The organism is Flavobacterium humidisoli, from assembly GCF_023272795.1.
Lineage (GTDB): Bacteria > Bacteroidota > Bacteroidia > Flavobacteriales > Flavobacteriaceae > Flavobacterium > Flavobacterium humidisoli.
On the sequence record NZ_CP096829.1, the window covers coordinates 5,593,612 to 5,636,211 of the forward strand.

A 42,600-nucleotide genomic window follows, 5' to 3' on the forward strand; every position below is an offset into this window, starting at 1 on the left:
GTCGCAAAAATTTCCAATGCTGGCTTTTTCTATCGAAAGTTAACTGCAAACCAACCGAAAGCAAAGCTAAAGGGGTTACCAAACTTCCAATTTTTAATAATGCTGATTGAAGATTTTCATTTAAATCAACTTGAAAAATATTCATTAAACAAGCGACAACAAACATTATGAAAGGGGGAAACAAAATAATCTTCTTGAAAATCCCGAAAGCATCTGGGCTTCCTTTTGAATAAAAAGCCGCAGTAAAAACACCAAGTGTCGATACAACAACAAAAGTCCCAGGCTGATCAACCAATACAGCCGTTTCTAAACCTTTCTTACCAAACAAAGCTTCAATAATCGGATAACCAAGAAAAGAACTGTTACTTAATCCCGCTGTTAGAATCAAACATCCAATCAGTTTATTCGACCAGCCATTTCTTCTTCCCAAAAAATGAAAAAAAATAAAAGCTAAAATATAAGTAATCCACCCCGCTCCTATTGGAAACAGCAACTCACTGCTCCATTTTATCTTTGGAATATGATATAAAGTAATCGCAGGAAGACAGAAATAAATAACAATTTTATTGAGCGTCTTATAAATAGGAGTAGGAAACTGTTTTAAGTGTTGTAAAACTAAACCTAGCGAAAGAAAGAAAAATATTAGTATAAAGTTGTTCATATGATGGCTTACGCACAAAAATAGGAATTTATAAATTGCGATGCTGAACAAATTATAGCACTTCTTTAAGTTTTTTGTTACTTTTAAATATTAAAAAAAAGTAATGCAGCAAATACGAGACAATTTAGAACGAATGGTAAAACTTTCTGATGAAGACTGGAATATCTTTTCGTCAAAACTTATCCGTCAGGAATTTTCAAAGAAAACGGCAATTCTCCATATTGGCCACGTTGAAAGTTACCTTTCCTTTATAGAAAAAGGAATCGTTAGATATTACATTCCTTCAGAAAATAAAGATCTTACTTTTACTTTTGTATTTGATGGCGAATTTACAAGCGGTTACGACTCCTTTATTACCCGATTACCAGTAAATTATACTATTGAAACTCTTGCAGATACCATATTATGGCGTATCTCTTATAATGATCTTCAGTATATTTATGCCAAAACCGAAATCGGCAATACTATCGGCCGTTTGGCAAGCGAAGTATTATTTCTTAAAAAATCAAAAAGAGAATTGTCGTTACTAAATGATTCTGCAGAACAGCGATACCTTAATTTATTTACAGAGCAACCTCAATTAATTCAAAAAATACCTCAAAAATACCTTGCTTCTTATATCGGTATTACTCCACAAGCTTTAAGCCGAATTAGAAAGCGCATTTCTTAACCCAGGTTCATTGTTTTAGGTTTCTTTACTGTGCAACTTTGTATAATAAAAACAGAAAGATATGGAAACCTTAATTGTATTATTTGGTGCTTTTACTGCAACTCTACTTATTATCTGGCTTACAACCAAACGACTTGAACTATCATTCTCAGGAAGCGTTGCCATGGCACTTATGCTAGTATTTACAGCTATAGGTCATTTTGTCTTTACGAAAGGAATGGCAATGATGATTTCTTTTTTACCTTGGGCAAACGCCATTGTACTGGCTACAGGAATTATAGAATTAGTCGCTGCAATTGGACTCCTATTGCCAAGTACCAAAGTGCTTACCGGAAATTTGCTTATTTTATTTTTTATACTGCTACTTCCGGCTAACATTTATGCAGCTAGTAAAAATATCAATTTGCAAACTGCAGACTATACAGGCAAAGGCCTTTCCTATTTATGGCTTAGAATACCAATGCAACTTTTTTTTATACTTTGGGTATATTTTTCTTCTATTAGGAATAATCAAAAATCAAAATAGTCAATCAGGAAAATGCGCATCATTCAATTTAATGATGTGCATTTTTTTCGCTTTTAACTGGTTAAGTGACTTTTAACTGCCAAAAATTAATTTTTAGTTAAAACTTTTTTTTATTTCAAAAAAGCCACTTACATTTGTAACATATTTTATTACAGTATGATTTCAGGTAAATTTGCCATAACGATTCACATTCTTACTTTGCTCCATAAATTCCCAAATGATTTTTTGTCATCGGAGTTTATTGCAGGAAGTATTAATTTAAATCCTGTTTTGGTTCGAAAAGAAATTGCCAACTTAAAAGCTCATCATGTTGTAGAAAGTAAAGAAGGAAAAAATGGCGGTACAAAATTGGCAGTTAATGCTGCCGAGCTTACTTTAAAACAAATATTCGAAATGACCTTTGAAACTATTGGTTTAGGTTTTGCCAAAAATCAGCCGAATCCTGATTGTCCTGTTGGAAAAAACATCAATCAGCATTTAGAGGCTTTATACAGCGAAATGAACCAAAAAGTTAGCACACAGCTGGAAGGAATTTCATTGGAAGATTTTTCGAATCAATTTTAAAACTATTTTTTTAGCCAAAACTGTAATATTTTTTATTACTAAATAAATTTATATATTATGAAAATAGCAATTATTGGAGCAACAGGATTTGTTGGCTCAGCAATTTTAAACGAATTAGCAGATAGAAAACATGAAATTACTGCAATCGCAAGAACTCCAAAAGATACTGCAAACGCCACTTGGGTTGCTGCAGATATTTTTAATGTAGACGCATTGGCAGAAATTTTAAAAGGCCACGATGCTGTAGTGAATGCTTATAATCCAGGATGGACAAACCCAAACATCTATGATGAATTTTTAGCAGGTTCTAAAGCTATTCAAGAAGCAGTTAAAAAATCGGGCGTAAAACGTTTTATTACTATTGGCGGGGGCGGCAGTTTGTTTGTAGCTCCAGGTTTACAAGCAGTTGATACTCCAGATTTTCCAAAAGAATTTTATGCAGGAGCTACGGCGGCAAGAGATTATTTAAATGTAATTAAGGAAGAAAAAGATTTAGATTGGGCATTTTTTAGTCCTGCTTTTGAAATGCATGGCGGAATTACAACAGGAAGAACAGGAAAATATCGTTTAGGATTAGAAAATCCGGTTTTTAACGATGAGCAGAGAAGTATTTTATCTGTAGAAGATCTAGCTGTTGTTATTGCCGATGAAGTAGAAACTCCAAAACACCATCAAGTTAGATTTACAGCTGGATATTAAAAAGATACTAAGACACTAAGATTCTAAGTTTTTTTGCCACGAATTCACGGATTTTCTTTTGAAAAACTATATCGGATATTATTATTCGAATTAATTTGAAAAAATAATATCAAAGATTTTAAAAAGAAAATCCGTGAATTCGTGGCAAACTTATTTTTGCTCCTTTTGAGAATAACAAATTAGTGGAAATTCGTGTAATTCGTGGCGAACTAACTTTTTGAAACTGTTTTTGTTTTCTGTACTTTTACATTTCTAAAAAGTGCGTTTTGTCAAATTCTAATAAACAAACTGGTAGCATATCTGAAAAAGCTGGAATTTCACCACCCGAAATCACCAATATTTTGGCTATCAATCAAATTAAAAGCAAACGCAGACAACAACCCTCTTCTCAAGAATTAATTAGTGGAATTTTAGAAGGAAATAGAACTTCCTTAAGCCGTGCCATTACTTTAATTGAAAGCACCAATCCAGATCATTTTGAAAAAGCTGGCGAAGTCATTCAAGGCTGTTTGGCTCATGCCAATAAATCTATTCGAATTGGAATTACAGGCGTTCCCGGTGTTGGAAAAAGTACTTTTATTGAAGCTTTTGGAAAACAACTTACTGCGTTAGGAAAAAAAGTAGCGGTTCTAGCAGTCGACCCTAGCAGTTCGCTTTCGCACGGAAGTATTTTGGGCGACAAAACCAGAATGGAAGAATTGGTTAAAGATGAAAATGCTTTTATCAGACCAAGTGCTTCTGGTGAAACTTTGGGCGGTGTAGCTCGAAAAACCCGAGAAACAATTATTCTTTGTGAAGCCGGAGGTTTTGATACTATTATTATAGAAACTGTTGGTGTTGGCCAAAGCGAAACTGCTGTTCACAGTATGGTCGATTTCTTTTTACTTTTAAAAATTTCTGGTGCAGGCGATGAACTCCAAGGCATCAAACGAGGTATTATGGAAATGGCTGATGCGATTGTAATCAACAAAGCAGACGGTGATAATATAAAAAAAGCAAATCAGGCCAAACTTGAATTCAATAGAGCTTTACATTTATTTCCATCAAAAAAATCAAATTGGCAACCCAAAGTTACCACTTGCAGTTCGCTAACAAAAGACGGGATTCCTGAAGTCTGGAATACTATTTCTGATTATTTTGAATTAACTAAAGAAAGCGGATTTTTCGACGAAAAAAGAAACGAACAAAATCATTTTTGGATGATGGAAACCATAAATGAACAATTAAAGCAGAACTTCTATAATCAGCCAGAAATTATTTCGCTTTTAGAACAAAATAAAAAAGCAGTGCAAAAAAATGAGATTTCACCTTTTGCAGCTGCTTCTGAATTATTGAAATTATATTTTTCTAAAGATTCTAAGTGACTAAGATACTAAGTTGCTAAGATTTTAATTTAGGAAATTGTCTAGTTTTGTCTGCAGTTCTCTGATCAAACTGACAGTATATAAAAAACTTAGAACCTTAGTATCTTAGAATCTTAGCGTCTTAATTTATACTTACTTTCCTTATACAAATTTCCAGCTGTAATTACATGCGCCAAAGCATCTTTAGCTAATTCTTCATTTAATTTAACCGGAATTAAAGTCGTATCATTTTTGATTTCAAATTGCAATGGCTTCAAATTTGGCTGCATGATTACAACCTGATTTTCTACTCTAAATGCATTGATATCATTAAACTGCATAATAGATCTTCCTTGTACTTTCGGATCAAGTTTGCTTAAATTTCTACCTACCATTGGTGTTTCAAACGGAAGGCCTAAGTAACTTAACAATGTAGGTGGAATATCAATCTGACTTGCCAGTCTGTCATAAACTGCTCCTTTTGGAACTCCTGGCCCCATAATAAATGCTGGAATATGGAATTTGTTTATTGGAACTAAATTTTTGCCGTATGTTCTTGTATTATGATCTGCGATTACAATGAAAATTGTGTTTTTAAAGTAAGCCTCTTTTTTTGCCATTTCAAAGAATTTTCCAATAGAGAAATCAGCATATTTCATGGCATTATTTACCGTATTAGGCTTTTTATCATAAGGTTTAATTCTTCCCGCTGGATATTCAAAAGGTTCGTGATTTGAAGTCGAGAACATTAAAGAGAAAAACGGTTTGTCTCCTTTTGATTTAAAATACTGATTGGCTTTGGTTACCAAATCTTCATCAGAATATCCCCAAGTTCCTTTAAAAGCATATTTATTCCCATCAGATTCAAAATCGGTTTGATCGACAATATCTTGGAAACCATTTCCATTAAAAAATGATGCCATATTATCAAAATTGGCCATTCCACCGTAAATGAAACTTGTGTCGTAGCCTTTTTGTTTTAAAGCATCTGCTAATGTAAAAAAGCCTTGCTGTGAATTTCCTAATCTTACGACACTTTCAGATGGCGAAGGCAAAAACCCAGTCACTACTGCTTCAATTCCGCGGACACTTCTGGTTCCTGTGCAATATAAATTGGTAAATAATGTTCCTTCTTTCGATAATTTATCAAATTCTGGCGTTAAAGGTTTTCCTCCTAAAATTCCAACATACTCTGCGCCTAAACTTTCTTGCAAAAAGATTACTAAATTATAGGGCTTCTTCAATAAAGAATCGGGTTGCTGTACATGTAAAAACGGAATTTCTTTATCTGTAAAATCATTTGGACCAGCGATCATGTATTTTTTTACACGAGCAATTGCTTCGTTTTCATCCATTTTACCATACATTTTGGTATTTCCTTCGTTCTTAATTGAATAAGCAGCAAAAGCAACCGTATAAAATGAATTTAATCCAAGAGCATTTGTTAATTGGTCGGTAGAAAAAACAGCATTACTCGCATTAATAGGTCGCTTTGAAGTTAGACTAGAACGTGCTCCAAAAAACAATAAAAAAGCCAATAATGGAAATATCATTAACTTGAATTTGTATTCTGCGCTTGAAGTATAGAACAATTGTCTTCCTTTTTTGACAGCAAAATAAAGCGCAACTCCTAAAATTAGGAATGTTACGATTATAGAAGTCAGATAACTTTTTAAAAGCATTCCTACTACTTCCTTTGGATAAATAAGATAATCTAAGAAAATCTTATTTGGACGTGTATCATATTGTTTTACAAAATCTGGCGAGGCTAATTCTACAAAAAGAATTAAAAACAGAAAAAGAAAACTATAAATTACCAGAAATTTATTGGTAAATTTTATCCATTTATTCGGCAAAAAGGTAATCAGTAGTGCCGGAAGAAACGACAAATAGCAAAGTAATATCAAATCCATTCGAAGACCGATTGGAAAAATATACCAGAAATCTGGTGTTTGAACAACTCTTTCTTTAAAAAGAAAAAATAAAAATACTCGACTTAGAGTTGTAATCAGTAATCCGATTGCGATGAAACTAAAAATCGGTTTTAAGAAACGTAAGTTTTTCATTAGGATAGTTATAAGAACGTAAAATCAGACAAACAAATTACTCTTCGTAACGGTTTATTTCTCTGTCATAAAACTCATTTGCTTTTTCAATTAAATCTTCCATTTCGGCATTTAATTCTGCTTCGTCAAGATCTTCAGCTTCTTCTAAGAACTCAACCTCATCATCTTTCAAATTGATTATAAATCTTGGATAATCTAAGTGAATGATAAAAATATCGTCTGGAAAATCTGTGTTATCTCCAAGTAAAAATTTAGGTAATTCCATATATGTCTATTTTTTTAGTAATTGATTATTATTTGCTGATTTCACTTGTTTTAATCTTCAAAATCAGTGAAATTTTTTTTTCAAATTTAATTATTCTATATCTGATTTCTCAATTAATCTCTTTGTCAAGTAATGAAAACGAATATAAAGACAAATTGCCGCTGCGGTCAAACCTGCCAAAAGTCCAACCCAAACTCCCTGCGCTTTCAGTTCTGTATGTTCTCCTAAATAATATGAAATCGGAAAACCAATAACCCAATACGCTACAAAAGTAATGTACATTGGCACTTTTACGTCTTGCAATCCGCGTAAAGCGCCCAGAACCACAACTTGAATTCCGTCAGAAATCTGGAAAACAGCTGCAATTAAAAGCAGTTTTGAGGCAATACCAATAACTTCTTCGTTATCTAAAATCTGCCCTGTATTTTCCATGTTTAAGAAAATATATGGAAGATAATCATGGAAAATAATAAAGAAGATTGCAAAAAGAGTCTCTAAGATTATAGCAAGCAAAAAGATAGAACGTGCAACAACAATTAGCTTTTTATAATCCATTAAACCTCTCTGATTGCTGACACGCACCATAGAAGTTACGCTTAATCCCATTGCAAACATAAAAGTCATCGAAGCCAAACTCAAAGCAATCTGATTGGCTGCCTGACTTGTTTTTCCGATGTTCCCGCAAAGCCAGATTGAAGCCGTAAATAAAACCACTTCAAAAAGCATTTGCATTGCAGAAGGAAATCCGATGCTTATAATTTTTTTGATCATAGTTTTTTTGATTTCATTAAAACTAAAACCTTTAAAAAATCGCTTTAAATCATCTCTTCGCGAAAGCATAATATGCATGAACATTACCAAAAATATTCTTGAAATTACGGTTCCTAATGCTGCACCAATAATTCCCATTTTTGGAAAAATCCAGATTCCGTAAATCAAAACATAATTTATACCTACGTGAAGTACATTTGCCATTACCATCGCATACATGGAATATTTTGTCAAAGACATTCCGTCTGCAAATTGCTTATACCCCTGATACATCACAAGCGGAATGAGAGAAAAAGCTACCCATCCTAAATACGGTTTTGCAAGTACAATAACATCTTCTGGCTGTTTTAACAATTCCATAATGGGTTTAGCAAACATGATAACGGTAAAAAGTACCAGTCCTAGAATGGTACATAGAAATAATCCATGATGAAAAGCAGAACGAATTTTGGTATCGTTTTTCTCTGCATCGCCTTCGGCAACGATTGGCGTAATGGCTGTAGAAAACCCGATTCCTAAAGACATTGCAATAAAAATCATACTATTACCAAGTGAAACTGCCGCCAATTCTGTACTTCCAATTTTACCAACCATTATATTATCGACAATACCAATTAAAGTATGTCCGACCATACCCAAAATTACGGGATAGGCTAGTCTTAAATTATACGAAAACTCTTTGGTGTACTGCTTCAAATTCACTGATATTCTTTTTTAGTTGGCAAAGATAATCAGAAGCTTCGAATTCTATCCTATCAATAAAAATATATCCCAATTTTAAGACAAAAATAAGACGAACTCAATATTATGTAACGATTTTTAAAAATTGTATAACAAAGTCCAAATGCCTTGCTTATAATTTTACAACATAGAAATTTCAAAAATATAAGCCATGAAAAAATTACAGATGTTATGCCTAGCTGCGTTCACGTTTTTATTTGCCAACACAACTTTTGCTCAAGAGAGCGGAGTAGAAAATTACGATCAGGGTTTTAGATTAGGAGTCGGATTAAATGGAGGTATTCCAACTGATAACGATTATGACTGGTCTCTTGGTGGAGATGTACGTTTACAGTACGATCTTTCTAAAAAAACATCATTAACCTTAACAACGGGATTTACAAATTTATTTATGGGGAAAGATGAACTTGGAAATAACGTAAAAGATCTTGGATTTATTCCGGCCAAAGCTGGTTTTAAAGCTTTTGTCTTAAAAGATCAATTTTATGTTTTAGGAGAATTGGGTGCTGGTTTTGCGGTAACAAATGGTTACGATAAAACAACTTTTTTATGGGCTCCAGGAATTGGTTATGCCAACAAGTACATCGACTTAAGTGTTCGTTACGAAGATTATCATGATTTTAGAACCAATCAAGTAGCATTGCGTGTTGCTTATGGTTTTAAACTATAAAAAATAGGTTTAATTTATTATTTTGTTTTTGGTAAAAACCCGACAGTCTGGAGAGTCTGTCGGGTTTTTTATTTTTATAATATACCATTGGTCAAAACAAAAGCGCTAGTAGTCAAATGATTTTTCAGGATTGATTTGGAACGCGGTAATTCGCAGAAAATTTAATCAAATCATGAACAAAACAATCTTTTATCTATCGCAACTTTTACTTTTTTTACTTGCCACAGTTGCTGCACGCTCACAATCAGGAATCTCAGGCGAATTTAAACTCGATTTTGTCCCATTTTCTAGATATGTAAGGCCAATAGACAGTACTAAAACAAATGCTGAAAGCAATTTTAAAAGAGCACAGATCGCTTTTGAAGTGCCACTATCTTTAAAAATGGATAAATACGATCATCCAAAACTCTGGTCTGTATTTTTTAATGGCAGTTACGCCAAAATGGAAAACAGAAACTACAATATCCAAGATTTACCAGTAGAATTTCAAAGCGGATTCCCGAATGAATTACTCAATACACAAATTGGAGTTAAGCATTTACGCTCCATTTCTCCTTCGTGGTCTTTATTAATAATGGCTTCCGTTGGTGTTTATACAGACATGGTCGAAATTAATAAAGATGATGTCCTGATTCAAGGGGGAATTCTTTTTATCAAACAATTTAATCCTAAATTGGCTTTGGGTGCAGGTCCTGTTTTAACTAATAGTTTTGGTGTCCCAATGGTTCTTCCTGGAATTTATTTTAACTGGGAATCTACTGGCGCTTTACATTTTAAAGTTGCTTTTCCAGAAGGTGTAGAAATAGGTTATCGAATGTCTGATCATTTTGACCTAAAAGCAGTAGCCGAATTAAGCGGAATGACAGCTGAAACCAAAATTGGAAATAAATCTACATTATTAGGATATCAGCAAATAATTGCAGGCTTAAGACCTCAGATGAAATTAGGAAAACATTGGATTTTAGAACCAACTGGCGGAACTACTCTTGTTCGAAGTTTTTCGACGACTAACCGAAAAATTAAAGAAATCTTTAAGGAAAAAGATATTGCAGATCCAAAATTCACCACTACCTTTTATGGAGCAATAGCTCTAAAATGGAAATTCTAGAGCTATCTGCTTAATAAATTTTTATAGACTACCTCTTTCAATAATACTTCTTTGCGAGTTCTTGAAATAGGTAGTTCTTGTCCTTTTATTAATAGTCGTCCGCCAGAAATAGAATCTATATGGGTAATATTTACCAAAAATGATTTATGGATTCTAAAGAAAATTTCTGCAGGGAGTGTTTCTTCTAAGGAAATCATGGTCTGATGAATAATCAGTACTTTGTCCTTAAAATGAAGCTTAGCATAATTTTGCATTCCTTCGATATATAAAATGTCGATCCAAGAAATTTTCTGAAATCCTTCTTCCTGACGCACATATAAAAAAGGATCCAATTGATTTTGTTTTGGAGAATTGATCATCTGATGCCATTGCTTTGCTTTTAACGAAGCCTGATAAAAACGCTGAAATGTAATTGGTTTTAATAAATAATCTACAACCTGAAGTCTGTATCCATCTAAAGCATGTTCTGAATAAGCAGTTGTAAAAATCACTAACGGTGGATTCTCTAAAGATTCTAAAAACTCCAGTCCCGATAAATAAGGCATATTGATATCCAGAAACATCAAATCGATTTGCTTTTCCTGAAGATATGAAGTCGCTTCTAGCGCCGAAGCACAAGTCGCTACAGTTTCTAGAAAATCAATTTTAGAAACGAAATCTGCTATTCCGTTTCTTGCTATGGGTTCATCATCGATAATGAGACATTTCATAATCATCTGTGTTTTTATTTTAAATCTAAAACTACTGTAACGGTAAAATCAGAATCGGTTTTATGAATGTTTAATTTGTGCTTTTCTGGATATTGTATTTCCAGCCTTTTCTTTACATTTTCCAAACCTAACCCTTGATTTTTTGAAGGTGCTTTATATTGCTCGGTATAAGAGTTTTCAATTTTAAAATTCAATTGATTGTTGAGTTGTTTGCAGGACAAATGCACATATCTTTTTTGGTTTGGAAGCCTAGAAACGTGTTTAAAAGCATTTTCAATTAACGGAACTAAAAGTAAAGGTACAATCTGAAGCTGTCCATTTTCAATGCTCCATTTACTTTTAACCTCTAATTCATTTCCCCATCTGGTCTCTTCAACAGCAATTAAATCTTTCAAATACTTAATTTCAAGATGCAGAGGCACATATTCCTTGTTGCATTCATACAATTGATACCTCAAAATATCCGAAAATTGAACCAATAAATCTGAAGCCAATTTTACATTGCTCTGCATCAGAATATGAATATGATTCAAAACATTGAACATTAAGTGCGGATTAATTTGATCTTGTAAAATCTTGATTTGCGCTTCTAAATGAACTTGCTGTAATTGCGCATGATTTCTTTCGATAACATTATGTTCCTGATAAAATCGCAGTCCACAGGCTGTACCATTTATCAAAATTGCCGCTGGAATACTCCCATAAAATTGTACCCATAAAAACTGCAATGTACTCAGATCTTCTCCATCAGGATACACTCTGCTTCGTGCTTCTGGATTTGAAAAAACAGCATAAACTGTTGCAAGACAAAATGACAAAAGAAGAACAACTATAACGCCTTGAAAAGCAAACAAAGCCATTTTATTTTTTCGCAAAGCTCGAGGCAATAATACATCACTTAAAAAATGTGCTAAAGCTGTCGAACAAAACAAGATTAAAACAGATTGAGAAAATGCCGACCAAAAACTATAATCTTCTATTAACTGACCCCAAATTGTAAAACCTAATAAACACCAAAAAAAGACTAGGAACATCCAATGTCTATTTTTATTGATCGCAACCATCTATAAATAATTTATTGAGAAAATTTGACTCCAAAATTAATCCTATATTTTTTTAAACAAATAGCAAAGGAGCATAAACCGCAAGCACTATTAAAATTAGTTTGACGAACTGCGTTTTTGTTTTGACTAATGGCATTTACAAAACAGTTCAAAACTTTCTCATATATAAATATAAAACAACCCCGATAGGTTTTTAAAAACCTATCGGGGTTCAATAAATTATCAAATTGACAAATTATCTCAATTGTCCAACTATTTCTCTCCTAATTCTTTCTTATACAATTCGATATTTGAAGCGGTTTTTTCGTCTAGCTCAGGTTCTTTAATATCGGTATGTTTTTTCATTTCTTCCCAGATAATTTTTGCTACAATATAGCGTGACATTTCTTTGTCGTCAGCAGGAACAATATACCATGGAGCATGCGAAGTCGATGTTTTATTGATTGCTTCTTCATAATATTTCATGTATTCATCCCAATAGCCACGCTCTTTCAAATCTCCAGGCGAAAATTTCCAATTGTGTTTTTCTTCCTCCAAACGACGTAATAAACGCTGGCGCTGTTCTTCTTTGCTCAAATGCAGATAGAATTTCATTACGATTGTTCCGTTTTGAGAAATATGCTTTTCAAAATTATTAATCTGTTCAATTCTGTTTTCCCAAAAATCTGGAGTGATATCATCAACAGAATTAATTTCCGGTAAGTTTTCGGCTAAAACATATTCAGGATGCACTCGTGTCACGAGAACATTTTCATAATGAGTTCTATTAAAAATCGCAAACTTTCCTTTTTCTGGCAATGCAATATAATGGCGCCATAAATAATCATGCTCCAGTTCTGTTGAAGTTGGCGTTTTAAAACTATGCACTACTACTCCACGCGGATTAAATTCCTTAAAAACTTCGCGAATCAAACTATCTTTCCCCGAAGTATCCATTCCTTGCAGACAAATCAAAACGCTGTATTTGTTGTGCGCATACATTACATCCTGCAAATCGCTTAATTTGGCTTGTACCTTATCTAATTTTTCTTCTTTTTCGTCATCATCCGCATCAACATTTAGTAATGTCGGAAGCTTGCTTAATTTTATTTTATCGGTAACTTTAAAATCTTTTGGGTCTATTGACTTCATATTTTCAAATTTTATATCATAAATATACTACTTTTACGAAGCATATTCCTGCTATTCATTGCAATACTTTTCAATAAATCGCTTTTTTCCAAAGCCATAACAAGAGCTTCCGCTGGTCGCTTTATTCTGTCAGGAAAAATGCCATTTCTTTTCAAAGTATTTTCATTGCTATCAGGGCTAGGCACTTATTTTCAAAATAACATTCATGGAAAAATTCACATTAGAAATATTATTTCAAATCATCGGAATCGGTTCGGCATCAGGTTTATTTTATAACAATGACGCACTTTATGTAATTGGCGACAACAGCGGATTCTTATACGAATACAATATGCAGAATCATCAATTGAACCAGCACGCTTTAATTGACAATCCGACACAAAATATTCCGAAAAACTTAAAACCCGATTTTGAATCGCTAACGCATCATAACGATACGTTGTATATTTTTGGCTCCGGCTCAACCGAAAACCGAAACAAAATGATTGAATTTGATTTGAAGTCCAAAACTGTTTTACAGAAAAACAATTTAGTCGATTTGTATGCTGTAATGCAGAATTTCGGAGAAATAAAACCCGAAGATTTTAATCTAGAAGGCGCTATTTTCGATGGCGAAAATTGGTATTTATTCAATCGAGGAAATGGAATTTCAAACAAAAACACCATTTTTACCATTCACGCCAAAAACCTTGGAGAAGAATTCGCTTTGATTTCTGTCAATTACAAACTTCCAAAAATAAAAGGCGTTCGTTCCAGTTTTACAGATGCTGTTTTGGTCGATGATAAAATCTATTTCCTTTCAACCGCAGAAGATACCAAATCAACTTATGATGACGGAGAAATCTTAGGAAGCTTCATTGGAAGAATCGATATTAAAACGATGAAAATAGATTTCACTCAAAAAATAACCTCAACCAATAAATTTGAAGGTTTAACTTTCTACAAAAAAGAAAACAATAAAATTGAGTTTTTGCTTTGTGAGGATAATGACACGGATCTTTTGGAAACGAAAATCTACAAATTGACAATTCCGGCTAAATAATGCAGCGATTTCCTGCTTATTGAGTCTTTAACTATACAACAAACCATAAATAATAATTATAAACCACAGAAAAAATAATGATCAGAAAAACCGCTTTCACTCTTTTAGCTTTTATTACCAGTCAAATATCACAGGCTCAGTATCAATATCCTTCTACACTTGAACAACCTGTAGTAGATGATTATTACGGAACAAAAATCACAGATTCTTACCGTTGGCTAGAAGATATGAAAAAACCAGAAGTGCAAAAATGGTTTAAAGATCAAGGCGATTTTACCAATTCTCTTATTAAAAAAATATCTGGCCGTGATGCTCTTTTCAATAGAATGAAAGAAATTAGTACTTTGGCCGGAGATGATTATGGTTACGTAAAACAGTTAGGAAATAATTACTATTACACCAAAAAGAAAAAAGGAGAAAGTATTTATAAATTATATATCTGCAAAGGCTTAAACGGAACTGAGGTTTTATTATTAGACCCGAATACTTATAAAAAAGATGCAACGATTACAAGTTTCAATATTAGTCCAGATCAGAAAAAATTAGCGGTTACATTATCTCAAGATGGTGCCGAAGTTTGTGATCTCCGAATTATGGATATTGAATCTAAAACTTTTCTTCCAGACAATTTAAATCCTGTCTGGAGTGAATTTAGTTTTGAGTTTACACCTGACAGCAAAGCAATTACTTATACCAAAATGAGTACTAATGATAATAAAAGTGATGATTTTCTAAAACACATGAAATCTTTACTTCACGTTATTGGCACTAATCCGGAGACCGATAAAATACTGGCATCAAAAGAAAACAATCCCAATTTGAATCTTCTTGCTGAACAGTTTCCTGATGTTGCATTCTCAGACAATTATTCATACATAATTTTAGAAATCGGATCTACAAAAAGCGAAATATTAGCATTCTCTGCTCCCTATTCAGAACTTAATAATCCTAAAATAAATTGGAAACCGCTTATTAAATATGAAGATGAGATCACAAGCTATCAAATAATTGGAGACCAATTTTTCTTTCTTTCGCATAAAAATGCGCCCAATTATAAAATAGGATTAACAGATATTAAAAATCCAAATATTGATAATGCAAAAATTATAATCCCGGAGAGCAATAAAGTATTACGAAGAATACAGAAATCTAAAAACTTCATTTATTATACTTTAAGTGACGGAATTGTACAGGATAAATATCAAATTAATCCAAAAACATTAGAAAGTAAAGTAATCGCTCTTCCAAAAGGGTCAAATGGAGGTTATGCTTTAAATTCTCGTGAAAACGACAATTTCTTGTTTTTTAACAATGGCTGGATCACGCCTTCTACATCTTATTATTTTGATGGTTCAACTGATCGTTTAGAAAAGTCGAAACAATTTATTGCAAGCGGCAATTATCCTGACTTTTCAAAGCAATATAGTGTAAAAGAAGTTGAAATTGCAAGTCATGATGGCGTAATGGTTCCGTTATCTATTATTTATCCAAAAAACATTAAAATGGACGGCTCTACTCCTTGCTATATTAGTGGTTATGGTGCTTATGGATTAAGCAGGTCACCCTATTATATTGGCGATAATTTAATGGCATTGCTGGAGCAGAATACTGTAATTGCTTTTGCACACGTTAGAGGCGGTGGAGAAAAAGGAGCAAATTGGCACAAAGGAGGCCAAAAAGCGACGAAACCTAATACTTGGAAAGATTTTATTGCTTGTTCTGAATATTTGATCAAAGAAAAATACACTTCGGCAGACAAACTTATTGGAAATGGCGCAAGTATGGGCGGTGTATTAATTGGAAGAGCAATTACAGAACGTCCTGATCTTTTTAAAGTTGCACTTATTGAAGTTGGCGACACTAATATTATACGAAGTGAAATTACTCCGAATGGTCCTAATCAAATACCAGAAATCGGCACTTTAAAAAACGAAACAGATACCAAATATCTTTTAGAAATGGATGCGCAAAGCAAGGTAAAAAAAGGAGAGAAATATCCTGCAGTCTTAGTTCACACCGGAATGAATGATGCGCGAGTAGATTCTTGGATTCCAGGAAAATTTGCTGCTATTTTACAAAATTACAACAGTTCTGACAGACCAATATTATTACACGTAAATTATGCAAACGGACATTTTTCTAACGATCTGGATGTAACTTACAACGATAGTGCTGATATGTTTGCTTTTGCATTGTGGCAGGTTGGAAATTCAAAATTTCAGATGGCGAAGTAATCAACAGCTCAAATTTAAATGCACTTTTTACTCTGCGTAATTCTTTGTGAATCTCTGTGTAATAATTTTACCGCAAAGATTCACAAAGTATTTATTTACAGACTACTGTACGTCTCTACAACAAACCTTTGTAACTTTGAATCTCTGCAACTTTGAACCTTTAAAAAAAAAATTCATCATCGTCCCAACCTTTTTATCTTTTTATCTCTCTATATAAGAAAGACAACAATTGTGATAAACGAGACTCAAATAGCAAACTGTAAAAAAATGCACCGCGATGCGCAGCGTGAGGTGTACGAATACATGGCGCCAAAATTGTACCGCCTTTGCAAACGATATCTAAAAAAGGAAGAGGAAATTGAAGAAGCACTTGCCGATTCTTTCTTTACCATTTTTACCAAACTGGACCAATTAAAAGAAGCATATGCTTTTGAAGCCTGGGCCAGAAGAATAACCGTAAACCATTGTTTGGCGACAATTCGAAAAGCAACCAATTTCAACATGTATTTAGACGACCTAAAGCTGATTTCTCAGCCTTCTGTCGATGAACTAAATACGTTGGAAGAAGAAGATCTACTTAATTTATTAAACCATATTCCTGATGGCTGTAAAACGGTCTTTAACCTTTTTGTGATAGAAGGTTACGGACATAAAGAAATAGCCGAAATGCTGAAAATCTCTGAAGGCACCTCAAAATCACAATTGAATGCCGCTAAGACCAAACTGAAAGAACTGGTTAATAAACTGTATTATCAAAAAGCAAAATAGTCATGGACAATCAAGATAAATTATTCGATAAAATAAAAGAAGCTTCGCAAAAAGTCGAGTTTCAAGACTTTCCAGGAATGGAAAAAGTCTGGTCGCGCGTTGAAGAAAAACTGGACAAGAAGGAAGATAAAAAAACAATTGTTTTATGGAAGAAAATTGCAGTTGCTGCTTCCCTCCTTTTGGTTATTTCTTTAGGATATCAATTTTTACATTCAGATAAAGAAGCTGTAACAGAAACTCCAAAAGTAGTTTTGGAAGAAAAAGAAATCAAACAACCTGAGAAACCCATTTTAGACAAAAAAGTTGCGACTCCATCTTCAAATTCCGAAATAGTTTCTAACGAAGAAGCGGTTAAAATTATAGAAAATCAGACTAAACATAAAGAACGAGTTGCGGTTCAGGAAACCTTGATTCCTAAAGCAGAATCCATTCAATTTGTACCTGCACCTAAAATTTCAGCAGAAACAGCTGTAGCGATACCTGCAAAAGCAATTGCAAATGAAAGTATTGATGAAGAAGATAATATTTCTTCACAAAAAGATGCCTTTGAAGAAAGAAGTTATTCAGATACAAAATTCAGACAATCTGCAAAAGTTGCTTACGCAGCGGCACCTGCTCAAAAAGCCAAGAAAAATGCTCCTTTGGTAATTCTTAACGGAAATGCTATGGCACATAGTGACGATGCAAAGAGAGATAAAATGATGCAGGCCGAAATGTCTAATTTACAGCCTGAAAATGTTGAGTCTCTAGTAGTTTTAGACGATCCTTTATACATTATCGATGGCATCTATTATTCTGAAGAAGATCTGTTTGGCAAGAACCCTACAAGTCCTTATGCGCCTTTAGACAAACAGGAAATTAAAACTATAACTGTTTTACAAGACCTTGAAGCCACTTCTAAATATGGCGAACGAGGAAAAAAAGGAGTTCTTATTATCACTACTAAAAACGGAAAACCAGCTCCGAAAAAATAATCTCAAGCTTTGTCAAAGTCTGCAGCTTTGACAAAGCAAAATCAAAACATTAATTCTAAAACTTATTATCATGAAAAGTCTAAAACTTATTTCATCAGCCATTGCTATGCTTGTATGTTTCGTAACCATGGCACAGGAAAGAACAATAACTGGAATCGTTTCAGATGAAACAAAACAGCCAATTCCAGGTGTAACTATTTACAACCAGACATCAAAAGCAAATGCATTAACCAATTTTGACGGGCAATACAGTATTCAAGCCAAAACTGGCGATATGCTGGTTTTCAGCTTCATTGGATACAAAAAACAAAGTCAAAAGGTTGAAAACTCAAATATTATCAATATAAAACTTCTTCCAGACAATCAAACTTTAAGCGAAGTTGTGGTTATGGGTTACGGTACAAGTAATGCTGAATATGAAGACCGCAGTTATGCACGTGCCGAAAGAAAAAAAGAAAAAAGAGATAAATCGCTAGCACCTAAAGGAAAAATGGCAATGCAAGTTCAAAGTAATGCTATATATAGTCCTAGTCCTAGTATTGCAATTCGCGGAACAGCATCCGTTTCTTCAAAAAATGAACCTTTATATATTGTTGACGGGGTTCCTGCAACGTCCAATCAAATAGCTAAAATTAATCCTAATGATATTGATAATGTTTCTGTTTTAAAAGACCAAGCAGCAACTTCTATATATGGAACTAAAGGTTCAAATGGCGTCGTGGTAGTTTCGACTAAAAATGAACTTTATAAAAATCTTTCAGAAAAAGAATTAGACAAAAAATTAAACATTATGCCAATTCCGACTGAACCAACTCAAGAAGATTATGATTCTTTTGTTGAGAATGCTTTTGAAAGCCCTAAAACAGCACCGCTTTCTACTTTTTCTATTGATGTTGATAATGCTTCTTATACGAATATCAGACGTTTTTTAAACAACGGACAGCAAGTTCCAAAAGATGCAGTTCGTGTAGAAGAAATGGTTAATTTCTTTAAATATACTTATCCACAACCCAAAAATGAACATCCATTTTCGATCAATACCGAAGTGAGCGATTCACCTTGGAATTCAAATAACAAAATCTTGAAAATTGGTTTACAAGGAAAAAACATTCCAACTGAAGATTTACCCGCTTCAAACCTAGTTTTCTTAATTGATGTTTCGGGATCTATGGAAGACATGAACAAATTGCCTTTATTAAAACAATCATTGAAAATTTTGGTTAACGAATTAAGACCAAAAGACAAAGTAGCAATTGTGGTTTATGCGGGTGCAGCAGGAATGGTTTTGGCGCCAACTTCTGGAGATGATAAAAAAACAATTATTAATGCATTGGATAATTTGCAAGCTGGAGGAAGTACAGCTGGCGGAGCAGGAATTGAATTAGCTTATAAGATTGCAACTGAAAATTTCATTAAAAACGGAAACAACAGAGTAATCTTGGCTACCGACGGAGATTTTAACGTTGGAAGTTCTTCTAATTCTGATATGGAAAAACTAATTGAAGAAAAAAGAAAAACAGGGGTTTTCTTAACTTGTTTAGGTTACGGAATGGGAAATTACAAGGACAGCAAAATGGAAATCTTGGCTGACAAAGGAAACGGAAACTATGCGTACATTGATAATATTCAAGAAGCGAATCGTTTTTTAGGAAAAGAATTTAAAGGTTCGATGTTTGCTATCGCGAAAGATGTGAAAATACAGATTGAATTCAATCCAAAACAAGTCCAAGCGTATAGATTGATTGGTTATGAAAACAGAAAACTTCGCCCAGAAGATTTTAAAAATGATGCCATTGATGCTGGAGAATTAGGAAGTAATCATACCGTAACGGCTTTGTATGAAATAATTCCGGTTGGTGTAAAAAGCGATTTCTTAAATGTACAGCCAGATGATTTAAAATATACTAAAACAGAAACTACTTCAAGCAATTACACTAATGAATTGGCAACAATAAAATTCCGTTACAAAAAGCCTGATGGAGAAAAAAGTATCGAAATGGTTCAGGTAATCGAAAATAAATCGGTGATTTTAGAGAAAGCAAGTGATGACATGAAATTTAGTTCTGCCGTAGCTTGGTTCGGATTAAAACTGCGAGATTCAAAATTAATCGCTGACAAATCTTCTAAAGAAATTATAAAACTGGCAAAACAAGGAAATTCAAACGATGGTGAAGGTTACAAAGCAGAATTTATTCGTTTGGTTGAAGGTGCAAAACAATTCAATTAATAAAAATTATATTACATTTGCGCCTTTATTTTTAAAACTTATTTTACATACGTATGAATCCTATTTTAAGCCAAAATCTATTTTTAGTAAAAGAACATGTCGGAATGTTCAAAGCCGCAAACAATTACGATATTTATCATCCAGAAACCAATCAAATCATAATGAACTGCCGAGAAAACAATCTTGGTTTTTTCACAAAAGTATTTCGTTTTACAGATTATAAAAGAGCAACTCCGTTTAATGTTGAAATTACAACTGCTTCTGGAGAAAAATTAATTACAGTAAGAAGAGGTGTTGCCATCTTTAGATCGACTGTTGAAGTATTGGACGAAAAAGATCGTTTGGTTGGAACTTTCAAACAAAAATTCTTTTCTATTGGAGGAAAGTTTGATATTCTGGATAAAAACGAAAAACCAGTTGCAACGCTTCAAGGAAAATGGACTGGCTGGGATTTTAAATTCTCTCATGAAGGTAAACAATTGGCTCAAGTAAATAAAAAATGGGCTGGATTAGGAAAAGAGTTTTTTACAAGTGCCGATAACTATGCACTTCAAATTGAAGAGATCGTACCAGATGATAGTCCGTTGAGACAGTTAATTTTAGGAGCCGTAATGTGTATAGATATGGTTCTGAAAGAATAACAAAAAGTTGTTAAACTTAGATTAAGAATATATTTTAAAGCATCATTTTAGTTTTCAAAACCTTATTTTTGTAAGACTTAAAATGATGCTTTCTGCATTTCTAAAAACACAATCATGACCGACTTAAAAAATAAAAATGCCTTTATCACTGGCGCAGGAAAAGGAATAGGAAAAGCTGTAGCAATTGCTTTGGCTAAAGAAGGCGTAAACCTAATTTTAGTTTCGAGAACAAAAAGTGATATTGATCAATTGGCAGAAGAAACGGCAAAACTGGGCGTAAAAACTTTGGCTTTGTCTGCTGACGTTTCAGATATTAATTCTATCAATTCTGCTGCTGAAAAAGCAATTGCCGAATTTAAAAGTATTGATATCTTGATCAATAGTGCCGGAATTGCTTCTTTTGGAAAATTCTTAGAATTAGAGCCAGAAGCTTGGGAAAGAATTATTCAGGTAAATTTAATGGGGACGTATTACACGACTCGTTCGATTATTCCAAATATGATCGAAAGACAAACTGGAGACATTATCAATATTTCTTCGACTGCTGGATTAAACGGAAACGCTTTAACAAGTGCCTACAGCGCTTCTAAATTTGCTGTTCTAGGTTTAACCGATTCTTTAATGCAGGAAATGAGAAAACACAATATTCGTGTTACGGCTTTAACGCCAAGTACTGTTGCTACTGACATGGCTAAAGATTTAAACCTGACTGACGGAAATCCAGAAAAAGTGATGCAGTCTGAAGATATGGCAGATTTAATTATTGCGCAGTTAAAATTAAACCGAAGAGTGTTTATTAAAAACAGCAGTATCTGGTCTACAAATCCTTAAAACTAAATTCCAAATTTTTGAAATTCCAAATTCCAATTGCTTTGAGATTGGAATTTGGAATTTTGGTATTGGAATTTCAAAAACTAAAATTATGGAACAATATTTAAGACAATTGGTCGAAATAGAATTTCAGGATAAAAAACAGATTTTCTCCGGATTTCTTATTGATTATTCTGATGAATGGATTTTGCTTCGAAATAATCCTGTAGATTTTATTTTGGACGGTTTTGTCATTTTGAGAAATAAAAACATTGAAGCTGTAAACCGAGATCATGATCTGGCTTTTACAGAAAAAGTTATACGTCTGAAAGGATTAAAAATTAATTCTGATGATATTATCCCGATTAAAGATTTGGCTTCGATCATAAAATTTATTTCTGAGAAATATGGCATTTTTCAGATTGCAAAAAAATCGTCCAAATCTGCTTATTTAGGAAAATTAATCGAATTAAATAATGAAGAATTGACTATCGATTTTTTAGATACGCAAGGTCAGTTTGGAGGAGAATTGAGTTTTAATCCCGAAAAAATTCGAGTTATAGAGTTTGATACCGATTATATTAATTCCCTGAAATTGGTGGTTTCCGAGGATCAGAAGTAAGATGTTTTAAAACAACAAAGCCCTTTTGAAAAGGGCTTTGTTGTTTTTTGTCATTCCGAGGAACGAGGAATCACAATCGTAATTCCGTATACATAATCGCCAATCTTTGTCGAGCTCCGAGTGTGATTCCTCGTTCCTCGGAATGACAATACTTTGAGTACATTTTTTAGATTTCAGCAAGTTTATTCAAAAACTCCAAACGTACACTTCCGTCTTCGTCTATTTTTGTCAAATTGATTTCTTGCAAAGTATTTACCAATTCTGGATTCCAAGGTGTTTTTACTTTTACGTAGTTTTCTGTAAATCCGTGAATGTATCCTTCTTTGTTTTCGCTTTCAAAAAGAACCGTTCTGTTTGTTCCTAACTGGCTTTCGTAAAAAGCACGACGTTTTTTAACTGATAAACCACGAAGCATTTTACTGCGTTTTGCTCTAACATTTGAAGGAACTACACCTTCCATATCAGCAGCTTCTGTATTATCTCTTTCTGAATACGTAAATACGTGCAGATACGAAATATCCAATTCATTTAAGAAATGATACGTTTCTAAAAAGTGCTCATCTGTTTCTCCAGGAAAACCAACGATAACGTCTACACCAATACAAGCGTGTGGCATTACTTCGCGTATTTTATTCACGCGATCAATATAAACTTCACGCAAATAACGGCGTTTCATTAATTTCAAAATATCATTACTTCCTGATTGCAGCGGAATATGAAAATGCGGTACAAAAGTTCTGCTTTTTGAAACAAATTCGATCGTTTCGTTTTTCAACAAATTCGGTTCGATTGAAGAAATTCTCAAACGCTCAATTCCCTCTACTTTATCTAAAGCCTGAACTAAATCTAGAAAAGTATGTTCGTGTTTTTTGTTTCCGAACTCCCCTTTCCCGTAATCACCAATATTCACACCCGTTAAAACAATCTCACGAATATTTTGAGCCGAAATTTCTTTGGCATTTTTCAATACATTTTCTAAAGCATCACTTCTAGAAATCCCTCTTGCCAACGGAATTGTACAATAGGTACATTTATAGTCGCATCCATCCTGAACTTTCAAAAATGCTCTCGTACGATCTCCAATAGAATAACTTCCAACATAGAAATCTGCTTCAGCAATCTCGCATGAGTGAACTTCGCCCATATCATTTTTGCTCAAATCATGGATATAGTCAGTGATTTTGAATTTTTCTGTTGCGCCCAAGACCAAATCAACACCATCAACGGCTGCTAACTCTTCTGGTTTTAATTGTGCATAACAGCCAACGGCGGCAACAAAGGCTTTTTCATTCAGCTTCATTGCTTTTTTAACCACCTGCTTAAACTGCTTATCTGCATTTTCTGTTACAGAGCAAGTATTGATAACGTAAATATCTGCTATTTCTTCAAAATCGACACGGTCAAAACCTTCGTCGTTAAAATTTCTGGCAATTGTAGAAGTCTCTGAAAAATTCAGTTTACAACCCAGCGTATAAAAGGCAACCTTTTTTCTATTTTCCATAATCTGCTTAAATTAATGAAATCGTTGTCAAAAAATTTAAGGCTGCAAATTTACAAACAATATTCATCAAAAGAAAGCAATTAATGCACTTCGAATCAATAATTTGGCACTCATGGTAATTTAGAAACATTCAAAAGCTATTTTTGTTTATTTTTATTAAAAAAAATGTGAGCCTGATATTCTTGAAATTTTAACATTCTGATAAGAATTAAATGACAAAATGATCGACTAAATGCAAATTTTATCGATTAAATACATTTTTCTCGGGTTTTAAATTCTAAATTTCTTACATTTACCATTGTTATGAATGTAATTCAAAATTAATTTACATTAAAGAATTTTGATAAGCTTTTATTAATTTAATAATAATTCGGGCATAACAATTTTGAATTTTACTCGTTATGTTGTTGTTTTGTGTTACAAAATGAAATGGGAAAGCCGAAAACCAAAGAGAGTAGGCAAAATTAAAATACAAATACCACGCTTTATGAAAGCATTTTTACCCACAATCTGCTTGATGTTCTTAACCGTATTTAGTTCGCAAGCGCAAACTAATGCTCCAGCCGCAAATGCAAATCCATTTCCTACTATTAGCACATTGACGACTTGGGCTAGCTTTAACTCACAACAGCAATTTGATGTTGCTATTCGTGCAGTTGGGTTTAAGTTTGAAGTTAAAGAGCCTGGTGAAGGATCTACAGCTTATACCTACATTCGTAAAGTAACAGTTAACGAAGTAAATTATACAGATAGAATTGTATACAGAATTACAAACAACAATTCTGCAAGCATTATCTCTTTAGTAACCGCTTCTACTGACTTAGTTAGTTTATACACTCCACAATTAGCAAGCTTTAAAAACAACAACTGTAAAACAGAAATGTCTAAAGACAAAAATACGACTTGCAGCTGTTACGAAAGTGCCAATTTTGCAATCGATCTTTGCGACGAGCGTGTGAAGTTAACTATGGGTGACGGGAATAAGTATTTTGTTTCTGTAGCTAAAAAATAATATTCTCAAATATTACTTCTTAAATTAATTCCAAATCTTTACTGACTTTTAAGTATGTAAAGATTTGGAATTCGTTTTTTCTTTAAATTCTGTTTGGATTCTTAAGTTCGTACCAAACTTCTAATTCTTCATTGTATTCAAAAGAATTTACAAAATGAAAGCCTAATTTCTCCAGAATTTTTCTTGAGTTTTCGTTTCCTGCATCTGCGTAAGCATAAAGCACTTCTACTTTCATTTCGTTAAAAGCATGATCAATAAAAGCTCTTCCTGCTTCGGTTGCATAACCTTTTCCCCAATGCTTTTCGATAAAACGATATCCTAACTCATAAAAATTTTTATGATTATTTATCTCGTCTGTAATAAATTTGATTCCAGACCAGCCAATAAATTCGTTATTTTCTTTAAGAACAACAGCCCATCTTCCTGTACCAAGATCTTTGTATTGTTTTTGAACAAATTTGATATACTCGATGCTTTCTTCAATATGCTTTACTGGTCTATTCCCAACGAACAAATGCACATTCGGATTCGAATCCAATTCAAACATTCCTTCTGCATCAGAAAGTTCTAATTCTCTTAAAAGCAAACGCTCTGTTTCAATTGGTTTTTTCATCTTTTATTTAATTTAAAATATACTTTTGCACCACTTCAGCAACACCATCATCATTATTTGAAGCTACTATTAAATCTGCTTTATCACGCAATTCAGGATTCACATTATCTACCCAAACTCCTAAACCTGCATATTCTATCATTGTCAAGTCATTTCCTGCGTTTCCGACAGCTATAATTTCACTTTGATGAATACCTAGCTTTTCTGCCAAAAGTTTCAAACTTGCCGCTTTATCAATGCCTTGCTGTGCAGCTTCTAAGAAAAATGGTTTAGACATCGAAACACTTAAATGCGGCATAGCCTCCATTAAATCTTTTTCCAAAGTTTTTAAATAAGCGGGCTCTTGCAACAAAATACATTTAACTGCTGGTCTGTCTATATAATCTTTAAAGCTTGAAACCTTAAGATGTGCCATTCCTGTGATTTCTTTTTCTACCTCAATAAATTCAGAATCTGTCTCGCTAATGATTTGGTCATCTAAATAGGTAATGATGTGTGCATTCTTTTTTACACTATAATCGTATAACGCATGAATTTGCTCTACAGTTAACTTTTGTTCAAACAAAACTAAATCATCTTTCACACGGCTGATTATTGCACCATTAAACGAAATCATATATGAATCGTTTTTATCTAATTCCAACTCCTTAGCATAAGCTGTCATTGCTGTGGTTGGTCTTCCAGAAGCCAAAACAACATAAACGCCTTTTGCTTGGGCTTGTAATATTACTTTTTTGTTTAAGTCTGATATTCTGTGATCGTCTGTCAACAAGGTGTCATCCATGTCGAGCACTAACATTTTGTATTGCATTTTTTTTAATTTGCAGTCGCAGTTCTTAGTCGCAGTCTCAGTAAATACTGAAAACTGAGACTGAAAACTGAAAACTTTTAAAGACTCATTCTAAATTCTTCTATAACTGGATTTGCTTTTGCAAAATCTGTTTCTTGAATAAAAACTTCAATCGCCAAATCTGTCTGGCCAAAACCTCCTAAACGTGCAGATTGAATATTATCTTTTTTTACTGTTTCTACTCCAGCTTCTTCTAATCTTTCCTGCAAAGCAATTGCTAATACTTCACTTCCAGAAAATACTTTCATTAATCCCATAGCGTTTTATTTTTTTATTCTAATATTCTTTTTAATTGTTTTTGAAAATCTTCATTTTCATTCACTCCAATATGTTCTTGATTTTTAAGCGGATAAAAATAGGCATTTGCTTTTAATAACCTCTTTAGTCTGACTGAATTATCAATTGGAATTAACTGATCTTTAGTTCCATGAAAAATATAAATTGGCCTTTTTATCTTTGGAAGATAAAGATTCGTTTCCAAACTAAATTTCTTCATAAAGTCAGGAAAAAATGGCACTCTAGAGCTAGATAATTCTAGAAAATTATAATACGGCGCTTGAAGAATCAAAGCTTTCGGATTATTCTCTAATGCCAATTTTGCAGCAAAACCAGAACCAATTGAATATCCTGCAATAATAATTTTATCTTCACGATATCTCTCAGTCACTTTCTTATACACAATAGAAATATCTTTACTCAATTGCTCTTCATTCTCTATTTCGCCTTCGCTTTTTCCGAAACTTCTGTAGTCTAAAATAAAGATATCATAGCCTAATGAGGTATATATTTTTGCAATTTTACCCCAAGTTTCAAGTGTTCCAGCATTTCCATGAAGATAAAAAACAAGTCCTTTTGAGTTTTCAGCTTTAAACAATAATCCATTTAAAACAGATCCATCAAAAGAAGAAATATTGATTTCTTCAAATTTTTGCTGATAGTCAAATTTATAGTCTTTAGGCAATTTTGAACGATAGAAAACTAAATCAACCTGATTAAAATAAAAATAGGATATCATCAAAACATAAATAATCAGAAAAAAGCACAACAGTACTATTCCCAAAAATTTAAACGTTTTTAAAATCTCCATATCTAAATTAGTTTTGAGTCGCAGTGTTCATTTTTAGTCTTTACCAAGACTGAAAACTGAGAGTATCAAATAATTAATTAAAAAATCCCACTTTTCAGTTACTGAGACTGAAAATTGGGATTAAAAACTTTATTGTAAATTATTCTTCTTCAATATCTTCTTCGTCTTCATCAAGTTCCTCTCCGTCTTCGTCCATATCAAACAAATAAGGCTCAACCATTATTTTATCTGCCAAAATTTCAATACGTTCTGTCAGAGTTTCAGAAAAGATAATTCGCTGCACTTTGGCGATACTATTAGAAATACGTGTGATTTTTGGATCATGGCGCAATTTCAAAATCGGATCTGCATCATCCAAAATAAACATTTTTAAACGATTTACGTTGTAACCTGCCGTACTAAACATATCATTTAATTTAGTTGGAGTTCCAATTAAAACATCAATTCCCGTAGAAATGTAGTTTTTATCGTAATCCATGTCGCCTTTTTCGTTTACACCATAAATTTCCAAATTGGTGTATTTACCATACTTCTCAAAAAGCTCAACCATTTCCAAAACCTTTGCTTTGTCTTCCACGATAATCAAAGCTCTAGGCGATTCTTCAGTTTTACCAGCCAATTGCTGAATCACATTTAAAACAATCGTTGTTGTTTTTCCGCTTCCTTTTGGAGAAATAATCACACAATCAGCACCGCTTTTTATAGTTGAAAAAGTTTCCAACTGCAAAGCATTAGCTTCCGTTAAACCATTTTCAACTAATCCGTCTTGTAATTTCTCGTTTATTTTTTTTAGTTTCATTTTTTTTGAGCTTTAAGCTTTAAGCTATACGCTGTAAGCAAAAATTATTTTATTTTTCTAGCTTTAAGCTTTAGGCAATACGCCATAGGCAAAAAACTTCGTTATCATAGCTTAAAGCTTACTGCTTATAGCCTACCGCGCGAAGCACCTATTTGCTTGCAAACATTTTTACATCTGATTCTGAGATTTCGTTTCCTCCCAAAATAATCAATCTTTCTACTACATTTCGAAGTTCACGAATATTACCTGTCCAGTCGTATTCTTGCAATAATTTTATGGCTTGCGCCGAAAACGACTTAACTACATTTCCTTGCTCTAAAGCTATTTTTTCTGTAAAATGCGAAATCAAAGCTGGAATATCATCTCGTCTTTCATTCAATGGCGGAACTTTAATTAAAATCACAGCCAAACGATGGTATAAATCTTCGCGGAAACGGCCTTCTGCGATTTCTGTTTTCAGATCTTTATTTGTTGCCGCAACGACACGAACATCTACTTTAATATCTTTATCAGCACCAACTCTGGTAATCATACTTTCTTGCAAAGCACGTAAAACTTTGGCTTGCGCCGAAAGGCTCATATCTCCAATTTCATCTAAGAAAATAGTTCCCTTGTCTGCTGCTTCAAACTTTCCTGCACGATCTTTCACAGCCGATGTAAAAGCACCTTTTACGTGTCCGAACAATTCGCTTTCAATCAATTCGCTTGGAATTGCAGCACAGTTTACTTCAATTAATGGAAAACTAGAACGCTCACTTTTTTCATGTAATTGATGTGCCACTAATTCTTTTCCCGTTCCGTTTGGTCCAGTAATTAAAACTCTAGCTTCTGTTTGCGCCACTTTATCAATCATCACTTTGATATGATTAATCGATTCGCTGTCACCAATCATTTCGTAGTTTTTGCTAACTTTTTTCTTCAGAATTTTATTTTCAACCACTAATTGTTTCTTATCCAAAGCATTACGAACCGTATTCAATAAACGGTTCAAATCTGGTGGTTTTGAAATGTAATCAAAAGCTCCCAAGCGCATGGTCTGAATTGCAGTTTCCATATCACCGTGACCCGAGATCATTACCATCGGAATTTCCGGTTTTATCTTTTTTACTTCTTCTAAAACCTCAACACCGTCCATTTTTGGCATTTTGATATCGCACAAAACCAAATCATAGTCGTTATTTTTTATTTTTTCAAGTCCAGCAACTCCATCTTCAGCTTCATCAACCTGATACGTATCATTTTCTTCTGATAATATTTTTACCAAAACTCTTCTGATCGCTGCTTCGTCTTCGACAATTAGTATTTTACTCATTTTTTTTTAAGGTTCTGAGATTCTAAGACACTAAGTTTCTAAGCTTTTTCTTTGATGGCTAAAAACTTAGCATCTTAGAACCTTAGTATCTTAGCATCTTCAAATTAATATTTTAGCCACTTATACAATTCCTTCCAAGTCGGTTTTTTGCCATACATTAAAATACCTACACGGTAAATTTTGGCAGCGAACCATACAACAAGGAAAAATGTAGCAAACAATAATGATACCGAAATTGCTATTTGCCACCACGGTACGCCAAACGGAATACGCATTAGCATTACAATTGGCGAAGTTAACGGAATCATTGAAAAGATAACCGCAACACTTCCGTGCGGATCGTTTACTACCGTAAAAAATCCGATATAAACACTCAAAATCAGAGGCATTAAAATTGGAAGCAGAAATTGCTGAGAATCGGTTTGATTATCCACTGCTGCTCCAATTGCTGCGTAAAATGAGCTATATAAAAAATATCCTCCAATAAAATAAATCACAAATCCGATTATGATGCTTGCAATTGGCAAATTCCATAATTCAGCAATATACATTTGCGCCGATCCAGCAAATTCATGCTGCGCAGTTTGCATTAATTCTGGCGAAATTCTTGCTGTCGGACCAACATTTACGCCAAAAAATGCCGAAGTTGCAAACATCAATCCTAATCCAATTATGGCCCAAATCATAAATTGTAAAATCCCAGCCAATGACGTTCCTACAATTTTACCAATCATCAACTGAAATGGTTTTACAGATGAAATAATGATTTCGATAATTCTGTTCGTTTTTTCTTCAATTACGCTTCGCATCACCATATTTCCGTAAATGATAATAAACATCATAATCAAGTAGCCAAATGCTCCGCCGATTCCAATTTTAATCTCGTTTAAACCTTTTAAACTTTCTTCTCCAGAAGCTTTAACCAAATGAATATTTACAGCCGATTGTGCTTTCTGAATAGCTATAGTATCCAGTTTCGCTTCTTCTAGATTTAGCTTTGTTATTTTACCCGAAATAATATCCTGAGTATTCTCAATAAAAGAAATACTCGGACTATTATTAGAAATAAATTCAATTTTACTTTCTAAATCTTTTATATTTTTTGTTTTCGGAATAACGATTAATCCGTTGAAATTTTCTTTTGTAATGCTATCTTTTAAAGCCTTTATATCAATTTCAGACAGATTTAAATATTTAAATTCGGCTCCTTTTTTATTTTCTTTTAAAAAATCTGAAACAAAAATTCCAGTTTCGTCATGAATGGCAATTCTTTTTGTTTCTGCTTTCATAGAGCTCAGATAGCCAATAAAAACAGCAATAGCCACAAATAAAAGCGGACTCAAAAATGTCATGACAACAAAAGATTTATTGCGGACTTTAGCAATAAATTCTCTTTTTATAATCAACGAGATGATGCTCATAAATAATTAATTTTCAAATTTTAAATCCCAAATTCCAATATATAAACTTGGAATTTGGAATTTCTATATTGGAATTTTTAAATTTTGTTTTCAGTAACCGTTTGAATAAAAATATCGTTTATACTCGGGATTTTTTCAACGAAATGCGTTACTTGTCCGCGTTGTGTTAAAACATTCAATAATTCGTTTGGACTTGCATTTCCAATCTGAATATTTAATTTCAAATCATCATTTAAAGATTTAAAACTAGCAGGCGAAACTGTGAACTTTTGAGTGATATTGTACATTAAACCTTCAACATTATTCGTCAAAATTCCAACTTCAAAAGTATTCGTTCTAAACTGACGTTTCACATCTGCAACTTTTCCTTCGATCAATTTATTTGATTTGTGAATTAAAGCAATGTTTTCGCAAAGCTCTTCTACACTTTCCATTCTGTGCGTCGAAAAAATAATAGTAGAACCTTGTTCTTTCAATGCCAGAATTTCATCTTTAATTACATTAGCATTTACAGGATCAAATCCGGAAAAAGGCTCATCTAAAATTAGCAATTTTGGCTTATGCAAAACACAAACCACAAACTGAATTTTCTGCGCCATTCCTTTAGAAAGTTCCTGAATTTTCTTGTTCCACCAACCTTGAATTCCTAATCGGTCAAACCAATAATCCAATTGTTTTTTGGCTTCAGCCTTAGAAAGACCTTTCATTTGAGCCAAATACAAACATTGCTCTCCAACTTTCATCGAACTATACAATCCTCTTTCTTCTGGAAGATATCCAATAGTTTGCACATGTTTGGGCTGCAATCTTTCTCCATCCAAAATTACTTCGCCACTATCTGGCAATGTAATTTGGTTTATGATTCTGATAAGGGAAGTTTTTCCGGCTCCATTCGGACCTAAAAGTCCATATATACTGCCTTTTGGCACATTTAATGAAACTTCGTTAAGTGCTACATAATCGCCGTATTTTTTTACGACTTTATGTACTTCAAGTAAGTTACTCATGCTATTTTTAAGGATTTACTGCGTCACTTTGCCTGTTGCGGTTCAGCGACTGTAAAAGTAAATAATTCGAAGCGAAATTGTTGCATATTACGCAAAAAACCCATTCTAATTTATGCTAGAATGGGTTTTTAATTTTTTATAACCTTTAAAAGAAGTCCAGATTATGAGAACATATCTTTTACTTTTTCAAAAAACGATTTCTCTGATTTCTCTGGACTTGGAACAAAATGCTCGTCTGCTAAAGCATTTTCAAAGAATTGTTTTTGCTCTTTATTTAATGTTTTCGGAGTCCAAACGTTTACGTGAACCAATAAATCTCCGCTTCCGTAACCATTTAAACTTGGAATTCCTTTCCCTTTTAATCGTAATATTTTTCCAGACTGAATTCCTTCTTCCAATTTAATACGAACTTTTCCATTGATTGCTTCAATATCTTTAGAAGCTCCTAAAACTGCTTCAGGAAAACTGATATATAAATCGAAATGGATATTTTCTCCTTCACGCTTCAAGAATTCGTGTTCAACTTCTTCAATAGCTACAATTAAATCTCCTGGAATACTGTTTCCTGGAGCATCGTTACCTTTGTTAGCAACTTTTAACTGCATACCATCAACAACTCCCGCAGGAATTTTAATTGATACTGTTTCGTCTTCCTGAACCATTCCTTGAGCATCTGCCTCAGAAGGTTTTTTATCTAAAATCTGACCAGAACCACCACAAGTAGGACAAGTTGATGCAGATTGCATTCTTCCTAAAATGGTATTAGTTACACGCATTACCTGTCCTTGACCGTTACAAGTTGTACAAGTTTTATACGTTACGCCTTTTGCCTGAACTTTACGTTTTACTTTTACTTTTTTCTCAACTCCATTTGCAATTTCTTCTAAAGTTAATTTCACTTTAATTCGAAGGTTACTTCCTTTCGCACGACGAGGGCCCCCGCCTCCGCCTCCGAAACCGCCAAATCCGCCACCAAAAATATCACCAAACTGGCTGAAAATGTCATCCATATTCATACCGCCGTGACCACCGCCAAATCCGCCTGAGCCATCAAATGCTTGATGACCATATTGATCGTATTTCGCTTTTTTCTGTGGATCACTTAAAACTTCATAAGCTTCTGCCGCCAATTTGAAGTTTTCTTCTGCCTCTTTGTCGCCTGGATTTTTATCAGGGTGGTATTTTAAAGCACTTTTTCTGTATGCTTTTTTAATTTCGGCAGCATCAGCATTTTTTGAAATGCCTAGTATTTCGTAAAAATCTTTTTTCATAATTAGATTAAGTTCCAAATCTTAAAAATTCCAAAGTCCAAAAATGCATTTGAAATTTTTATTGCATTTTTAGTTTCCTACAACAACTTTAGGGTAACGAATAATTTTGTCTCCTAATTTGTATCCTTTTTCAATAACATCAACAATTTTCCCTTTTAATTTATCAGACGGTGCTGGAATTTGGGTAATTGCCTCAGCAATATCAGCATTGAAAGCATCTCCTGCTTGAATTTCAACTTGCTCTAAACCTTTAGAAACTAAAGTACTTTTCAGTTTTTCGTGAATCAACTCAACACCTTTTTTCAAATTCTCATCCTCTGACTTATTGATCTCTACTGTCGCTCTGTCAAAATCATCTAAAACCGGAAGCATAGCCAATAAAACCTCTTGATTTGCTGTTTTAAATAAATCAAGACGCTCTTTTGAAGTTCTTTTTTTGTAATTTTCAAATTCAGCAAATAATCTTAAAAACTTATCTTTTTCATGAGCCAAGTCTTTAGCTAATTGCTCCTCAACACTTAATTCTTCAACAATTAACTGTTCTCCGTTGGCATTGTTCTCTAACGTTACATCGTCTAATTCCTGATCGAATTCTGTATTTTCCGTAGTCATATTACTTTTATTTTTAAAAATATTTTTAAACTTCATTTTTATTTCTTTCTGTTGGATTGCAAAAGTACTGCCAAATCTTATAAAATGTCAAATTGTCACTTTATTAATTATGAGACATTTAAAAAACGTATTTGCACAGAAAAAATTTATTATAATTTTAAGACTATTACGTTTTAGTTTATGTTATCTTTGAAGCCAATAAACATAAATTTTTACCACCAAAAATTGAATTTAAGGGTTGGCTTCGGCCTCTAAATAATTATTAATTCAAGTTTACCTTATATTAAAAAAAGCTTCGCCTATAGAGACGAAGCTTTTTTTTATGTTTGAGCTTTACATGACAAAGTTGTCATTTACTATTTTTGCACGGGCGGAGGGATTCGAACCCCCATCAACGGTTTTGGAGACCGCTATTCTACCCTTGAACTACGCCCGTAACTCTAAGAGGTCGCAAATTAAAAGCTTTTTTTCTTCTCCACCAACTTATTTTTCGTGGATTTCAGTCGATTTACGCCAAGTCTCTCTGTGTCTTCAACTTAAAAAATTAAATTAATCTGCTCAAATCTGTAAATTTTGTAAGAAATCAGAAAAATCTAATTTAACCTGTGACAAACTTTGACTTCCCACGGTTGAAACCGTGGGCTATGTTTTATGATATTTGCGTAAAGCTTTGCGAACCTTGTTTTTATATGAAATCTGCCATATCAAAAGACATTGCGCTCTTTGCGGTTAAACCTTAAGCCAGCAAAGCATTTTTCAATCCGTCGAAATCAACAGAAACCTGCTCTCCTGTCACTAAATTTTTAAGCGTATAAGAATTTGAAGTAATTTCTTGATCTCCAACCAATACTGCAAACGGAATTAAACGTTTGTCTGCATATTGAAATTGTTTTCCAACTTTTACACTATCAGGATACAATTCCACTTTTATATTTTCTTTTCTCAATTTCTGAATTGCCTGCGAAGCATAAAGCGCTTCTTTGTCTCCAAAATTCAAAAACAATGCTTTTGAGGTAGCCGCGACAGTGTCAGGGAATAACTGCAATTCTTCTAAAACTAGATAAATTCTATCCAAACCAAAAGAGATTCCAACACCGCTCATATTTTTCAAACCAAAAATACCCGTCAAATCGTCGTATCTTCCGCCACCTCCAATAGACCCCATGGCAACGGTTTTTGGAGCTGCAACTTCAAAAATAGCTCCTGTATAATAATTTAAACCACGAGCTAATGTCACATCCAAATCTAAAATAGCAGTAGAGAGTCCTAATTCAGCGACATTATCACATATAAATTTAAGCTCTTCAACACCTTTCATACCTTCCTCAGAAGATGACAATAATTCTGAAAGCTGTGCAATTTTGTCTGCAAAAGTTCCTGAGAAACTAAAAAGTGGCTGTACTTTTACTAAAGCATCCTCAGAAATTCCTTTTTCTATCATTTCTTTCTTTACGCCATCTTCTCCAATTTTATCCAATTTATCAAGAGCAACCGTAAAATCGATTAATTTATCTGAAGCGCCAATTACCTCAGCAATTCCAGATAAAATTTTTCGGTTATTGATTTTAATTGTAACGCCTTCTAAACCTAAAGAAGTAAAAACAGTATCGTATAATTGAACTAATTCAACTTCCTGCCAAAGTGATTTTGAACCTACAACATCGGCGTCACATTGAAAAAATTCTCTAAAACGCCCTTTTTGCGGATTATCTGCTCTCCAAACTGGCTGGATTTGGTATCTTTTAAATGGAAATTCAATTTCACTTTGGTGTTGCACCACATATCTTGCAAACGGAACGGTCAAATCATAACGTAAGGCTTTCTCAGAAATTTTTCCTGTGAATTTATTCAATTCAATTCTTTGTTCTAAAGTAATTTTCTCAGCAGAATTTAATTGTAATTCTTCAATTGATTCTGGCAATTCAATTTTACTTTTATTGTAGAAAAAGTTACCAGAATTTAAGATTTTAAAAATCAGACGATCTCCTTCTTCTCCGTATTTCCCCATTAGAGTGTCTGAGTTTTCAAACGAAGGCGTTTCGATTGGCTGAAATCCAAATTTCTCGAAATTAGCTTTTATAGTCTGAATAATATATTGACGTTTTGACACCTTTGCTGGTGAAAAATCTCTTGTTCCTTTTGGTATACTTGGTTTTGAAGCCATCTTTTCTATTTTAGATTGTTGATTTTAGATTGTTGATTTTAGATTTTAGATTGTTCCAATCTTTATCTAAAAATCTTATAACATTAATTAATTTCTAGATTTTTTTAATTCTTAGTTCTTTAGACTTTCGACTTTAAAACTTTGAACTTATTAAGTCTGCAAATATCTTACTTTTTAAAATAAATAATAACACTTCGAAAACAAACTTGTAACAAAAACCGTATTTTCGTGACAAATTGGTCATGATGCTAAAATTATTTAAAGAAAATATCCGAATTGCTTTTGGTTCTATCAAAACGCAAATTCTGCGTACTATTCTTACCATCTTAATTATTGCTATCGGGATTACGGCTTTGGTCGGAATCTTGACAGTTGTTACAGCTCTTGAAAATACTGTTTCTACCAATTTTGCTTCTATGGGAGCTAACACTTTTAATATCAATCAATACGAAAACAATCTTAAAAATCGTGGTGGAAAGGAACGCGAAATCATAAATCCAATTATTTCTTATCATGAAGCAGTTGCTTTTAAGAACAAATACAAATATCCTTTTACAGAAACTTCACTTTCTTTTACAGCCACTTCTAAGGCCGAAGTAAAATATATAGACACTAAAACTGATCCTGAAATTACAGTTGTTGGAGTTGACGAACATTTCATTTCAAACTCTGGTTTGGAAACCACTCTAGGTCGTTCATTTAATCAATTCGATATTGAAAACAATACTTACTCTTGTGTTGTAGGTTCCGATTTTGAAAAAGGTTTATTAAAAGACACCAATCCTATTGATAAAATAATTTCGATTCGCGGTGCACGATTTAAAGTCATTGGTGTATTAAAAGAAAAAGGTTCCACTTTTGGAAACAGTCAGGATTTAAGAATTTTAATTCCAATTCAGGTGGCGAGATCTTTATTCACAGCACCAAATATTAATTATACCATTAGTGTGATGGTTTCTAAAAAAGAAGTTCTGGATCAAGCTATTGACAATGCTACTAGTATAATGCGAAGAGTTCGTAAATTAAGTCCAGTGCGCGACAATAATTTTGGAATTGGCCGAAGCGATGATTTAATAAATCGAATATTAGGAATTACACAATATCTAGATTGGGCTTCAGCTATTATTAGCATTATCACTATTTTAGGATCATCTATTGCTTTAATGAATATCATGATTGTTTCAGTTACAGAACGCACACGAGAAATAGGTGTTCGTAAAGCTTTAGGAGCAAAAAGATCAACCGTTGCTTTTCAATTTTTTATTGAAACACTATTAATTGGGCAAATTGGAGGTCTTGTTGGGATTGTTTTAGGTATGCTTATGGGATATGGAATAGCAACCGCTATGAATTTTTCATTTGTTGTTCCTTGGTTTGCAATTCTTATCGCTTTTGGAACAAGTTTTATGGTGGCGTTGGTTTCTGGCTTATATCCTGCCATTAAAGCATCAAAATTAGATCCTATTGAAGCTTTGCGATACGAATAATTTCAGTCGCAACTTGCAGTCTAATAATTACTTTTATCTTTAAAACGACCCTTTCTAATATTTTCTAAAATAATTGGAAAATCCTTTTTAGGACATAATCCTACTTGAAAACAACCAACTGGTGCTTTGGGACGATACTCATTTTCTTCATAAAGCTTATGAAGTATTTCAGGTATCTGACTCTCAAACTTTATAGCAATAATATGATTATTCCCTATCGAAGTGCTTTCTGCTGGAACCCATCCATTCACCAAAGAATGAACAAGTTTAAATTCCTCATAAACAAATTCCTCTGGATTACGAAAATTAAAAATACATCCTAAATCTTCACCTAAAGACCAAGAAGTATACGGTCGAAAAGTCCCTAATAGAATTTCATTTTCAGCTTGAGACCAATTTATAAAATCATGATAGAAATCTGTTTTAACTTTATTTTCAAAACGTTTTTCTACAAGCTCTTTAACAGATTTTATTCCGTATAACGAAAAATAACCATCAATTACAATATAGTTTTCTTTAGCGCCAGCTTGATTTTCCATAAAATTTTAAGCAAGTTATTAATTATAAGCCTTTCAAAATCTTACCAGAAATCATTCTATCATTATCATAAATATCCTTACGCAATTCGATATTTTTATAATCCATATTTTCGAGTAACTCAATCATTTCTTTTCCAAGATATTGATTGATTTCAAAATATAATTTTCCTTTTTCCAAAAGGGCTTTTTTTGCCAATGAGGCAATTTTTCTATAAAAGATCAAAGCATCATTATCTTCAACAAAAAGAGCTAAATGCGGCTCATAATCCAAAACATTTTTCTTGATTTCTATTTTTTCAAGATTTCGTACATACGGCGGATTAGAAACAATAATATCAAACTGGCATCTTAATTCTTCTTCTTTTAAAATATCCAACAATACAAAAGTCACTTCGACATTATTTCTTATAGCGTTTCTTTTGGCTGTTTCAATTGCTTTTTTAGAAACATCAATGGCAACAACTTCTGCATGTGGAAGATTATTGGCTAACGAAATCGCAATACAGCCAGTTCCTGTTCCAATATCGAGAATTCTTAATTTTTTATTTTTATCTCGACCGGCATTTTCGTTGATAATCCATTCGACTAATTCTTCTGTTTCAGGCCTCGGAATCAAAACATTTTCATTTACTTCAAAATCCAAACCGTAAAAGTTTGTTTTTCCAAGCAAATACTGGATCGGAACTTCTTTTTTAAGCTGTTTCAGCAATTCATCCCATATCACAAAATCATTCTCATCAAATACCAACTCATGATTTAAAGCTAAATCAATCTGGCGAAGTTGGTGCTTATCTTCTAGAATCAAATAAAAAAAACTCTCTGCTTCGTACGCATCGTAAAAAGGAGCTAATTCTTTAATAAACTGAGTACGATATTGTTTAATTTTCATTTTTATTTTTTGGGCATTTACATCAGTCCAAAACTGATATTTTATCTTTCAATAAGTCTTGGTACTTCAAATTTGTTACATTAAAATCACAAAGCTTTCAGCATCCATACTGGACAAGAATTGTGCCCAGTACATCCCATTGGCGCATCTAAATATTCGAAACCCGATTTTTTATACAACTTTTGCGCTGCATGCATAAATGGCATGGTTTCAATGTAACATTTTTTGAAACCAAAAACTCTTGCCTGCTCCAGACATTTGTCCATCATTTTGGCTCCAATCCCCAATCCTCTTGTTTTTGGAAGGAAATACATTTTCTGCAATTCGCAAATTTCAGGATCTCCGTTTTCTAAAGGTGCGACTCCAGCACAGCCTACAATTTCTCCATCATTTTCAACAACAAAATAGGCCGATTTCGTTTTACTGTATTCCTCAAACATCAAATCCAAGTAAGGATCTTCATATGCTGTTCCTACTTTTGGAATTTCCATTTCATCAAAAACAGATCTTATCAAACTTGCAACCGCCTGATTGTCTTCTTTTTTAATTGTCCTTATAAACCAATTTACCATTTTTTATTCTAAATCATTATGAATACAAAGGTAAATATACTTTTTTGATACCATTATAACTATCTAGATTGTTTCACAACTTAATCTTTTCGAGTTAGTGATAATCTTAAAATTAACTACTTTTGCACTGTGAATATACATGAAAAACACATAAAACGCTGCATCGAACTAGCACAAAATGGACTTGGGACAACATATCCGAATCCTATGGTTGGCAGTGTGATTGTTTATGAAGATAAGATTATTGGCGAAGGTTGGCATAAAAAAGCAGGCGAACCTCACGCAGAGGTAAATGCAGTCAAATCTGTAAAAGATAAATCGCTGTTGAAAAAAGCTACAATTTATGTAAGCTTAGAACCTTGCAGTCATTTTGGAAAAACTCCTCCTTGTTGTGATTTGATTATTGCAAATGAAATTCCAAATGTTGTTGTCGGCACAATTGATCCTAACGAAAAAGTAGCCGGAAGGGGTATTTTAAAATTAATTGAAGCTGGAGCGAATGTTACTGTAGGAGTTTTAGAAGAAGAATGCAACGAACTCAATAAACGCTTTTTTACTTTCCATCAAAAAAAGAGACCGTATATTATTTTAAAATGGGCAGAAAGTCAGGACAGCTTTTTAGCTCCAGAAAAAGAAATCGATCAGGCGCGCAAGCCAATTTGGATTACCAATCAATATTCAAGACAATTGGTTCACAAATGGCGAACTGAAGAGCAGGCGATTTTGGTTGGAACACAGACTGTTGTTGATGACAATCCAAAATTAAATGCTCGAGATTGGAACGGTAACAATCCCGTTCGAGTTGTTATTGATCAAAATAATAGAATTGATGAAAACAGTTTTATTTTTGATGACTCTGTAAAAACTTTTATTTTTTCTAAAGATTCAAAACCATCAAAATACAACACTCAATTTGAAGAACTTGATTTTAATAAAAGTATTATCCCTCAGATTTTGGATGTTTTATATCAAAATCAAATTCAATCTATAATAATTGAAGGCGGAAGACAAGCGCTCCAATCTTTTATTGATGAAAACCTATGGGATGAAGCTAGAATTTTTGTTGGAAAAACGAATTTTCTAAAAGGAACAAGAGCTCCAATTATTACAAGAAAAAACACCACAAAGACTAATATATTAAGTGACGAACTAATACAAATTAGAAATCATGATTAATGCGATAATTTTTGACTTTGGAGATATTTTTATCAATTTAGATAAACCTGCCACAATTTCTGGTTTGCAAAAACTAGGAATGAAAGAATGGAATACTGAATTGGATCAATTAAATCTTTCTTTTGAAGCTGGAGCTATTTCATCAGAAGATTTTATTGGAGGTTTTCAAAAACAATTACCAAATGCTTCTAAAGAAGATATTTTGAAAGCTTGGAATGCAGTATTGGCAGATTTCCCTTTTTATCGTCTAGAGTTTCTTCAGGGATTATCAAAAAAATACCGCTTGTTCTTGTTGAGTAATACCGATTCTATTCACATTAATACATTTGAAGAAAAAAGCGGAATTTCTTTTTACAAAGATTTTTACGCTTGTTTCGAAAAAGTATATTTTTCGTTTGATATAGGAATGAGAAAACCAGATCCGAAAATCTATCAATTTGTATTGGAGCAAAATAATCTAGTTGCAGAAAACACTTTGTTTGTTGATGATAAAACAGAAAACACAGACAGTGCCGCAGCTTTAGGAATTAAAGTTTGGAATCTTCAAGTTGGAAAAGAAGATGTTGTAGATTTATTCGACAAAGAATTATTATAAAGCATTTTAATTCTTTTAAAAAATATTCAGCCACAGATTAAAGGATTTTCACAGATTTATTATGTGAGCAAAAGAAAAATCCTTTTTAATTCTTTTAATCTGTGGCTAAAAAATATAAACCTTTACAATTGGAAATTAACGATACTTATCAAACTATTGCATCTGCATCTGAAGAAATACTGTTTAAAGAAAAAGGCAGTAAATTCTTTGGTTATGCCTTTCCGATCGATCATGAAGATGAAGTAAAACCAATTATAGAGGAGCTTAAAAAGCAGCATCCGCACGCAGTACATTATTGCTACGCTTACCAAATTGGTGTTGGAAATAAAATCTCGTATCGTGCCAACGACGATGGAGAACCAAGCAATACAGCTGGAGCCCCAATTTACGGCCAAATACAATCTTTTGGCTTAACGAACGTTCTAGTTGTAGTCGTTCGTATTTTTGGTGGAGTAAAATTAGGCGTTGGCGGTTTAATTTCGGCATATCGAACAACTGCACAACAGACTTTGGAAGTTTGTGAAATTATTGAAAAGACAATTGATGTCCAATTTTTAATTTCATTTGATTACAAAAACATGAATAAAGTAATGCGAGTTATCAAAGAAAAGAAATTAGAAATCACTTCTCAGGAAATGGAAATGGATGAAATTTCTGGACTGCCAATTGGTAAAATTGTGACAAAAACGCGAAAAAAAAATACCGAAACAGTGTTCAGCATTTTTGATTTAATGTTCGAAATTGATATTAAAATTGTGTAATTTAACAGCAAAATGAAGGCTGTTTTAACACTTTTCATCAAGTGTTTTAAATATGTCCAAAATATATTCTGGAGGAGCAGTTGGACGCCCCGTTTTTAACGCTACAAATACTAAAATAAATGTCGCAGTTGTTAATAACTCATTTGCCTCATTGTAAATTGCGCAGTCAAATTCGATCTTCACAGAAGAGTGACTTTTGAAAGTCGTGTGAATTGTCAAAAGTTCGTCGTATCTCGCCGATTTTTTGTAATTGATGTTCATGTTCACAATTGGAAGACCAATACCGCTTTCTTCCATGCTTTTATACGAAACCCCTTTATTTCTAAGCCATTCCACGCGTCCAATTTCAAAATAAGGAACATAATTGCCGTGATAAACGACTCCCATTTGGTCAGTTTCTGAGTAACGAACTCGTACTTGAGTCTGATGATTTTTCATTTATAAAATATTAAAAAAATTCGAATTTAAAAAGCCGCATTACAACTTTTTTTTATAAAATTAGATACCAAAATATTTTTTTTTACAGAAATTTGTTCACATATTTGTTATCCCGAAATACGGAATAAAATTGCTCCTCTTTTATTAGGAGAATCTTTATAACAATAATAAAAATTTATCTGAATCT

The 42,600-nt window shown here is 33.1% G+C and carries 43 protein-coding genes and 1 tRNA gene (1 of these 44 only partly in view); 20 read left to right on the forward strand and 24 right to left on the reverse strand.

From position 1 onward, the window contains the following. Nucleotides 1–661, reverse strand: the 5' portion of a protein-coding gene (locus tag M0M44_RS23545; protein WP_248727930.1) for an AEC family transporter. The gene continues 251 nt to the left of window position 1, outside the view; 661 of the gene's 912 nt are visible here — the first part of the coding sequence; its start codon is at nt 659–661; its stop codon lies beyond the left edge, outside the window. A 103-nt stretch (nt 662–764) separates the two neighbouring features. Between M0M44_RS23545 and M0M44_RS23550 the strand changes: the two genes are divergently transcribed. The 5 genes from M0M44_RS23550 to meaB all read left to right on the forward strand — a co-directional run bounded on the left by M0M44_RS23550 (nt 765) and on the right by meaB (nt 4,484). After that, the gene (locus M0M44_RS23550) at nt 765–1,331 is read left to right on the forward strand and encodes a Crp/Fnr family transcriptional regulator (protein ID WP_248727931.1); all 567 of its coding nucleotides are present in this window, start codon (nt 765–767) and stop codon (nt 1,329–1,331) included. Between the two features lie 61 nt (nt 1,332–1,392). Further along, complete coding sequence (locus tag M0M44_RS23555) at nt 1,393–1,857, forward strand: DoxX family protein (RefSeq protein WP_248727932.1); 465 nt, start codon at nt 1,393–1,395, stop codon at nt 1,855–1,857. A gap of 156 nt (nt 1,858–2,013) precedes the next feature. Continuing rightward, on the forward strand, nt 2,014–2,421 hold the full coding sequence (locus M0M44_RS23560) for an Rrf2 family transcriptional regulator (RefSeq protein ID WP_248727933.1): 408 nt from the start codon (nt 2,014–2,016) through the stop codon (nt 2,419–2,421). Nucleotides 2,422–2,478: 57 nt separating this feature from the next. Then, the gene (locus tag M0M44_RS23565) at nt 2,479–3,120 is read left to right on the forward strand and encodes an NAD(P)-dependent oxidoreductase (RefSeq protein ID WP_248727934.1); all 642 of its coding nucleotides are present in this window, start codon (nt 2,479–2,481) and stop codon (nt 3,118–3,120) included. Between the two features lie 266 nt (nt 3,121–3,386). Beyond that, a complete protein-coding gene (gene meaB / locus M0M44_RS23570; protein WP_248727935.1) occupies nt 3,387–4,484 on the forward strand; it encodes a methylmalonyl Co-A mutase-associated GTPase MeaB in 1,098 nt (365 codons plus the stop codon). Between the two features lie 113 nt (nt 4,485–4,597). Here the strand turns inward: meaB and M0M44_RS23575 are convergent, their stop codons facing one another. The 3 genes from M0M44_RS23575 to M0M44_RS23585 form a co-directional block, all read right to left on the reverse strand. After that, the gene (locus tag M0M44_RS23575) at nt 4,598–6,529 is read right to left on the reverse strand and encodes an LTA synthase family protein (RefSeq protein ID WP_248727936.1); all 1,932 of its coding nucleotides are present in this window, start codon (nt 6,527–6,529) and stop codon (nt 4,598–4,600) included. A 37-nt stretch (nt 6,530–6,566) separates the two neighbouring features. After that, nucleotides 6,567–6,794 carry a hypothetical protein gene (locus M0M44_RS23580; protein WP_095931090.1) on the reverse strand — a complete coding sequence of 76 codons (228 nt, stop codon included), beginning with the start codon at nt 6,792–6,794 and terminating at the stop codon, nt 6,567–6,569. A 90-nt stretch (nt 6,795–6,884) separates the two neighbouring features. Further along, a complete protein-coding gene (locus M0M44_RS23585; protein ID WP_248727937.1) occupies nt 6,885–8,267 on the reverse strand; it encodes an MATE family efflux transporter in 1,383 nt (460 codons plus the stop codon). Nucleotides 8,268–8,457: 190 nt separating this feature from the next. On the opposite strand from M0M44_RS23585, the gene M0M44_RS23590 reads away from it, so the two are divergent. Both M0M44_RS23590 and M0M44_RS23595 read left to right on the forward strand, forming a co-directional pair. Beyond that, nucleotides 8,458–8,976: a hypothetical protein gene (locus tag M0M44_RS23590; protein WP_248727938.1), complete on the forward strand. Its 519-nt coding sequence runs from the start codon at nt 8,458–8,460 to the stop codon at nt 8,974–8,976. 172 nt (nt 8,977–9,148) lie between these two features. Beyond that, the gene (locus tag M0M44_RS23595) at nt 9,149–10,084 is read left to right on the forward strand and encodes a DUF6268 family outer membrane beta-barrel protein (protein WP_248727939.1); all 936 of its coding nucleotides are present in this window, start codon (nt 9,149–9,151) and stop codon (nt 10,082–10,084) included. A gap of 2 nt (nt 10,085–10,086) precedes the next feature. On the opposite strand, the gene M0M44_RS23600 is transcribed toward M0M44_RS23595, so the two are convergent. From M0M44_RS23600 to M0M44_RS23610, 3 genes are all read right to left on the reverse strand, one after another. Further along, complete coding sequence (locus M0M44_RS23600; RefSeq protein ID WP_248727940.1) at nt 10,087–10,800, reverse strand: LytR/AlgR family response regulator transcription factor; 714 nt, start codon at nt 10,798–10,800, stop codon at nt 10,087–10,089. A gap of 8 nt (nt 10,801–10,808) precedes the next feature. Beyond that, the gene (locus M0M44_RS23605; RefSeq protein WP_248727941.1) at nt 10,809–11,828 is read right to left on the reverse strand and encodes a sensor histidine kinase; all 1,020 of its coding nucleotides are present in this window, start codon (nt 11,826–11,828) and stop codon (nt 10,809–10,811) included. 282 nt (nt 11,829–12,110) lie between these two features. After that, nucleotides 12,111–12,989, reverse strand: a complete 879-nt coding sequence (locus M0M44_RS23610; RefSeq protein WP_248727942.1) for a PPK2 family polyphosphate kinase — start codon at nt 12,987–12,989, stop codon at nt 12,111–12,113. 205 nt (nt 12,990–13,194) lie between these two features. Here M0M44_RS23610 and M0M44_RS23615 point away from each other — a divergent pair, with 205 nt between their 5' ends. From M0M44_RS23615 to M0M44_RS23650, 8 genes are all read left to right on the forward strand, one after another. After that, nucleotides 13,195–14,031, forward strand: coding sequence for a DUF6929 family protein (locus tag M0M44_RS23615; protein WP_248727943.1), 837 nt, complete (start codon nt 13,195–13,197; stop codon nt 14,029–14,031). Between the two features lie 77 nt (nt 14,032–14,108). Continuing rightward, nucleotides 14,109–16,265, forward strand: a complete 2,157-nt coding sequence (locus M0M44_RS23620) for a prolyl oligopeptidase family serine peptidase (RefSeq protein WP_248727944.1) — start codon at nt 14,109–14,111, stop codon at nt 16,263–16,265. Between the two features lie 267 nt (nt 16,266–16,532). Next, entirely contained in the window at nt 16,533–17,033 is a 501-nt protein-coding gene (locus M0M44_RS23625; protein WP_248730027.1) for an RNA polymerase sigma factor, read from the forward strand. A gap of 2 nt (nt 17,034–17,035) precedes the next feature. Next, a complete protein-coding gene (locus M0M44_RS23630) occupies nt 17,036–18,007 on the forward strand; it encodes a hypothetical protein (protein WP_248727945.1) in 972 nt (323 codons plus the stop codon). Between the two features lie 70 nt (nt 18,008–18,077). Then, nucleotides 18,078–20,234, forward strand: coding sequence for a vWA domain-containing protein (locus tag M0M44_RS23635; protein ID WP_248727946.1), 2,157 nt, complete (start codon nt 18,078–18,080; stop codon nt 20,232–20,234). A gap of 53 nt (nt 20,235–20,287) precedes the next feature. After that, the gene (locus M0M44_RS23640) at nt 20,288–20,875 is read left to right on the forward strand and encodes a phospholipid scramblase family protein (RefSeq protein ID WP_248727947.1); all 588 of its coding nucleotides are present in this window, start codon (nt 20,288–20,290) and stop codon (nt 20,873–20,875) included. Nucleotides 20,876–20,989: 114 nt separating this feature from the next. Next, nucleotides 20,990–21,706, forward strand: a complete 717-nt coding sequence (locus tag M0M44_RS23645) for a 3-ketoacyl-ACP reductase (protein WP_248727948.1) — start codon at nt 20,990–20,992, stop codon at nt 21,704–21,706. Between the two features lie 91 nt (nt 21,707–21,797). After that, on the forward strand, nt 21,798–22,307 hold the full coding sequence (locus M0M44_RS23650; RefSeq protein WP_248727949.1) for a hypothetical protein: 510 nt from the start codon (nt 21,798–21,800) through the stop codon (nt 22,305–22,307). A gap of 166 nt (nt 22,308–22,473) precedes the next feature. Here M0M44_RS23650 and mtaB read toward each other — a convergent pair whose 3' ends face one another. Continuing rightward, nucleotides 22,474–23,808, reverse strand: a complete 1,335-nt coding sequence (gene mtaB, locus M0M44_RS23655) for a tRNA (N(6)-L-threonylcarbamoyladenosine(37)-C(2))-methylthiotransferase MtaB (protein WP_248727950.1) — start codon at nt 23,806–23,808, stop codon at nt 22,474–22,476. Nucleotides 23,809–24,295: 487 nt separating this feature from the next. On the opposite strand from mtaB, the gene M0M44_RS23660 reads away from it, so the two are divergent. After that, the gene (locus M0M44_RS23660) at nt 24,296–24,820 is read left to right on the forward strand and encodes a hypothetical protein (protein WP_095931853.1); all 525 of its coding nucleotides are present in this window, start codon (nt 24,296–24,298) and stop codon (nt 24,818–24,820) included. Between the two features lie 82 nt (nt 24,821–24,902). Here the strand turns inward: M0M44_RS23660 and M0M44_RS23665 are convergent, their stop codons facing one another. From M0M44_RS23665 to hisS, 12 genes are all read right to left on the reverse strand, one after another. Beyond that, nucleotides 24,903–25,433: a GNAT family N-acetyltransferase gene (locus M0M44_RS23665; RefSeq protein WP_248727951.1), complete on the reverse strand. Its 531-nt coding sequence runs from the start codon at nt 25,431–25,433 to the stop codon at nt 24,903–24,905. A 7-nt stretch (nt 25,434–25,440) separates the two neighbouring features. Then, entirely contained in the window at nt 25,441–26,244 is an 804-nt protein-coding gene (locus M0M44_RS23670; RefSeq protein WP_248727952.1) for a Cof-type HAD-IIB family hydrolase, read from the reverse strand. 77 nt (nt 26,245–26,321) lie between these two features. Beyond that, nucleotides 26,322–26,540 (reverse strand): putative signal transducing protein, encoded by a 219-nt coding sequence (locus tag M0M44_RS23675; protein WP_095931831.1) that lies wholly within the window; start codon nt 26,538–26,540, stop codon nt 26,322–26,324. 14 nt (nt 26,541–26,554) lie between these two features. Next, nucleotides 26,555–27,298, reverse strand: a complete 744-nt coding sequence (locus M0M44_RS23680) for an alpha/beta hydrolase (RefSeq protein ID WP_248727953.1) — start codon at nt 27,296–27,298, stop codon at nt 26,555–26,557. A 211-nt stretch (nt 27,299–27,509) separates the two neighbouring features. Next, nucleotides 27,510–28,169 carry a DEAD/DEAH box helicase gene (locus M0M44_RS23685; protein WP_248727954.1) on the reverse strand — a complete coding sequence of 220 codons (660 nt, stop codon included), beginning with the start codon at nt 28,167–28,169 and terminating at the stop codon, nt 27,510–27,512. Between the two features lie 148 nt (nt 28,170–28,317). Continuing rightward, nucleotides 28,318–29,481 (reverse strand): sigma-54-dependent transcriptional regulator, encoded by a 1,164-nt coding sequence (locus M0M44_RS23690; protein WP_248727955.1) that lies wholly within the window; start codon nt 29,479–29,481, stop codon nt 28,318–28,320. A 104-nt stretch (nt 29,482–29,585) separates the two neighbouring features. Next, a complete protein-coding gene (locus tag M0M44_RS23695) occupies nt 29,586–30,902 on the reverse strand; it encodes an ABC transporter permease (protein ID WP_248727956.1) in 1,317 nt (438 codons plus the stop codon). Between the two features lie 77 nt (nt 30,903–30,979). Then, nucleotides 30,980–31,909, reverse strand: a complete 930-nt coding sequence (locus tag M0M44_RS23700) for an ABC transporter ATP-binding protein (RefSeq protein ID WP_248727957.1) — start codon at nt 31,907–31,909, stop codon at nt 30,980–30,982. Between the two features lie 161 nt (nt 31,910–32,070). Further along, on the reverse strand, nt 32,071–33,180 hold the full coding sequence (gene dnaJ, locus M0M44_RS23705; RefSeq protein ID WP_095931836.1) for a molecular chaperone DnaJ: 1,110 nt from the start codon (nt 33,178–33,180) through the stop codon (nt 32,071–32,073). Between the two features lie 69 nt (nt 33,181–33,249). Beyond that, nucleotides 33,250–33,828: a nucleotide exchange factor GrpE gene (locus M0M44_RS23710; RefSeq protein ID WP_095931837.1), complete on the reverse strand. Its 579-nt coding sequence runs from the start codon at nt 33,826–33,828 to the stop codon at nt 33,250–33,252. A 329-nt stretch (nt 33,829–34,157) separates the two neighbouring features. Then, a tRNA-Trp gene (locus M0M44_RS23715) sits at nt 34,158–34,228 on the reverse strand. 300 nt (nt 34,229–34,528) lie between these two features. Next, complete coding sequence (hisS, locus tag M0M44_RS23720; RefSeq protein ID WP_248727958.1) at nt 34,529–35,956, reverse strand: histidine--tRNA ligase; 1,428 nt, start codon at nt 35,954–35,956, stop codon at nt 34,529–34,531. 242 nt (nt 35,957–36,198) lie between these two features. Here hisS and M0M44_RS23725 point away from each other — a divergent pair, with 242 nt between their 5' ends. After that, nucleotides 36,199–37,443: an ABC transporter permease gene (locus M0M44_RS23725; RefSeq protein WP_248727959.1), complete on the forward strand. Its 1,245-nt coding sequence runs from the start codon at nt 36,199–36,201 to the stop codon at nt 37,441–37,443. A gap of 20 nt (nt 37,444–37,463) precedes the next feature. On the opposite strand, the gene M0M44_RS23730 is transcribed toward M0M44_RS23725, so the two are convergent. The 3 genes from M0M44_RS23730 to M0M44_RS23740 form a co-directional block, all read right to left on the reverse strand. After that, the gene (locus tag M0M44_RS23730; protein ID WP_248727960.1) at nt 37,464–37,982 is read right to left on the reverse strand and encodes a hypothetical protein; all 519 of its coding nucleotides are present in this window, start codon (nt 37,980–37,982) and stop codon (nt 37,464–37,466) included. 22 nt (nt 37,983–38,004) lie between these two features. Further along, complete coding sequence (gene prmC, locus M0M44_RS23735; protein WP_248727961.1) at nt 38,005–38,871, reverse strand: peptide chain release factor N(5)-glutamine methyltransferase; 867 nt, start codon at nt 38,869–38,871, stop codon at nt 38,005–38,007. Nucleotides 38,872–38,957: 86 nt separating this feature from the next. Next, on the reverse strand, nt 38,958–39,443 hold the full coding sequence (locus M0M44_RS23740) for a GNAT family N-acetyltransferase (RefSeq protein WP_248727962.1): 486 nt from the start codon (nt 39,441–39,443) through the stop codon (nt 38,958–38,960). Between the two features lie 129 nt (nt 39,444–39,572). On the opposite strand from M0M44_RS23740, the gene ribD reads away from it, so the two are divergent. From ribD to M0M44_RS23755, 3 genes are all read left to right on the forward strand, one after another. Next, nucleotides 39,573–40,619: a bifunctional diaminohydroxyphosphoribosylaminopyrimidine deaminase/5-amino-6-(5-phosphoribosylamino)uracil reductase RibD gene (ribD, locus tag M0M44_RS23745; protein ID WP_248727963.1), complete on the forward strand. Its 1,047-nt coding sequence runs from the start codon at nt 39,573–39,575 to the stop codon at nt 40,617–40,619. Further along, on the forward strand, nt 40,612–41,214 hold the full coding sequence (locus M0M44_RS23750) for an HAD family hydrolase (protein WP_248727964.1): 603 nt from the start codon (nt 40,612–40,614) through the stop codon (nt 41,212–41,214). Before ribD ends, M0M44_RS23750 begins: the two co-directional genes overlap by 8 nt. Nucleotides 41,215–41,342: 128 nt before the next feature. After that, nucleotides 41,343–41,975 (forward strand): IMPACT family protein, encoded by a 633-nt coding sequence (locus M0M44_RS23755; RefSeq protein WP_248730028.1) that lies wholly within the window; start codon nt 41,343–41,345, stop codon nt 41,973–41,975. Nucleotides 41,976–41,999: 24 nt separating this feature from the next. On the opposite strand, the gene M0M44_RS23760 is transcribed toward M0M44_RS23755, so the two are convergent. Next, nucleotides 42,000–42,413, reverse strand: a complete 414-nt coding sequence (locus tag M0M44_RS23760; protein WP_111378431.1) for an acyl-CoA thioesterase — start codon at nt 42,411–42,413, stop codon at nt 42,000–42,002. Between the last annotated feature and the right edge of the window lie 187 nt (nt 42,414–42,600).

Excerpts from the sequence above, each read along its gene's own strand:
- M0M44_RS23600 (WP_248727940.1), bottom strand. The coding sequence starts at position 10,800 with ATGATTATGAAATGTCTCATTATCGATGATGAACCCATAGCAAGAAAC.
- M0M44_RS23575 (WP_248727936.1), bottom strand. The coding sequence starts at position 6,529 with ATGAAAAACTTACGTTTCTTAAAACCGATTTTTAGTTTCATCGCAATC.
- M0M44_RS23590 (WP_248727938.1), top strand. The coding sequence starts at position 8,458 with ATGAAAAAATTACAGATGTTATGCCTAGCTGCGTTCACGTTTTTATTT.
- M0M44_RS23625 (WP_248730027.1), top strand. The coding sequence starts at position 16,533 with ATGCACCGCGATGCGCAGCGTGAGGTGTACGAATACATGGCGCCAAAA.
- M0M44_RS23565 (WP_248727934.1), top strand. The coding sequence starts at position 2,479 with ATGAAAATAGCAATTATTGGAGCAACAGGATTTGTTGGCTCAGCAATT.
- dnaJ (WP_095931836.1), bottom strand. The coding sequence starts at position 33,180 with ATGAAAAAAGATTTTTACGAAATACTAGGCATTTCAAAAAATGCTGAT.
- M0M44_RS23670 (WP_248727952.1), bottom strand. The coding sequence starts at position 26,244 with ATGCAATACAAAATGTTAGTGCTCGACATGGATGACACCTTGTTGACA.
- M0M44_RS23640 (WP_248727947.1), top strand. The coding sequence starts at position 20,288 with ATGAATCCTATTTTAAGCCAAAATCTATTTTTAGTAAAAGAACATGTC.
- M0M44_RS23645 (WP_248727948.1), top strand. The coding sequence starts at position 20,990 with ATGACCGACTTAAAAAATAAAAATGCCTTTATCACTGGCGCAGGAAAA.
- M0M44_RS23595 (WP_248727939.1), top strand. The coding sequence starts at position 9,149 with ATGAACAAAACAATCTTTTATCTATCGCAACTTTTACTTTTTTTACTT.
- M0M44_RS23695 (WP_248727956.1), bottom strand. The coding sequence starts at position 30,902 with ATGAGCATCATCTCGTTGATTATAAAAAGAGAATTTATTGCTAAAGTC.
- M0M44_RS23560 (WP_248727933.1), top strand. The coding sequence starts at position 2,014 with ATGATTTCAGGTAAATTTGCCATAACGATTCACATTCTTACTTTGCTC.
- M0M44_RS23630 (WP_248727945.1), top strand. The coding sequence starts at position 17,036 with ATGGACAATCAAGATAAATTATTCGATAAAATAAAAGAAGCTTCGCAA.
- M0M44_RS23610 (WP_248727942.1), bottom strand. The coding sequence starts at position 12,989 with ATGAAGTCAATAGACCCAAAAGATTTTAAAGTTACCGATAAAATAAAA.
- M0M44_RS23665 (WP_248727951.1), bottom strand. The coding sequence starts at position 25,433 with ATGAAAAAACCAATTGAAACAGAGCGTTTGCTTTTAAGAGAATTAGAA.
- M0M44_RS23550 (WP_248727931.1), top strand. The coding sequence starts at position 765 with ATGCAGCAAATACGAGACAATTTAGAACGAATGGTAAAACTTTCTGAT.
- M0M44_RS23710 (WP_095931837.1), bottom strand. The coding sequence starts at position 33,828 with ATGAAGTTTAAAAATATTTTTAAAAATAAAAGTAATATGACTACGGAA.
- M0M44_RS23620 (WP_248727944.1), top strand. The coding sequence starts at position 14,109 with ATGATCAGAAAAACCGCTTTCACTCTTTTAGCTTTTATTACCAGTCAA.
- M0M44_RS23680 (WP_248727953.1), bottom strand. The coding sequence starts at position 27,298 with ATGATATCCTATTTTTATTTTAATCAGGTTGATTTAGTTTTCTATCGT.
- M0M44_RS23730 (WP_248727960.1), bottom strand. The coding sequence starts at position 37,982 with ATGGAAAATCAAGCTGGCGCTAAAGAAAACTATATTGTAATTGATGGT.
- M0M44_RS23760 (WP_111378431.1), bottom strand. The coding sequence starts at position 42,413 with ATGAAAAATCATCAGACTCAAGTACGAGTTCGTTACTCAGAAACTGAC.
- M0M44_RS23700 (WP_248727957.1), bottom strand. The coding sequence starts at position 31,909 with ATGAGTAACTTACTTGAAGTACATAAAGTCGTAAAAAAATACGGCGAT.
- M0M44_RS23580 (WP_095931090.1), bottom strand. The coding sequence starts at position 6,794 with ATGGAATTACCTAAATTTTTACTTGGAGATAACACAGATTTTCCAGAC.
- M0M44_RS23650 (WP_248727949.1), top strand. The coding sequence starts at position 21,798 with ATGGAACAATATTTAAGACAATTGGTCGAAATAGAATTTCAGGATAAA.
- M0M44_RS23660 (WP_095931853.1), top strand. The coding sequence starts at position 24,296 with ATGAAAGCATTTTTACCCACAATCTGCTTGATGTTCTTAACCGTATTT.
- M0M44_RS23615 (WP_248727943.1), top strand. The coding sequence starts at position 13,195 with ATGGAAAAATTCACATTAGAAATATTATTTCAAATCATCGGAATCGGT.
- M0M44_RS23725 (WP_248727959.1), top strand. The coding sequence starts at position 36,199 with ATGATGCTAAAATTATTTAAAGAAAATATCCGAATTGCTTTTGGTTCT.
- hisS (WP_248727958.1), bottom strand. The coding sequence starts at position 35,956 with ATGGCTTCAAAACCAAGTATACCAAAAGGAACAAGAGATTTTTCACCA.
- mtaB (WP_248727950.1), bottom strand. The coding sequence starts at position 23,808 with ATGGAAAATAGAAAAAAGGTTGCCTTTTATACGCTGGGTTGTAAACTG.
- M0M44_RS23675 (WP_095931831.1), bottom strand. The coding sequence starts at position 26,540 with ATGGGATTAATGAAAGTATTTTCTGGAAGTGAAGTATTAGCAATTGCT.
- prmC (WP_248727961.1), bottom strand. The coding sequence starts at position 38,871 with ATGAAAATTAAACAATATCGTACTCAGTTTATTAAAGAATTAGCTCCT.
- M0M44_RS23740 (WP_248727962.1), bottom strand. The coding sequence starts at position 39,443 with ATGGTAAATTGGTTTATAAGGACAATTAAAAAAGAAGACAATCAGGCG.
- M0M44_RS23555 (WP_248727932.1), top strand. The coding sequence starts at position 1,393 with ATGGAAACCTTAATTGTATTATTTGGTGCTTTTACTGCAACTCTACTT.
- M0M44_RS23685 (WP_248727954.1), bottom strand. The coding sequence starts at position 28,169 with ATGAAACTAAAAAAAATAAACGAGAAATTACAAGACGGATTAGTTGAA.
- M0M44_RS23750 (WP_248727964.1), top strand. The coding sequence starts at position 40,612 with ATGATTAATGCGATAATTTTTGACTTTGGAGATATTTTTATCAATTTA.
- M0M44_RS23605 (WP_248727941.1), bottom strand. The coding sequence starts at position 11,828 with ATGTTCCTAGTCTTTTTTTGGTGTTTATTAGGTTTTACAATTTGGGGT.
- M0M44_RS23690 (WP_248727955.1), bottom strand. The coding sequence starts at position 29,481 with ATGAGTAAAATACTAATTGTCGAAGACGAAGCAGCGATCAGAAGAGTT.
- M0M44_RS23635 (WP_248727946.1), top strand. The coding sequence starts at position 18,078 with ATGAAAAGTCTAAAACTTATTTCATCAGCCATTGCTATGCTTGTATGT.